Here is a 57,671-nt window from a genome sequence, read left to right as displayed (position 1 = left end):
GTGAACTAGTTCCCAAGCGAGTTGCACTCTTTAGAGCTGAAGAAATTGCGATGAAAACAGCTGGAACCATCAATATTGTTGCAAATATCTTCCGTCCAATTATTTGGCTTTTGTCCAAATCAACCGACTTTGTTGTGCGGGCATTTGGTGTTGATCCGAAAGAACAACGCAGCCAGATGTCTGAAGAAGAGCTACTTGACCTTGTAGTTGGTCATGCCGCGTTAACGGCAGAAGAGCGCGACATCGTTGAAGAAGTCTTTAACGCTTCAGAGCGTCAGGTGCATGAGGTTATGGTGCCCCGCACTGAGGTTGATTTTATGGATGCATCGTTAACCGTTGGTAAAGCTATTGAATTAGCCGTTGATAAAGCACACTCTCGGTACCCGGTTGTACGTGGATCATCTGATGAAGTAGTTGGTTTTATCCATGTGCGCGATTTGCTGGACACATCACTTGCTAGCAAGACTACAAAAATCGTAGAGCTAGCAAGAAACATTATGTATTTGCCGGGCACGAAAGGTATTTTGCCTGCCCTGACAGAAATGCGTATGCAAGGTCAGCATCTGGCAATTGTTTTGGATGAGTACGGTGGCACTGACGGAATCGTCACCTTGGAAGACTTAGTTGAAGTACTCATCGGAGATATTCGCGATGAATATGACGTTCATCAGGATGAGATTTCACATGAAGAGCGCACAGGAGACTTCGAAGTAGATGGCCTTATTTCTATCGAGGACTTGATCGAGCAGACAAAGCTAGATATCCCTGAAGGTCCCTATGAGACTGCAAGTGGATTTGTAATGCACTTTCTAGGCCGAATCCCACGTGAGCACGATGCTGTTAACGTCAATGGCATCCGAATTACGGTGTTAACCATGGAAGGCAAACGCGCTGGGCAGTTATTGATCTCTCGATCTGCATAGGTGTGAAAGAATTACAGCTATGACACAGAAGCGAGTGCTATCAGGCATACAGCCAACAAGTGACTCCTTCCACTTAGGCAATTACTTAGGTGCATTGAAACAATGGGTTGAGCTTCAAGAAGGCAATGATGCTTTTTACTGCATCGTGGATTTGCATGCCCTAACTGGCGAGATCGAACCAGCACTATTTAAAAAGCGCACCTTGGCATCTGCGGCGCAGTTAATTGCACTCGGTATTTCACCTGAAAAATCAACCTTGTTTGTGCAGTCCCATGTTGCAGAGCACAATCAATTGGGCTGGATCATGGAGTGCCTTGCAGGCTTTGGCGAGGCAAGCCGTATGACTCAGTTCAAAGATAAATCTGCAAAGGGTGGAGCAGATACAGCTCGCGTTGGACTATTTACATATCCAATGTTGCAAGCGGCAGACATTCTTTTGTATCAAGCACATTACGTTCCAGTCGGTGAAGATCAACGTCAGCACATTGAATTAACCCGTGATTTAGCTACACGTTTTAATTCACGATTTGGTGAAACCTTTAGAGTGCCAGAGGGCCACATTCTCAAAGCTGGCGCAAAGATTTATGATCTGCAAGAGCCAACAGCAAAGATGAGTAAATCATCTGGTTCTGCCGCAGGAGTTCTAGAACTGATGGACTCACCAGAGGCCAATACAAAAAAGATTAAGAGTGCAGCAACTGATGCTGGTCGTGAAGTGAAATTTGATGAAAAAGAAAAGCCTGGTATTAGTAATTTGTTGACGATTCATTCATCACTTTCAGGCACATCTATTGCAGATCTTGAAAAACAGTTTGATGGTAAGGGTTATGGCGACTTTAAAGGCGAAGTTGCAGAGGTAGTAGTTGAGTACTTCCGCCCAATCCGCGCAAAGGCTGTGGAGCTTTTAGAGGATGAAAAGCACCTGATAGATCTTCTGCACGAAGGTGCGGACAAAGCCCGCGTGGTGGCCTCTTCAACCCTTCACAACACCTATAAAAACCTGGGTTTAGTGAAGTAATTGAGCCAGTATCTCAACCCCTAGTTGAGAGTTTTCCAAAACGTTACACCGCTGAGACCAAAACAGAGCCTGGCTTATTGAACTTAATCACGCTCAAGTAATAGGCTCCCAAGTACACAAAGCTTCAGTATGTGCCCTTAAAAGCAGGTATTGAACATCCCCTTGAATCCTTGGAGGAAAATTGAAGAAAGTATTTCGTCTTGTAGCAGTTCTTGCTGCATCTGTATTGGCAGCGACAGCATTTGTTGCTCCTGCAGCAACAGCAGCATCAAAGGTAAAAGTAGGCCTTGCTTATGACATCGGTGGACGTGGCGATAAGTCATTCAACGATTCAGCAGCAGCTGGTCTAGATGCAGCAAAGAAGAAGTTTGGCGTTACAGCTAAGGAAGTAACAGTTACACAGGGAACAGACTCAGAGCGCGAAGACAAGCTTCGTTTGCTAGCTAAGGCTGGTTACAACCCAATCATCGCTGTTGGTTTCCTCTATGCAGGACCAATCAAAAAGGTTGCCTCTGATTACCCAAGCACACAGTTTGCGATCATCGATGATGCTTCAGTAGATCTTCTAAACGTTGCAGGTCTTGTATTCGCTGAAGAGCAGGGTTCATACCTTGCTGGCGTTGCAGCAGCACTTGCATCAAAGTCAGGAAAGATCGGTTACATCGGTGGAGTTCGCATTCCACTACTACAGAAGTTTGAAGCTGGATTCGTTGCTGGTGTTAAGGCAACAAAGAAGTCAGCATCAGTTGATGTTAAGTACGTAACTGAGTTCCCTGATTTCTCTGGCTTCAATGACCCAGCTAAGGCAAAGGTTATTGCAAAGGGAATGATCGATAAGGGTACCGATGTTATTTACTCAGCAGCAGGTGGATCAGGTGCGGGTAACTTCGCAGCTGCAACAGATGCTGCAAAGGCTGGCAAGAAGGTTTGGACTATCGGAGTTGACTCTGATCAGATCCTTACAGCTTCAGCTGATGAGAAGAAGAACATGCTTACATCAATGATCAAGCGCGTTGACCGTGCTGTTTACGATGTTATTGCAACATCTGTTTCAGGTTCATCTGTGAACGATGTTCTCGATGAGTCAGGTATCTACGGTCGCGTATACAACCTTTCACTTGACGGTGTTGGAGTTTCATACACAGGTGGATATATCAACAAGTACAAGGCACAGATCGATAAGGCTGCTGCTGCAATTAAGTCAGGCAAGATCAAGGTTCCAACAAAGCCATAATCTCGCTTAAGTAAGTGGCGTTTGGCCCAGCAATGGAGTTTAATCTCCTTGTTGGGCCAAATGTTTTTCCCAGAATAAATTGAATCAAAGGAGAGTTTAAGTGTCAGTAGCAGTTGAACTGCGACACATTACTAAGCGCTTTCCAGGCGTAGTAGCCAATAAAGATGTTTCGATGAAGGTTGAAACAGGCACGGTCCACGCTCTTGTTGGGGAAAATGGAGCCGGAAAATCTACAGTAATGAAGATTCTGTACGGAATGCAGCATCCAGATAGTGGCGAGATCTTGGTTAATGGCAAAGCCGTTAATTTAAAGAACCCCAACGATGCAATTGCACTAGGTATCGGTATGGTCCATCAGCACTTCATGTTGGCTGACAACTTCACAGTGCTTGAAAATATTATTCTTGGCGCAGAGCCACAGCATGGTGTGACAATTGATTTTAAAGCCGCTCGCGCCAAGGTCGCTGAAATGTCTAAGGCATATGGCCTTGATGTGGATCCAGATATTTTGGTAGAAGAGCTAGGCGTTGGACAACGCCAGCGCGTAGAAATTTTGAAGGTGCTATATCGCGGTGCAAACATCTTAATTTTTGACGAGCCAACTGCTGTTCTTGTTCCACAAGAGGTTGATGATCTATTCGGAGCGCTCGAAGGCCTTCGTGCAAAGGGCATGGCGGTCATTTTCATCTCACACAAACTTGATGAAGTTTTGCGTGTTGCAGATGATGTAACCGTTGTGCGCGCTGGCGAAACTGTTGCCGAAGTGAAATCTAAAGATGTGACAGCGCGTCAATTGGCAGAGCTCATGGTGGGTAGCGAACTACCTCAGCCAACAACACATGGAGACACTCGCCGATCTGAAGTCACATTAGAGCTAAAGGATGTTTCGATCCCTACCGCCACTGGCAGTCGTGATTTGATCTCACACATCAGTTTTAATTTGCATGCAGGTGAGGTTGTTGGAATCGCCGGTGTTGAAGGAAATGGGCAGGCTGAACTTGTTGAAGCGATCATGGGGCTTCGCAATTACACCGGTTCTATTGATTTTCAAGGCTCATCTATTGATCACATGAGCGTTGCGCACCGTCACGACCTAGGTATTGGATTGATCCCAGAAGATCGTCAACGACAAGCACTAATGATGGATTCACCCTTGTGGGAGAACCGCATATTGGGTCACCAACGTGGCAAGCCAGTTATGCGCGGTTATATTTTAGATAAGAAAGCAACTATCGAGGACACAAAGCGCATCATGGAAGAGTTTGATGTGAGAGCCCCTGGTCCAATGACAGCTGCAGCTGCGTTATCTGGTGGAAATCAGCAGAAATTTATTGTCGGTCGAGAAATGAGTAAAGCTCCTGCACTCCTTGTTGCATCGCATCCAACACGTGGTGTTGATGTTGGGGCACAAGGTGCGATTTGGGAAGTTCTTCGAGAAGCACGCACAAAGGGCATGGCGATTGTGTTGATCTCTGCAGATCTTGAAGAGCTCATCGGAATGTCAGATAGATTATTAGTTATGTTGCGCGGTGTAATTACCGCTGAACTTGATCCACAAAAAACTACCCCTGAGCAACTTGGCTCAGCGATGACGGGTGCGGCATGAAAAAAATGTCTCCACAAAAGATTGCACTTGCAGTTGCTGCACCTCTTGCAGCCGCAGTTGTGTCAATAGTTGTTTCAAGCCTTGCGGTAGTCGCTTCAAATAAATCTCCAATGTTGGCGTATAAGACAATGTGGGAGTTTGGGACGCAGGGTGGTTCTCTGATGGAGATGCTTAACCAAGCCACCCCTTATTACATTGCAGCAATTGCAATTGCCGTTACCTTTCGAGCTGGTTTGTTTAACATCGGTGTTGAAGGTCAACTTCGCTTAGGCGCCCTATTTAGTGCTTACATCGGTGCGATGTTTACTTTGCCGCCGGTACTCCATGTTCTTGCTGTATTTATTGTTGCAATGACTATTGGTGGACTTTGGGCATCGATCGCTGCATACCTCAAGGTCAAGCGTGGTGTTAATGAGGTTATTTCAACAATTATGTTGAACAGCTTGGCTGTGGGTGTTACCTCGTTCTTGTTCTCAAAGTACTTCGCTGTGATCACCGAGGGCTCAAACAACCTATCGACCAAGGAGCTTCCAAACTCTGCATGGTTCCCTGATTTGGTGCCTCTGCTGACAAAGATGGGCGTACCTGAGCAACCAGGCGGAAGTGTCAATGGAATGCTCGTAATCGCCATCGCTCTTGGATTCATTTTTTGGTTTGTTGTCAATCGCACACGATTTGGCTTCGAACTTCGGGCATCGGGTGCTAACCCAATTGCAGCACGCGTTAGTGGTGTTAATTCAAAGAAGATGATTGTTGTGGCATTGGTAATCTCTGGTGCGATCGCTGGATTATCTGGCTTACCTGCAGTACTTGGTGAGACACATGCATACAACATGGGCTTCCGATCAGGTATTGGCTTCTCTGCTATTGCAGTTGCACTTCTTGGTCGCAATTCAGCTGGTGGCATGGCAATTAGCGCACTGCTATTTGGTTTCCTCGAAGTGAGCTCACGTTCACTGGAGTTAATTGATATCGCTCCAGAAACTTATGTGATCATGCAGGGTTCAATTTTGCTGAGCTCTGTTATTGCTTACGAAGTGGTGCGTAGGTTCAAATTGACCTTGCAAAGTAAAGAGCTGGCAAAGGTGGCGTCAGCGTGAAGATTAAAGCCACGAAGTTACTTTTGAATGCAACGTATTTATTATTGCTCATCTCAATTATTCGACTGATTACTGGTGCAACAGATTTAACAAGCATTGGTACAGCTTCAGCTGCATTGTTGCTCTCAGTGCCAATTATTTTGGCAGGACTTGGCGGTTTGTTCTCAGAACGTGCCGGAGTCGTCAATATTGGTCTTGAAGGAATGATGATTCTGGGTGCTTGGGCCGGCGGTTTTGTGGGCTCTAAGCATGGACCATGGTTTGGATTAATTGCAGCAGTAGTTTTTGGCGCAGTTGGTGCTCTATTGCACGCAATAGCAACAATTTCATTTGGTGTTGACCATGTTGTGTCAGGTGTTGCAATCAACATCATTGCAGCAGGACTAGTTCGCTACCTGTCAACAATTCTTTATCAAGGCGGTTCATGGCCTGGTCCTTCCCAATCTCCAGATGTAGAGCCAATCTCAAGTAACGGGTTACCCGTACTTTCTGGTGGGCACTTCTTCGGTTGGAAAAGCCCTGATGTATTGACTCCCATAGCTGAAAAACACTGGTTTTTGATCTCAGATCTCGTTGGAATTATTCGAGGAGTAACTGGTGATCTTTCCTATGTAACCCTGATTGCTGTTCTATTTATTCCATTGTCTTTCTTTATTTTATGGAAGACATCATTTGGATTACGTCTACGCAGTGCTGGCGAGGCACCAATTGCAGCTGAATCTCTTGGTGTCAATGTTTATGCCATGAAGTATGCAGGTGTATTGATTTCAGGTGGCCTTGCAGGTCTTGGTGGTGGCTTCCTAGCGATCGTTGCGGCTAATCACTACCAAGAAAACCAGGTAGCAGGCCGCGGGTATATTGGTCTTGCAGCTTTGTTGTTTGGTAACTACCGACCAGGTGGGATCTTGGCAGGTGCTGCATTATTTGGTTTTGCAGATGCGTTACAGCTGCGAGATTCTGCATCAATCCATGCACTTATCTTGTTGATTGCTGCAATTCTTGGTTATTTGGTTTATCGAGATGTTAAGCGTGGAAAGATGCTTAGCGCATCGATTAGTGCGGTTATGGCTGCAGGATCAGTCTGGTTCTACTTCGCAGTTCAAGAACTACCAGGACAGCTTGTAACAATGACTCCATATATTGCGACATTGCTCGTTATGTCTCTTGCTTCGCAGCGATTACGAATGCCGGCGGCAGATGGAATGCCATACCGCCGTGGTGGTTTGCGATGACTCAGATCAATTGGGAACTAATCCACAAGGAAGCTATCGGGGCAATGAAGAATGCTTATGCGCCTTATTCAAAGTTTCCAGTTGGTGTTGCAGCACTTGTCAGTGATGGTCGCATTGCAACTGGTTGTAACGTTGAGAATGCAAGTTATGGCGTGGGACTCTGTGCTGAGTGCGGATTAGTTTCTAATCTGATTTCAACCGGTGGTGGACGATTAATCGCTGTTGTCTGTGTTGATGGTCAAGGAAATTACTTGGCTCCATGTGGACGTTGTCGCCAATTGTTATTTGAGCATGGTGGCCCTGAAGCGTTACTCATGACAGATGATGGACCACAAAAAATGTCTGCGATGTTGCCCTGGGCTTTTGGCCCAGATGACTTAGACCGCAACGAGCGATAAGTGATGGAAGCCTTTTCAGCCGCTGAAATCATCGCGGCAAAGCGTGATCACCATTCTTTAACTGACCCACAGATCGATTGGGTAATCGATGCCTACACAAGAGGCGCAGTTGCCGATGAGCAAATGTCCGCCCTGCTTATGGCGATTCTGCTCAACGGAATGGAAAATCGTGAGATTTCGCGATGGACCGATGCAATGATCAATAGCGGCGAACGCATGGAGTGGTCAGCACTCTCTCGCCCAACGGTTGATAAGCATTCAACTGGTGGCGTTGGCGACAAAATCACATTGCCACTTGCTCCTTTAGTTGCAGCATGTGGCGCAGCGGTTCCACAATTATCTGGTCGTGGACTTGGCCACACAGGTGGCACTTTAGATAAGTTGGAATCTATTCCAGGATGGCGCGCTTCATTATCTAATGAAGAGATGCTTAAAGTTTTGCAAGAGTGCGGCGCGGTAATTTGTGCAGCAGGTGCTGGTTTAGCTCCAGCAGATAAGAAGTTGTATGCATTGCGCGATGTGACAGCAACTGTGGAAGCGATTCCCCTGATTGCATCCTCAATCATGAGTAAGAAAATTGCTGAAGGAACAAGTGCTCTGGTGTTAGATGTTAAAACGGGTGCTGGTGCATTTATGAGTGATCCAGAGAAAGCAAAAGAACTTGCCCACGTTATGGTGGGACTCGGAAAGCGCGCTGGTGTTAAAACTTTGGCTTTGGTAACTGCGATGGATGTTCCGTTGGGATTAACTGCTGGTAACGCACTTGAAGTTCGTGAATCCGTAGAAGTTCTGGCAGGTGGTGGGCCATCTGACATTGTCGAACTGACTGTTTTATTGGCAGAAGAAATGTTAGAAATTGCCGGCATAAAGGGTACCGACCCTGCAGCCGCATTGAAAAATGGAAAAGCAATGGATGTGTGGCGCCAGATGATTTCAGCACAAGGCGGAGATCCTGACGCAAAGCTTCCAGTTGCAAAGGAAAATACTGTTGTCACTGCACACAGCAGCGGAATAATTCTTTCCATGGATGCAATGAAGGTCGGAATGGCTGCCTGGCGTTTAGGGGCGGGGCGTTCTCGTCAGGGCGAAGCGGTCCAAGCAGGTGCTGGCATTGAGATCCACGCTAAGCCAGGAGATGTTGTGAGCGCTGGATCACCCCTATACACGCTCCACACAGACACCCCAGCCGCCTTTGCCAGGGCTTTGGAGTCGCTGGAGAACTCTGTGAGTATTGGCGCAGTACCTGCCGGAGGCATTGATCGTCTGCCGTTAGTTATTGAACGTATTGTTGATTAAGGGGCACAGGGGTAAAAAATGTCAATGAACAGTATTCCTACAAAGGATCAGATCAAACTAGTTCCAAAGGTGTTGCTCCATGATCACCTAGATGGTGGACTACGTCCACAAACCATTATTGATATTGCCCAAGAGATCGGATACACCGCACTTCCCACTCATGATGCAACAGAGCTAGCGACATGGTTCCGCGAAAGCTGTGATTCTGGATCATTAGTTCGCTACCTTGAAACCTTTGATCACACGATTGCAGTGATGCAGCGTCGTGAAGACATCATCAGGGTTGCCCGTGAGTGCGCACTAGATCTTGCGCGCGATGGTGTTGTCTATGCAGAAGTTCGCGGAGCACCTGAGTTGTTTACCGGACAAGGTCTGTCTATGGTAGATGTTGTCGAAGCAACACTAGAAGGATATGAAATTGGCATGAAAGAGGCAGCAGCCGAAGGTCATCCAATAGTTGTGCGCTCACTCTTATGTGGAATGCGTCAGAACAAAAACTCGCAAGAAGTTGCTGAGTTAGTTGTTAAGTACCGAGACAAGGGAGTTGTTGGATTTGATATCGCTGGCCCTGAAGATGGTTTTCCGCCATCTGATCAAAAAGATACTTTTGATTATCTTCGTAAAGAAGATGCCCATTTTACTATCCATGCTGGTGAAGCGTATGGAATCCCCTCCATCTGGGAAGCCATCCAACTCTGCGGAGCCGAAAGACTAGGTCACGGTGTTCGAATCATCGATGATATCGATTTTTCTGGCCCTGAACCAAAGCTAGGTCGACTTGCATCATATGTTCGGGACCGACGCATTCCATTGGAGCTATGTCCCACTTCAAATCTACAAACAGGAGCGGCTGCAAGTTATGCCGAACATCCCATTGGTGTCTTGGCCAAGCTTCGTTTTCGCGTAACGCTCAACACTGATAATCGTTTGATGAGCCAAACCTCTATGTCTTTTGAGATGGATGAGGCGGTTAAGGCCTATAAATGGGACTTTGCAGAGCTTCAAAGAGTCACTATTAACGCTATGAAAAGTGCCTTTATCCCTTATCCAGAGCGTTTAAAGATCATTGAACAGATCATTAAGCCTGGGTATGCGAAGGTTTCATCTGCTTCATGATCGACTTTACAGACCCAGCCTTTGTATCTAATCCATACCCAGCGCTGAAAGAACTTCGTGCTGCAGGCCAACCTGTGTGGCACGAGGGAATGCAGATGTTTCTAGCTGCTCGCCATGGTGATGCTAACGATGTTTTTCGCAATAAATCAATTGGCAGAATATTCACCGAAAAGAGCCCAGAGTTTGAGTGGGAAATCTTTAACTGGCTCCATGCCGATTCAATTTTAGATAGCGAACCACCTAAGCACACTCGTCTTCGCTCACTTGTTGCAAAAGCATTCAACCGTCAAAAGATCGAAGGCATGCGCCCAGCCGTTGAGCGCATCACCGAGCAACTACTTGATGCTATTGATGAAAAGGTTAAGTCAGGTCAAACATTTGATTTAATTGCTAATTACGCCGAACCATTACCGGTCAAGATCATCGCAGATCTCTTAGGGTTCCCAGAATCTGAAGAGCACTTACTTCGACCATGGTCACAAGCGATTGTGAAGATGTATGAAGTAAATCCAACTATGCAATATCAAAGTGAAGCAAAAGTAGCTGCGCAAGAGTTTGCAGATTATGTTCGTGATTTAGCTGAAAGTCGCAAGAAGACTCCAGGTAAGGATTTAATTTCAGATCTTGCAATCGTTGAAGAAAATGGCGAGAAGCTTAATATGCATGAGCTGGTAGCAACTTGCGTGCTGCTACTTAACGCCGGACACGAGGCAAGTGTGAATGCATTTGGTAATGGAATGGTTGCAGCCTTACAACGCCCAGATCAAACTGCTTTGCTACGTGAGAATCCTCGAGGCGTTACTAATACCGCCCTTGAAGAGTTCATGCGTTTTGATGCGCCACTTCATTTGTTTGAACGCACTGCGACAGCTGATACTGAAATTGGGGGAGTCGCGATCAAAGAAGGACAAAAGATCGCAGCCCTTATTGGCTCTGCAAACCGTGATGAAACAGTGTTTTCTACCCCAGAATCGATGGATTTAACACGCGATCCAAATCCTCATATTGGTTTTGGTGCGGGTATTCACTTTTGCATAGGTGCGCCATTGGCACGACTTGAAATGAGTGTTTCCTTGCCAGCGCTATGGGAAAAGTATCCACATATGCAATTAGCAGGAGATGCGATTCGCAGGCCAACCTTTGTTTTGCGTGGTTATGAAAGCGTTGCTATCTCTGCTTGATGTGGGTAGGAAGATTGCGCACCTTTTTTAGTAACACTTAAGGATGCAACATTAATTCCTAGAGTCATCGCTGTCACGGGATCTTTACCACTAGCAAGTGAGTAAGCAAAAGTCCCAACAAAAGCATCACCAGCACCTGTTGTGTCAACCGCGGTAACTTTCGGTGCACCTACTTTAGTCAATTGACCATCAGCTGAAATATAGACAGCACCTTGGCTACCAAGAGTCACAATTGAATTCTTGCCTGGCCTAAAGTTTTTTAGAATTTCATCACTTGTTGGTAATGCACCATGGAGTTCACGGAATTCAGTCTCGTTTGGAATGATCCAATCACACAGTGCCAGTAAATCGACTGAGATTTCTTGATAGGGAGCAGGATTCAAAATAGTCGTACATTCCCGAGTCTTAGCCGCTTTGAAGGCCGCAAGAGTCACCTCTTGCTTAATTTCACATTGAGCTACGACAACTGACAAATCTTTTATGGCATTTATTGCTTCTACCGCTTTTGCAATCTCAATCTCATGATTTGCACCAGGGATGATAATGATTCGGTTCTCGCCATTTCCATCTACCCAAATGTGGGCAACACCTGTGGGAGTTTCACTTTGATTCACATACTCTGAATGAATTCCTACTTTTACAAAGTTATCTGCAATTGCTGTTCCAAAAACATCATTACCAAGTTTGCCAATGAAGTGAACCTCGGCGCCGCAGTGCGCAGCCATAACCGCTTGGTTAGCACCCTTGCCACCAAAACCTGTTGTAAAGAGTTGGCCGGCTAAGGTTTGGCCCGGTTCAGGTAGAACATCGGCATAGGCAGTTAAATCCATCATGGCACTTCCCACGACTGCGATGACTGCTGACTGTTCTCCAATAGATTGCATACCGCTAGGCTAGCCGTTATGAGCAAAACTTCAATCATTATGGATGTAGATACCGGCGTAGATGACGCCTTTGCTGTTCTATTTGCTGCGATGCATCCAGATATCAACTTACTTGGCATCACCTGCGTTGATGGCAATACCAACGTTGATCAAGTTGTGGCCAATACATTTAAAGTTTTGGATGCAGCAGGTGCTGGGGACATTCCTGTGGCACGAGGCGCGGTCCGTCCGTTGTTAGGCAAGAGCCAGTACGCCGAGTATGTACACGGCAAAGATGGAATGTGTGATCTTGGGATTGCTCCATCACATCGCACCGTTGACCCACGCTCTGCTGTTGAGCTACTTCGGGATCTCATTGAGTCATCTGCAGATCCCGTAACTATTGTTCCAATTGCACCGTTAACAAATATCGCATTGTTCTTGCGAGCATTTCCAGAAACTGCCAAGAAGATCCACAGAATTGTTTTGATGGGTGGTTCAGCTTCAGCTGGAAATGCAACTGCTGCTGCTGAATTTAATGTGTGGCACGATCCAGAAGCTGCTGCGATAGTTTTTCAAAGCGGAGTCCCTATTTCCATGTACGGACTAGATGTCTTTATGCGCCCTACAATTGGCCGAGAAGATGCAACTGCAATGAGTAAGTCTGACAAGCCTTCCTCACAATTTGCAGCATCACTGGCCCTTGGATTTATGGAGCAGGTTCGAACTGATCCCATCTCATTAGGTGATTACGGGGCACTTGCCTTGGTCATCCATCCAGAACTTTTTACGACTGAAATGTTTGATGTTGTAGTTGACACATCAGCCGGTCCTGCTCGAGGTCAAACAATTGTGGATCGTCGTGATGCATGGCTCAAGCAATTAGAACCACTAGACCTAGAAGATTCAGCGAAGGTTCGCGTTGCACTTGATCTAGATGTTGATGCGGTCGTTAAATTGTGGCTAAAAACCGTTAATTCATAGCCCTATTGGATGCCACACAGTTTTAGCCTCCATAAAGGCAATGATGCGACCAGGATCTGCTGACTTAAAGGAATGAATTCGCTTTAAGTTTTCAGCTCCAGCAACCTTAATGTCAGCATGCTTCTTAGAGGGCAATCCAGATATATCTAATGCATTAATATCCATATGAGATGCCATCCATGGCGCAATTTCATCTTTCTTGCCTGTAAGGATGTTGATGACACCTGCAGGTAGATCACTTGTTGCCAGAACTTCAGCAAATGTCATTGCGGACAATGGGGCTTTAGTGCTTGCTAGAACAACAACAGTATTTCCTGAGGTAATAATTGGCGCGATGACATCGATTAACCCAAGCAGTGAAGGAGTTTCAGGTGCAATGGCTGCAACAACTCCCATACTTTCAGGAATCGTAAAGTTATAGAAAGGACCTGCTACAGGATTTGTTGATCCTGCAAGGGATGCGATCTTGTCTGTCCAACCTGCATACCAAACAAGGCGATCAATAGATTCAGTCACCTCTTTATCGGCTTTTGACTTTGTTGCACCCGTGATATTAACAATTTCTTCTACAAACTGTCCGCGACGACCTTCAAGCATTTCGGCGATGCGATACAAGATTTGCCCACGGTTATATGCCGTTGCTGTGTTCCATCCAGCATGTGCTGCGCGTGCTGCAACAACTGCGTCACGTAAATCTTTACGAGAGGCAAGGCATGGGTTTGCAACAAATACACCCTTTGCATTCTTAACCTCATATGTGCGCCCTGATTCACTCCGAGGGAAAGCACCATTTATAAATAGCTTGTATGTCTTCTTAACATCGATGCGATTACTCATGGTTAACTCCCTTCAAATATGCAGACAGGCCGTGGCGTCCACCTTCGCGGCCCCACCCCGATTCCTTATATCCACCAAATGGTGATGTTGGATCAAACTTATTAAATGTGTTAGCCCAGATAACTCCTGCGCGAAGCTGTTGTGATGCCCACAATGTGCGGGATCCTTTTTCACTCCAGATGCCTGCAGATAGTCCAAAGGGGGTGTTGTTAGCCTTTTCTATTGCCTCGGCGGGTGTTCTAAAGGTCAAAACTGATAGAACTGGTCCAAAGATTTCTTCGCGTGCAATGCGATGTGCCTGTGTTACGCCTGTAAAGATTGTTGGTGCAAACCAGAATCCCTTACTTGGCAGTGTGCATGCTGGGCTCCAACGCTCAGCACCTTCTGCATCACCAACAGCTACAAGTTCAATTATTTTTGCAAGTTGTTCTTTGCTATTAATCGCACCGACATCAGTGTTCTTGTCCATTGGATCGCCCACACGAATCTTTTCCATGCGGTTCTTTAGCTTATGCAAAACCTCTTCCGCAACATTTTCTTGCAAAAGCAATCTTGAGCCAGCACAACAGACATGTCCTTGGTTGAAGAAAATACCGTTAACAATGCCTTCAACGGTTTCATCAATAGGGGCATCATCAAAGACAATATTGGCAGCCTTGCCACCTAGTTCTAGGGTCACGCTCTTGTTAGTTGGCGCAACAGCGCGAGCAATAATCTTTCCAACTTCAGTTGATCCGGTAAATGCAATCTTGTCGATTCCTGGATGATTAACAATTAAGGCCCCAGTTGATCCATCACCAGTAACAATGTTTACAACACCTGCAGGAAGTTCAGCTTGCTGACAAACCTCTGCAAATAACAATGCTGTAAGTGGTGTTGATTCAGCTGGCTTTAGAACAACTGTGTTTCCAGCAGCTAGTGCTGGCGCAACCTTCCATGCCAACATTAATAATGGAAAGTTCCAGGGAATAATCTGTCCTGCAACACCTAGTGGCTTGGGGGATGTGCCAAGACCTGCGTATTCAAGCTTGTCTGCCCATCCTGCGTGATAGAAAAAGTGAGCTGCTGCCAATGGAATATCGGTATCTCGTGATTCACGAATCGGCTTACCGTTATCCAGAGTCTCTAGTACTGCAAATTCACGTGCGCGCTCTTGCATGATACGAGCGATTCGATACAAATACTTTCCACGCTCTTTGCCAGACATCTTTGACCATGTATTTGTATAAGCCTTGCGCGCTGCCTTAACCGCTGCATCAACATCTGCTTTACCGGCGAGTGCAATCTGGCTTAACACCTCTTCAGTAGCTGGATTAATTGTTGGAAAGTGCTTGCCACCTGGAACAAATTTCCCACCGATGAAGTGTCCATACTTCGGCTTGATCGTGACAATTGCGCGAGATTCTTGCGCTGGGGCGTATTCGAAGGTCATAGTCGTCTCCATTAATCCATCGTCACATACAGAGGGCTAGTGTAATAACCATCATCCATCTTCATGCGCTGCATCAATAGATCATTGAGCAATGCACTGGCTCCAATTCGAAAGAGTTTCGGATTGAGCCAATCTGGCCCAACAGTTTCATTGACCAAAACTAATTGCTTGATTGCATCTTTGGTATTTCGGATTCCACCAGCTGGTTTGACCCCAATTCGAACTTGAGTCATTTCATAAAAGTCGCGTACTGCTTCGAGCATCACCAATACGACTGGGGGAGTTGCAGCTGGTGCAACTTTGCCAGTTGAAGTCTTAATAAAGTCAGCACCTGCTGCCATAGCTAAAAATGATGCTTTGCGAACATTGTCATAGGTGACTAATTCGCCAGTTTCAAAGATAACTTTTAGGTGTGCCCTGTCCCCACATACTTCGCGAATCTGAACAATTTCATTGAAAACATCTATGTATCGACCAGCAAGAAAAGCACCTCTATCGATCACCATATCGATCTCTGCTGCACCTGCATCAATTGCATCTTGTGTATCTTGAATTTTGACCGGCATTGATGCACGTCCCGATGGAAAAGCGGTAGAAACCGCTGCTACCGGCACATGCTGGCCACCAATTAAATCTAGGTGTTTACGAGCTACTGAAACCATGTCGTTATACACACACACAGCACCAACGCTAGGAACTGATGAATCAGTTGGATCTGGCCTAACCGCCTTTGTGCACAATGCTTTTACTTTGCCAGGTGTATCTGCACCTTCAAGGGTGGTTAAGTCCACCATCGTTATTGCAGTATCAATTGCCCACCGCTTTGAAGTTGTTTTGATGCTTCTGGTAGCAAGCATTGCTGCGCGAGCTTCAGCGCCCACCTGGTCGACACCGGAAAGATTGCCAAGGTAGCTCTTTAGTGAGGCATCAGTGCCATCAACTAAACCATAAAAACTCACGATAACAATTCCTTTAGCGGTGGTCGTAGTTGATCCAATACTACTTGAGCGGTTTTGGAATCCTTTTCAATTACCTCAATGTAACACTTCATCTTTGCTTCAGTGCCGCTGGGGCGAATAATAATTCGAACTCCACCATCTAGCCAGATTCTTAAACCATCTGTTGGCGGTAATCCATCGGTAGGGGCAGCCAGATCATCAATTGATGTAACCACTCGACCTGCAATATTTTGTGGTGGATTACTACGAAGTCTGCCAAGAATTACGCCCACTTTTGATAAGTCACTCAGGCGGATTGAAATTTGTTCTGTTGCGTGGAATCCGTGACGGGCCCAAATCTCATCCAATAAATCAAGAAGAGTTTTTCCATCAGCTGCAAGATCGGTTGCTATTTGCGCCAAAGTGATTGCTGCTGAAATTCCATCTTTATCATTGACTGTCTTTGCATCAACTGCGTAGCCAAGTGCTTCTTCATAGCCAAAGGTCAGATCCTTAATTTTTGCTAACCACTTAAAGCCTGTCAGGGTTTCTTTGAATTCGAGGTTGTAGTGCTCAGCTATTTTTTTCAGAATTGATGAGGAAACGATGGAATTAGCAAAAATCCCACTACTAGTCTTTCGAGCAATAGATTCGCCCAATATCGCGCCTAATTCATCGCCTCTCAGCATGCGCCAGCCTGTTACAGGGTCATTAACTGCAGCGGCGCATCGATCTGCATCTGGATCATTTGCAATGACTAGGTCTGCATTAAATGTCCTGGCTGTTTCAAGTGCTAAATCAATAGCACCGGGTTCTTCAGGGTTAGGGAAAGCAACTGTTGGAAAATCAGGATCTGGTGCAGCTTGTGCGTCAACCAAGATTGGGGAGGCAAATCCAGCTGCGTGGAATACACGTTTAAGAGTTTCAGTTCCAACCCCATGCATCGCCGTGTAAACAATACGCAAAGAACCGGGCTTTGTGGCAAGAGATGCTGTGCGATTGATGTATTTCTCAATTATCTCTTCACCTAAAACTGTCCACTCTTTTCCACGTGGTTGTTGTTTCAGGGATGGGATCGCAGCAATTTTGTGTGCAATTGAAACATCGGTGGGTGAAACGATTTGAGATCCGCGGTATTCGATGCCATCGACTGTTCCACCGAGATAAACCTTGTATCCATTATCTTGAGGTGGGTTATGACTTGCAGTAACCATGATGCCCACATCGCAACCCAATTCATTAGTAGCAAAAGCTAAAACTGGAGTCGGAAGAGGCCGTGGCAATACAAAAACCTTCATACCCGCACCACTCATAATCTCAGCGGTTTCAAATGTGTAATCTTCAGATCCATAGCGTGCATCGCGTCCGATAACTACTGAAGTTAAGTTGCGCTCTTTCATATAGGCAACTATTCCGGCAGCTGTGCGCCCAACGACTGCGCGATTCATTCCAGATGGTCCAGGTCGAATGGGACCACGCAGCCCGGCTGTTCCAAATTGTAAAAAGCCATTAAAGGATGCGCGAAGTTCGGCTTCATTATTTGTATCTAGCCACTGCTGTAATTGAGAAACTGTCATTGGATCTGGATCATCTGCTATCCAGGCTTGAACTTCGCCCACTAATGATTGATCCATGTGCCTAGAGTAACTTCGAGACAACCCTTTGAGAAGTCAGGTTATTTATCGATAATGTCACAGAGATTAGTTCCACTTGAAACAGTGGCCCCAATGACAGCTGTGAGATTAGAGATTATGCCCGCCTTGTGAGCAATTAAGGGTTGCTCCATTTTCATCGCTTCAAGAACAAAGATTAGATCACCAACTTCGACAGATGCGCCTTCTTCTACTGCAATCTTAACAACAGTTCCTTGCATTGGACTTGTGAGTCCAGAACTGCTTGATCCACCAGTCATAGTTTGTTTTGCGCGGTGACGCTTTATAACTGGCTTTGCCGCATGAACAAGAATCTCAAATCGTTTCCCATTAACTTCGGTAACGAGATATTCAGGTGCCATATGAGTTTCAAGAGGGGGCTCAGTGAAAGAAAATGCTGGAATTTGATTATTGAATTCATTTTCAATGTAACTTGTGTAAACCTTGAAATTCTTTGTGTATGCGGGATCGTCAAGAATTGCACGATGGAAAGGAATTGCAGTTGCTAATCCGCCCACTATGAATTCAGAGAGTGCGCGTCGAGCACGTTCAATAGCCTGTTCGCGAGTTGCGCCGGTAACAATTAACTTTGCAAGCAGGGAATCAAAGTTGCCACCAATTGTGTCGCCACCCTGGAAGCCTGCATCTACGCGCACACCAGGACCAGTTGGGATTTCCCATTCAGTAATGCGTCCTGGTGCGGGTAGGAAAGATCGGCCTGGATCTTCCCCATTGATTCGAAATTCAATTGAATGTCCACGAATTATTGGATCATCAAAACCAAGTGCTTCGCCATCTGCAATTCGGAACTGTTCGCGCACAAGATCAAGTCCGGTTACTTCCTCACTGACAGGGTGCTCAACTTGTAAACGTGTATTTACCTCAAGAAATGAAATAGTTCCATCGACTCCAACTAAGAACTCACATGTTCCAGCGCCTACGTAGCCTGCTTCCTTCATGATTGCTTTACTTGAACGGTAGAGCTCATCATTTTGTGCTTGGGTTAGAAATGGAGCAGGAGCTTCTTCAACGAGTTTCTGGTGACGACGTTGCAGAGAACAGTCACGGGTACTAACAACAACAGCATGACCGTGCTTATCAACTAGTACCTGTGTTTCAACATGTCGGGGCTTATCTAAATAGCGCTCTACGAAGCACTCACCGCGACCAAAACCTGAAATCGCCTCACGCACAGCAGATGCAAATAGTTCTGGAATCTCTTCCATAGTGCGCGCAACCTTTAATCCACGTCCTCCACCACCGTGGGCGGCCTTAATGGCAACAGGTAGACCATGTTCTTTGGCAAAAGCTGTAACTTCTTCATGGCCTGCAACGGGATCTTTAGTGCCAGCAACTAGTGGAGCACCTGCCTTTGCAGCGATCTTTCGTGCAGAAACCTTGTCGCCTAATGCACGAATGGCATCCGGTGGTGGACCAATCCATGTAAGACCTGCATCAACAACGGCTTGAGCAAAGTTTGCATTCTCTGAAAGGAAACCATATCCAGGGTGGACGGCGTCTGCGCCAGATTCTTTTGCAACTGCGATTAGCTTTTCAATATCTAAGTAAGTTTGCGTCGCAGTGGTGCCGTGAAGTGAATAGGCAGTATCTGCCATTTGGGCATGCAGTGAGGTGCGATCTTCATCTGAATACACCGCAACACTTTCGATGCCATGATCCTTACAAGCACGAATAACACGCACAGCAATTTCACCACGGTTGGCGATTAGTACGCGCTTCATTTCATCACCTTTGCTTGTGGCCAGGTGTAACCAAGTTGTGCAAATGCCTTGCGCACAAATGGCATTGATATACCAACAACATTTGTGTAATCACCTTCAATAGAAGGAATAAATGGAGAGCTAAAACCATCAAGAGTAAAGCCACCAGCAACATGTAGTGGTTCTTCTGTCGCAACGTAATCTGCGATTTCTTCATCACTCATATGATCAAAAGTGACTCGGGTTGTGACACGATCTGAAATTTCAACATCTTTGACGGTATCGATAATGCAGTGACCAGTGTGAAGAAGCCCAGAGTTGCCTCGGACTCGCCTTGCCCGCTCTATTGCAATATCTGGAGTCCCTGGCTTACCTAGTGAGACTCCATCAAATTCGAAGGTTGAATCACATCCGATTATTATGGCTGGATAATCAATCTTTTCGCGGACTGTGTGGGCTTTTGTAATTGCTAACGCGATAACCATATCCGCTGGGTGCATTGCATTGAAAAACTCCGTGTCCTCATCAACATTACTAACCATAATCTTTGGAGACAAACCAGCAGACTCAAGTAAACGACGTCGACTAGTAGATTGTGATGCTAAAACAATTGTTGGCATTGTTATCTAAACCTTCTCGCGCCAAATGTAATTTGATGGGGCAGCGGCTTACGCAGCTGTGGTGAGCCATAAAGACTGCGGCGAATCACAGGTGTGAGTTCTTCACGTTTGTGTTGAGCCATAACAACCTCAATTGCGGCCAACTCTTCAGGAGTTGGATTCCCAGAAGTAATCTCAAATTGCATTACAGAGGAATGTTTCCGTGCTTGCGTGCAGGCAAGACATCGCGCTTTGTCTTCAAGGTTCTAAATGCTTTTGTGATGTATGCGCGAGATTGGCTAGGTTCGATAACTGTGTCAATTGTTCCGCGCTCTGCTGCCAAATATGGATTTGCAAGTGATTCGTTGTATTCCTTTACTAACTCAGCACGCCTTATTTCAGCATCTTTAGCATCTGCTAACTCTTTGCGATACAAAATGTTTACTGCACCTTGTGCGCCCATTACGGCGATTTCAGCACTTGGCCATGCGAAGTTAATGTCACTGCCAAGATATTTAGATCCCATAACAATGAATGCTCCACCGTATGCCTTGCGAGTAATAAGTGTTACAAGTGGCACAGAAGCTTCAGCGTATGCGTAGAGTAACTTCGCTCCACGACGAATGATTCCGTCCCATTCTTGCTCTGTACCAGGCAAGAAACCTGGAACATCTACAAGGGTAAGAATCGGAATATTAAAGGCATCGCAGAAACGCAAGAAACGTGCTGCTTTTTCACTTGAATTGATATCAAGAGTTCCTGCTAGTTGATTGGGCTGGTTGGCGATGATTCCAATTGATTCGCCTTCGATGCGTGCAAAACCAACGACAATATTTGGCGCATAGAGTGCGTGAACTTCGAGGAACTCGCCCTCATCTACTAAGGCCTGAATCAAAATCTTCATGTCATATGGCTGGTTAGGACTATCCGGAATCAAAGTATCTAATGCGATATCTGTTGCTTTCTTTTCCAAAGTTTCAGTTGGGGGTAGATGGGGCGCTGCATCCATATTGTTTGATGGTAAGTATGAGAGAAGCGCCTTAACATAATCAATCGCATCATCTTCGTTTTCTGCTAAATAATGTGAGTTGCCGGTGCGCGTGTTATGCGTGCGTGCACCACCAAGCTCTTCCATTCCAACTTCTTCACCCGTAACAGTCTTGATGACATCAGGGCCGGTAATAAACATGTGCGAGGTTTCATTCACCATGATTGTGAAATCTGTAAGTGCTGGTGAGTAAGCGGAGCCACCTGCACATGGACCAAGAATCAGTGAGATCTGGGGGATAACACCTGAAGATCTGGTGTTGAGGCGGAAGATTTTCCCGTATCCATTAAGGGATGCGACACCTTCTTGAATACGAGCTCCACCGGAATCATTTATTCCAATAAGTGGTATTCCAGATTTAAGTGCAAACGCGGCGATCTTTACAATCTTTTCTGCGTGAACTTCACCAAGTGATCCACCCATAACGGTGAAATCCTGTGAATACAACGCGATTGGGCGGCCGTCAACAGTTGCTGTTCCGATTACTACACCATCACCATATGGGCGATTTTTTTCCATTCCAAATTGCGTTGAACGGTGACGCGCGAACTCATCAATCTCAGTAAATGAATCGGCATCAACCAGCAATTCAATTCTTTCGCGCGCAGACTTCTTACCTTTTGAGTGCTGCTTCTCAACGGCGCGCTCGGAGCCACCATGGACAGCTTCCTCAACACGGTCGCGAAGATCTTCTATTTTTCCGGCAGTTGTATGCAGATCACGGCTCATGGGCGTACGGTACTAGTCGTGGGCAAAGAATTGTTAAGTGCAGCGCTTGATCCGGCGGAGATCAATAGATTAATTACGCCTTACTGGCGAGTAAGCGTGGTTGAACTCACGAGTACTACGCAAGGCGATTTAGTGCAACGAGTGCGTGATGGAAATGCGCAAGTGGGCGATGTAATAGCTGCAGAATTTCAGAGTGCCGGACGAGGACGCTTGGACCGCACATTCGAAGCACCAAAAGGAACTGCTTTGCTATTTTCTTTTTACATCGAACCACAACGCAATCGTGATGACTGGGGATGGCTGCCTTTAATTGCTGGCTACAGTGTGGCAAAGACTCTGCATGCTTTTCATGCAACCGTTAAATGGCCCAATGATATTTTGATTAATCACAAAAAAGTTTCAGGTCTTATCGCAGAGGTAGTTGGTGATGGCGTAGTAATTGGAATTGGCATCAATGTTGGAATGAGTGAAGATCAACTACCTGTAGAAACAGCAACATCTTTGCTTGTTGAAGGCGGAGTTGATTTAACGCGAGATGAAATCTTATGCGAAGTATTGGAAGAGTTCGAAGAGCATTTTGTGCAGTGGGATCAAGGTATTGACGAGGTGCAGGCGTTGTACGTACATCTCTGTGCCACATTGGGCAAAGAGGTTCGGGTTGAATACCCTGGTGGGGTTACGCACTTAGCGGTAGCTGAATCGATTTCAGATATTGGCGCGCTCATCTTGGATGATGGGACTCATGTTCAATCCGCCGATGTAATTCATCTACGATAGACCGGTGAGCAAAGCCTTCCCAACAGTCGGAGTCATCGGCGCTGGACAACTTGCTCGAATGAGCATCGCACCAGCAACTGCGCTAGGCGTTAATTTATTGTTGCTTGCAGCCGATTCCAATGACTCTGCTGCTCAAATTGCCCAGCATGTAGTTGGCGATTACACCGATCTCGCGACAGTCAAAGAATTTGCAGCACGATGTGATGTCATTACTTTTGAACATGAGTTGATTCCATTGAGCATCATCAAAGCGTTAGAAGCTGATGGGGTAGTGGTTCGCCCATCAGCTGCAGCATTTGAATTTTCACAAGATAAAGCCGCAATGCGCCAGAAGCTGCAATCTTTTCCTTCACCGAAATTTCAAATAGTTACTGCCATAGATCAAGTAGATAAGTTTCCGATTATTGCTAAAGCAATCTCTGGCGGGTATGACGGACGCGGTGTTTGGAAAGTAAATTCAGCAAAAGAGTTGGGTGACCTTTTGCAAAAGATGCCCAAGCTGCTAGTTGAAGAGCTCATTGAATTTGATTATGAGATTGCCGTAATGGTTGCGCGTTCTCCACACGGACAAGCAACTACTTGGGCTCCAACACAAACAGTACAAAAAGATGGAATTTGCGTGATGACAATTTCACCTGCCCCACAATTGACAGCGGCATTAAGTGAAAAAGCACAAAAACTTGCTCTAGATATCGCTGCTGAAGTTGGAGTTGTTGGTGTGATGGCTGTTGAAATGTTCGTCAAAAGTGACAACTTATTTGTAAATGAGTTGGCAATGCGTCCTCACAACTCTGGACACTGGACTATTGAAGGTTCACATACAAGTCAGTTCGAACAACATTTGCGCGCAGTCTTAGATCTTCCCCTTGGTGATCCATCAATGACAGCACCTGTGGCTGTCATGGGAAATGTTTTAGGTGGCGATAAGACAGATATGTATCGTCCATATCTGCACCTGATGGCACGCACACCTGCGCTGCATTTCCATCAATACAAGAAGGATGTACGCCCAGGTCGAAAGATTGGGCATGTAACTTTGCTCGGCAAAGACCTCGTAGAATTAACCCAGGAAGTCCAACATGCGGTGGATTACATGAGCGGAGAAATCGATGAGTGATGTAGCAATCATCATGGGGTCAGACTCAGACTGGCCAACGATGGAAGAAGCGGCAAAAGTTTTGGATGATCTTGGAATTTCATATTCAGCAGATGTTGTTTCAGCTCATCGCATGCCACTTGAGATGGTTGAGTTTGCACAGACTGCGCAATCAAAAGGTTACAAAGTAATTATTGCTGGCGCAGGTGGCGCTGCACACTTGCCTGGAATGGTCGCTTCATTAACAACGCTTCCAGTTATCGGTGTACCAGTTGCGTTAAAGAATCTTGATGGAATGGATTCATTGCTATCGATTGTTCAAATGCCAGCAGGCGTGCCGGTAGCAACTGTTGGAGTTGGCAATGCAAAGAATGCAGCGTTACTTGCCGCAAGAATCCTTGGTGTATCTGATGCAGCAATTTCTGCAAAGGTTGCAGATGGCTTAAAGGAAATCAACAAGATTGCAAAGGAAAAGGGCGAGAACCTCAACTCTCGCCGTAATCAAAAAACAGGTTTTTAAGCTCGAGCGCGATATTCAATCGCAGGGCAACGATCCATGATCGTCAGTAAGCCTGCCGCTTGTGCACGCGCAATAGCATCGTTATCAATAACATCTAATTGCAACCACACAGCCTTAGCACCAATAGCAATAGCTTCATCTACAACTTTTCCCACTAATGTTGAATTAACAAAGCAATCAACAACATCGACAGATTCTGGAATTTCAGAGAGAGTTTTGTATCCAGTTTCTCCGTGTACAACTTCTGCGCGAGGGTATACCGGAATAATTCGGTGCCCTTTATCTTGAAGAAGTTTTGCTACACCAAATGCAGCGCGCTCAGGATTATTGCCAAGACCAACCACTGCCCATGTTTTTAGGGCAAGGACAGCATCAATGGTTTCTTTAGTATTAATCGGTACGCCCTAATGCGTGGAACTTCCACCCAGCGTTGCGCCACAAGGTGCGATCGAGCATGTTGCGCCCATCAATAATGATTTTGCTCTTAACAATGGAAGAAATAGCGACAGGATCGATCTGGCGATACTCCTTCCATTCAGTCAAATGAAGGATTAAATCTGCATCTTTGATTGCATCATTGATTACTTCGGCGTAATCAAGGTTTGGAAAACGCTTACGTGCAGGCTCAATACCTTGTGGATCATGGATAACGACCTCTGCACCTGCTGCATGTAACTGAACAGCGATATCTAGTGCAGGGGAGTCACGCACATCATCGCTGTCGGGCTTAAATGTTGCACCTAAAACAGCAATCTTGTACTGAGTTAGATCCTGTGAAAGCTTTCCACGCACAACATCGATAACGCGTTGTCGTGCACGTAAGTTAATTGCATCAATTTCTCGTAAGAACTCAAGCGCCTGCTTGGCACCTAACTCTTCAGCACGTGCCATGAATGCACGAATATCTTTAGGAAGGCAGCCCCCACCAAAGCCAATGCCAGCTTGTAAAAAGCGACTGCCGATACGTGGGTCGTAACCAATTGCCTTTGCAAGAACTGTTACATCACCACCTGCAGCCTCACATACTTCAGCCATCGCATTGATAAATGAAATCTTTGTTGCAAGAAATGAGTTAGCAGCTACCTTTACAAGTTCAGATGTTGGTAGGTCTGCACGAACCCAAGGTGTTCCTAAAGCAATCACTGGCTCATATACCTCTTTAAGAATCTCTTCAGCACGATCATTTGCAACACCGACTACTAGGCGATTTGGTGTCAATGTGTCTTCAACTGCAAAACCTTCACGCAGAAACTCTGGGTTCCAGGCTAGATCGGCATGAGGCGCAATCTTTGAAAGTTCAGCACGCAATGCTTGCGCCGTTCCAACTGGAACAGTGGATTTACCGACAACAAGTGATCCATCTTTTAGATGTGGAGCAATAGCGGCAACAGCAGACTTAACGTATGTGAGATCTGCGGCTAACCCATCTTTACTCTGTGGAGTTCCCACACATACAAAGTGAACATCAGCATCTTTGACTGCTGAGAAATCAGTTGTAAAGGAGAGTCGACCAGTCTTCATTTCCTGCTCAAGCAGTGTGTCTAGACCTGGTTCATAAAATGGGAGTTTTCCACTTTGTAGTAAGGCTACTTTTTCTGGATCTGTATCGACGCCGATTACTGTAAAACCTAGTGAGGACATACAAGCAGCATGGGTGGCTCCTAGATAACCGCAGCCAACAACCGAGAGAGTTAAAGTCATGTGGGGGAGTTTACTTCAGAGCCCCACAAGGGTTTTCATCAGCGGTACGAGTCTTAAATTTATCGATCACAGTAGGAGTTGCCTTTTCACTAGAAGAGGCTGATGGAGATGGGGTTACTTCATCAATGAGCGGCAAATCTTCACGCAAACGGTTGAAAAGTTCAGGAGCTAACACTTCATCCCAGATAACTACTGAGCCAAGACCAGGCACGCGAGCATTGGTATTTCCAAGTGGAATAGTCAAAGTGCGCATTTTGCTGGGAGTCAGATTTTTCATTTGCTTTGCAAGAGTCAGTAAATCACTCTGGTTGAGTTGGGAATCAGTCTTAACTGTCGCGATTGCTGCATTAAAGAAATTTACGAGCTTGATTGGGTTGAGCAGTACGCCAGTGCTTGTTACTTTTCTTAGAACTGCGCCCATAAATTGTTGCTGACGTTGCATACGTCCAAGATCGCCCATTCCATCAAAGTCACGTGTGCGAACATACTTAAGGGACTCAACACCATCAAGTGTGTGAACACCTGCTGCCAAAACTAAGTGGCTACCTGGATCATCGATGTCTCTCTTAGTACACACTTCAATTCCACCAAGTGCATCAACCATTCCTGCAAATCCAGCAAAACCGATTTCAATGTAATGATCAATCCGAACACCGGTTTCATTTTCGATTGTTTGAATCAGAAGCGGTGCTCCACCCCATGCAAATGCTGCATTAATTTTTCCCTTTGCTGCAGGAACAATTTTTGTTTTATCAAGAGATGACACATGTTCAGGAATTGTCACTAATAAATCTCGTGGTATTGAAATTAGCGTTGCCTTATCCCGCGACTTAGAGATGTGAACAAGCAGCATGGTGTCAGAACGAGATCCTGCAGCTGTTGCAGTTGATCCAACTCGAAGTAATTTTCTTTGCTCTTTTGTTAAACCTTCGCGAGTATCTGAGCCAACGAGTAGATAGTTCAGGGCTTTATTTGGTTTATCGGGGCGATCTTTCAATGTACCGAATACATCGATTCGATCGATGGCTCCGCTCACCTGACCTAGGCCCAACCAAGAAAATGCGGAGATAAGGACGACTCCCACAGATAGTGAGGTAATAATCCGAATTGCCCGCGTTGATTTCACTGTCCGAGAGTACTTGAGCGATAGCGTGTGCGGGTTATGTCGACATCAGCTAACGCGTTATATGGCTCACCGAAACGAGAGATTTCGGTAATTCTGCCTGTCCTCAATGAGGAGAAGTATTTAGAGGATGCCGTGAAAGCGATCCTTGCTCAACAATACGATGGAAAGATTGAAGTAATTCTGGCTATTGGGCCATCACATGACAAGACCCTTGAGATCGCACAGCGATTACACATAAACGATGCACGAGTTGTCATCGTTGAAAATCCAACAGGTCGAACTGCAGCGGGACTCAATCTTGCAATAGCCGCATCTCAGTACGGGATCGTTGTTCGAGTTGATGGCCATTCAAATATTCCTCGTAACTATTGTCAATTGGTTTCAGAGATTTTGGAAAGCACGGGCGCAGTAAATGTTGGTGGCGTAATGGCTGCTGAGGGACAATCTTTGTTTGAAAGTTCCGTTGCTCGTGCAATGCGTAGTCCACTGGGTGTTGGTGCATCAAGATTCCATACCGGCGGAGGCGCTGCAGAAGTAGATACGGTTTATCTCGGTGCGTTTAGAAAAGAAGCGCTACTTGCAGTAGGTGGCTTTGATGAGCGATTTACTCGCGCTCAAGATTGGGAACTCAACTTCAGATTGCGACAGACAGGTGGAGTTGTTTACTTTGACCCGCGACTAGTTGTTACATATCGACCTCGATCAACAGTTAAAGCATTAGCAAAGCAATACTTTGAATATGGACGGTGGCGACGTGTTGTCTCACGGCGTCATCAAGGCACAATTAATTACCGTTACTTAGCACCACCTTTTACAGTCGCTGCGACGTCGCTTTCATTGCTCTTCGGTTGGCTGGTTTCACCAGTTCTATTAATTCCAGCCCTTGTTTATGCTGTGTTTATCCTGATTGCATCAGTAGTAATTGGAAAAAGTCTGGGTGAGATTCTGTGTTTACCCACAATCTTGCTAACAATGCATATTTCATGGGGGCTTGGATTTCTTACTTCGCCTAAGTCGCTAGCACCTGATGTAACCTTGAACCCGTGAGCACTCCACTGCAGGTATATGAGCCATTTAAAGCTGGCCTGCCAAAACTTGGTCGTTACTGGAAATCCTTATGGTCTAGGCGCACCTTCATCAAGGAGTACTCCAAATCTGAACTTCGGGAGCAACATTTTGACTCTGTGTTTGGTCAATTGTGGCTAGTTCTAAACCCACTATTGCTTTCAGGGGTTTATTTTATTTTGATCATGATTATTGGTGGCGCCACAGATAGTGCGCGGTATGCACACTTAACTGCAAGCTTATTTCTATTTTATTTAGTCGCAAACAGTCTTACTGGAGGAGTTAAATCCGTAACTGCTGGCCAACGCTTGATTCTTAACACCGCATTTCCACGAATCATGCTTCCAATTTCTGCTGTCGTAATCGCAATTTTTAGGTTTCTCCCAACATTGATTGTTTTTGTAGTTATCAAAGCAGTGGTTGGCTCACCTTTTACAATTGAGATGCTTTGGGCAATTCCAGTGCTATTGATAACTGTTTTTCTATCCCTTGCAGTGGCAATAACGATTTCCTGCATCAATGTCTATTTCAGAGATATTGCAAGTTTCTTGCCATACCTAACCCGAACACTTCTATACCTGTCACCAATTCTCTATGAAGCATCTGCATTAAAGCCAAGTCTTCGAGCAATTGAGATCCTTAATCCGCTATTCCCAATTTTAGATTCATGGTCTCGCGCAGTTGTACAAGGGAAAGCACCTGAGGTCTCAAGCATGCTTCAAGGCTTAGGTTGGGCGACAGGTATTTTCTTTATTGGAACTTATTTCTTCTTATCGAGGGAGCGTGAGTTCGCTGTCCGTCTCTAATCCGCACCTTACTAATGAACTCGCGGTTTCAATCCGTGGAGTTGGTCTTACATACACAACATCTATTGATAAAAAGCCAACCCTTAAAGCGCGTGTTAAATCACTAGGTCGTGGCAAGAAACAAACACGAATTGTCCGCGCACTAGATGACATCAATTTAGATGTTCAGTATGGGCAAGTACTGGGCGTGATAGGAACTAATGGAGCTGGAAAGTCTTCCTTAATGCGTTGCGTTGCTGGCATCTTGCCGCCATCACAGGGTCGCATCGAGGTATATGGATCTGTAAGCACGCTGCTTGCTCTAGGTGTTGGGTTTAATCCTTCGATGTCAGGCCGAGACAATGTATTTTTGGGTGGATTAGCTGCTGGCATGTCTCGCCAAGAGATAGATGGCAACTTTGATGAGATTGCTGAATTTTCTGAGTTGGGCGATGCGATCGATGCTCCAATGCGTACCTACTCCTCGGGAATGTATGCACGCTTGGCGTTCTCAGTTGCCGCTGTTGTTCGACCAGACATTTTGATTATTGATGAAGCACTGAGTACCGGAGATGCCAAGTTTAAGGAAAAGAGCCTTAACCGGGTTAAGGAACTTAGAAGCGATGATCGCGCTCTTATTTTGGTGAGCCATGCGATGCAAACTGTGCGCGAAACATGTAACGATGTTGCTTGGCTGCATAAAGGAAAACTTGTTCAACGCGGTGAACCCAACGCAGTCATTGATGCATATCAAGAGTTCTTACACCTTGGAAAGAGCGCAGTAATTGATGAGGATTTTTAAGCCACTAGTCCTGGCTATTTCAGTTGCGCTGATATTGCCGTCGCACTCTTCTGCAGTAGATATTCCTACTACTTTCAAAGTACAAGGCGCTGGGTATGGCCATGGTGTTGGAATGAGTCAGATCGGTGCAAAAGCAAAGGCAATAGCAGGCGAAACAGCCACTGCAATTATTTCCTATTACTACAAAGATGTTGCAATTGAACCTTTGGATGACTCAAAGATATTGCGTGTGAATATCGGGCATTTGTTGACCTCTGCGAAATTGGCCACTGCAACGCAAGATGCAACGATGCAAATCTTTAGTGGTGATATCGGTGATGCGCAAGACGTTGTCCCGCTGGCTGTTGTGCCTGTTAAGAGTTCATTGAATTTTACAATTCTTGGCTCCACAGTGTTACCTAGCGTTGTTACTGGAAAGAAAACTGTCAGTATTCCTCGCAATCGAATATTCACAGTTCGCTGGAGTGGCACTCGTTACTTACCTGGTGTTGATGGAGTTATTTCTTTATCCCACACAACCACCACTAAGAAGTATCGTTACGGACAGATGCAGTTCAGAGCCGTTAAAGCAGCAACGCTTGGGTATCGCATTGAGGTTACAAACGCAGTGCGTTTATCCGATGAATACTTGTGGGGCATAAGTGAAGTCCCATCATCCTGGCCAGAAGCTGCGCTTCAAGCACAGGCAATTGCCTCTAGAACTTATGCAATGAGCAAAGCTGGAATCTATCGAACTGCATGTGATTGCGATCTTTATGGTGAAATTTCTGATCAATCCTTTGTGGGATATGCAAAGGAAACGGAAAAAGGGTGGGGACAGTTCTGGAAAGCAGCAGTTACTAACACTGCAGGCTTAACCATTACTCAAGCAGGCAAACCAATAACCGCCTACTTCGGTAGCTCAACAGGTGGGTTAACAGAGATCGCGGTGAATGCCTGGGGGACTGAAAAGAGTTTCACTCAGTCAGTTGTGGATGTTTCCAGCCTGGATCCTGTTCTCAATCCGCGCTTTTATCGATGGGATCGCGAAATTACTCAGGCCTCTGTTGCTGCCGCTTTTGTACTACCTGATGTGGTGACTCTAGAAATTGTTATGAAGAATGCCACAGGAACTGTTGCGACGATCAGGGCAACCTCTAGTACGGGAATTCAAAAGAGTTTACGTGGTGAAACATTTAGAAGCCGAACTAAAATTCCATCTGCCTACTTTGATTTAGTTGGCATGCAAGATGCTGTTGAGCCCACCCCAAGTCCCAGTCCGTAATACAACCTCTAGGCAACCATCTAGAGAATTACGTCGGAATAAAAGATTACTTGCACCTGAAAGTGTTCCGGCTTTAACTATTTCGCCATCAGGAAGTCTTACCTTCGCAGCTGAAGTTATATAGGTACCAGCTTCGATCACGCAGTTATTGCCAAGAGAGATACCAAGACCTGAGTTGGCACCCAGTAAGCACTTTTCACCAATGGAAATAACTTCTTTACCGCCACCGCTAAGTGTTCCCATTATGGATGCACCACCACCGACATCAGTGCCATCGCCAACTACAACACCAGCTGAGATTCGTCCTTCAACCATAGAAGTTCCTAAAGTTCCTGCATTGAAGTTTACAAAACCTTCGTGCATGACAGTAGTGCCGGAGGCAAGGTGGGCACCTAAACGAACACGATCTGCATCTGCAATTCGAACTCCGCTAGGAACTACGTAATCAACCATTCGAGGGAACTTATCGACACCATAAACGCTGACATGACCATATGCTGCCTTTAAGCGAGCACGAGTAATTTCAAAACCATCAACAGCGCATGGGCCAACTGATGTCCACACAACGTTACTCAGTAATCCAAAGATCCCATCAAGTGCGACTCCATGTGGCTTTACAAGTCGGTGAGATAACAAATGCAAACGAAGGTATGCATCTGCTGCATTTGCAGGTGCTTTTGTAATATCAATCTCAATACTAATTACTTCGACGGTAACCGCGCGTGCTGCATCTACGCCAGCTAGTGCAGTTAGTTCTGCAGGGGCGGCGCCAGATAGCGCGGTCAGAGATGGAGTTGGGAACCAAACATCCAAAGTAGTTCCCTTGGAAATTGTTGCGATTCCGTGGCCAGATGCAATGGTCGTCATGTCCTAAGCCTAGCCTCTATTGTTAGCAGTATGCGTATTGCCGTCTTCTGCTCATCATCCCCAACGATTGACAATAAGTACGTAGAGCTTGCCTATGAACTAGGCCAGGGGATCGCTGCAACTTCCAACGAGTTAGTTACAGGCGGCGGCCATATTTCAATGATGGGCGCTGTTTCACGTGGTGCTCGTGACAAGGGCGGCAAGACTATTGGTGTAATCCCACAGGCACTAGTCGATATTGAATTTGCAGATCATGACAACGATGAACTTCATGTTGTGGAAACAATGGGTCAGCGCAAACACATGATTACTGATATTTCAGATGCATTTATAACTTTGCCAGGTGGCGCTGGAACTCTAGAGGAGTTTTTTGAAATTTGGGTTGGCCACTATCTAAAGTTTCATACCAAGCCAGTTGTCATCTTGGACCCATTTGGAATTTATGCACCGTTGCACCAATTGATTGTTCATCTTGAGGAAGAAAAATTTATAAAGCCCGGAATGCGCGAGATTGTGCAGTGGACGACAAATGTAGACGATGCACTAAAAGCATGTGGCGCATGAGAAGTAATCACATTGCAATGAGTCTTGTAATTAAGGCACCAATTGAAAAAGTGTGGGCTGCACTTGCCGATTGGGAGTCTCAAGGGGATTGGATGTTACAAACCACAGTTGAAGTAACATCACAAGTTCGCGAAGGCGTTGGAACAACAATTGCTGCATTTACAGGGATTGGTAAATTGGGAGTAATGGACCATATGGTTGTTACTTCATGGCAACCACCACACCTTTGCGATGTTTTACATACTGGCAAAATCATCAAGGGAACTGGTCGATTTGAGTTAGTTGCAATCGATGCAGACACAACTCGATTTAATTGGTCGGAAGAGATTTTGGCTCCAAGAGCGATATTCCTTCTTATTGCACCTGGTTTATACGCTGGAGTGCGCATCTCACTGGCCAAGCTTGGCCGCCATTTGCGCCATTGAAAGCAATCCAAACGAAGTAAACTAAGCCAATGGGCAAGCAATCGCAGACTCTCGCAGATGCGCTTGCCTCTCTTCCAGATGAAGAACGCATCATCTTGACGATGCACTATCTCAAATCAATGTCAGCGGCCGATATAGCCACGATGTTAGGGGTTCCAGAGCGCTCTGCAGATGCGATCATCAAGCAAGGCAAGGCCAGATTGAGCGCAATTCTGGGCATTTAAAGGGATATCTTCGATTTCGCACAACGGTGCATTGTGCGAGATACTTACCCCCTTGCTTCAAAAGAGTAATTCAACCGATTAGAGGAGTCCCCACATGGCAGCCATGAAACCCCGTACTGGTGATGGTCCAATGGAGGTTACAAAGGAAGCTCGCTCATTGGTTATGCGAATCCCTCTCGAAGGTGGCGGCCGCTTGGTCGTTGAAATGAACGCTGAAGAAGCTAACAACCTCAGTGCCGCGTTACACGCCGCAGTCGCACTAGTTAAGAAGTAATTCCTTTTCCAAGGCACTAGCCTTACCAATCATGTCAGCACTACCAATCGCCGCCTCGCTAGATATCGAAGCGGCATCATCGGCCAACTCAATTGCAATCGGATATGTAAAAAACACCGATGATTCATTTGAATTCGTTGGGCCACTGGTAGCAGATATTGAAAAATTCTTCGGATTAAATCTTGTTGATGAGTTAACTTTCTTTGGACCAACAGCAAAAGCGGGCGAAATATTTGAGATTCCTGTTAGCGCAACCGATTGCCCAACAGATCGAATCTTTTTAGTTGCAATCGGAGATCAAAGTGGTTCTGCTCTTCGAGCTGCTGGTGCATCTGTTGGACGCAAAGTGCGTGATAAGAATTCAACTGTTTACTCTGCATGTGCAGTTAAGGAAGTTAAAGCACATGCGATCTCAATGGCACTTGGTGCCTGGGTGTGGAATTTAAAGACTGATAAGAAAAAAGAAGAGCCAACGTTATTGGTTGGAAGCAAAGACAAAAAAGTTGTAGAAGATGCTGCTGCCATTGCCCAAGCCATGTGCCGCGCTCGCGATTTAATTCATACCCCTGCAAATATCAAGACACCGGCATGGATGGGTAAGCAGGCCGAGCTCCTTGCAAAAGGAACAGGATTAAAGGTAAAGATTTTTGTCGGGACTGAACTCAAAGAGTTTGGTGGATTGCGAGCAGTAGGTGGATCATCACCCAAGCCTGGTCCACGCATGATTGAAGTCTCATATCAGCCAAAATCTAAGAAGAAATCAGTTGATGCATTGCCCCACATTGTTTTAGTTGGCAAGGGCATCACCTTTGATACCGGCGGAATTTCATTAAAACGTCCATATGACACCATGATTGCGATGAAGAGTGACATGGCAGGATCTGCTGCAATTCTTGCAACACTTACAGCTCTAGAAGAGTTACAACCCAATGTTCGCGTTACAGCATTAATGATGATGGCTGAAAACGCTATTTCTGGCACAGCACAGCGCCCCAGTGATGTCATTAAGCATTACGGTGGCACGACGGTAGAAGTAATTAATACAGATGCTGAAGGTCGTTTGGTATTAGCAGATGGACTTGCCTATGCAGATTTAAATCTTGATCCTGATTACTTAGTAGATATTGCAACTTTGACAGGTGCTATTTCATTGGGATTAGGGCGCCAATATGCGGCGATGTATACACGCGATAACGCACTTGCCGCTCGGCTATCAAAGGCAGGCGAAGCATCTGGTGATCGTGTTTGGCATATGCCACTTGTTGATGATTACAAAGATGCACTTCGTAGTGATATCGCAGATTTCAATCACAATGCCAACAAGGGAAAGTATTCTGCAGGATCTGTTACAGCAGCATTGTTCCTCGAAAATTTTGTCGGCTCGCGTCGCTGGGTTCACTTAGATATTGCAGGGACTGGACGCAGCGAAGTTGATGCGGGGGAGAATTCAGAGGGTGGTACAGGTTTTGGCGTGCGCTTATTAACAGAGTGGATTACCTCGCTGTGATGAAAATAGATCCACATGAATTTGCTGAAGGATTTATCACAGAAGATTTCTTTAAGTCCCAGGCACGTGCTCGAGGTGTAGAACTAGGAACGGTTGATACAACTCCTGGCTCTGGAGGTTTTTTGCGTTATTTAGCATTTACATTAAAAGCACAATCTGTTGTTGAAGTTGGAACAGGTTCAGGCGTTGGTGCATTGTGGTTACTTGATGGAATGTTAGAAAGTGGAACTCTTACATCGATAGATGATGAGATGGAACATACACAAATTGCTAAATTAGCATTTGCTGACGCTGACATCGCACAAGGGCGTTATCGCTTAATAACCAATACAGTTGTTGATGTTATTTCCAAGCTCACTGATCGCGCATATGACTTAGTTGTGTTGCGTCATAACCCTGAAGATCTCAGTTTTGTCATTAGCGAGGCTCATCGCATTTTGCGTAGCGGTGGGGCGCTTGTTATAGATAACTACTATGGCGGAGGCAAAGTCAGCGATGCTACGCAGCGAGATCCAAAGACTGTGGCGCTGCGAGACGCTGGGAAGATTATCAAGAACGACTCAGAGCATTGGGTGAGTTCCTTGATTCCAATCGGAGATGGCTTGCTCATAGCCACCAAGGTGTGAAGATAGAGACATGATTTTTCCTAGAAACAAAAAGAGTCAAGCCGCACCTGCTGCATGGTGGCATTCGCCAGCACCAGCAAAGAGTGGAAAAGGCACTGTTGCTTTAATTGCAGTTCTTGCGGGATCTGTCGGTGGATTTCTAGGAGTTAATGCTGCTGGTGGAGATTTCTTTAATCGAGTTCAACTCGTTTCATCGACGAGCACAATTCAACGAGCACCAGATTCAGTTGCAGGAATTGCGCAGAGAGTATTGCCGTCGGTAGTTTCAATCAGCACACGAACTCTTACTGGTGGAGGCACTGGTTCAGGATTTATTATTGATAGCAACGGTTACATTTTGACTAATAATCATGTAATCAGCAGTGCTGCACAAACTGGTGGAAGCATTCAAGTTTCTTTAAGTGATGGAACTTTTTACCCAGCCAAGGTAATTGGCCGTGATGCATCATATGATTTAGCAGTTTTGAAAATCACCGCCTCTGGACTCAAGGCTTTGCAATTTGGAGATAGTGATGCAATTGCTGTTGGGGATTTAGTAATTGCAATTGGTTCACCGCTTGGGTTAAGCGGAACCGTTACAACCGGAATCATTAGTGCAAAGAACCGTGCGGTCACCGCTGGTGAATCAAATAGTGAGAGCTCATTTATCAATGCACTTCAAACAGATGCAGCAATTAATCCCGGAAACTCTGGAGGGCCTCTTGTTGATGCAACTGGTGCAGTTATTGGAGTTAATTCTGCAATTGCATCCCTTGGCACAACCTCTCAACTTGGTTCCATTGGATTAGGTTTTGCAATCCCGATTAATCAGGCACGTAAGACCGCTGATCAATTGATAAAAAATGGTGTTGCAACGTATCCAGTAATTGGCGTTTCACTGAATATGAATTACACAGAAAATGGCGCACAAGTCTCGACATCCGGGCGTGGAATCTTGCCCGGAAGCCCAGCTGAAAAGGCGGGCTTGCGAGGTGGGGATGTGATCATTGTGATCGATGGAAAAGAGATCTACTCACCTGAAGAGCTCATTGTTTCTGTTAGAGCAAAAAATGTGGGGGATCGAGTAACCCTTGGATTCCTGCGAGATGGAGTGAAGAAAACGGTCACACTTACTCTGATCGCCGCAAAGAAATAATTACCGTAGGCTAACCTCATGTTCTTTGACATCGGTGCGGGTGAAGTATTAGGCCTTGCAATTTTGGGCATAATCTTGGTTGGCCCTGAACGGTTGCCGAAATTAGCTGTTGAAGCTGCGCAATGGGTAAAAAAACTTCGTGGCTTGGCCTCAACCGCCACCGCTGAGCTTCGCGAAAACCTTGGACCTGGCTTTGAAGATTTGCAGCCTAAAGATTTAAACCCAAAGACCTTTATGAAAAAGCAGGTTGCAGATTTGTTAGATGAAGGAACACCAAAGCCAAAGGTAAATCGTCCAAAAGCAATGATTGATCCAGATCTGTTATGACATTAGTCGAGCAGATTTTTGATGCGCTAGCAAAGGTTCAAGACCCCGAACTTCGTAAGCCAATTACCGATTTAGGAATGGTTGAAGATTTACAGGAAAAAAATGGTGCCGTATCACTCACGATCTTACTTACGATTTCTGCTTGCCCGATGCAAGATCGATTGCGCAATGATGTTACAACTGCGATTACTAACGTAGAGGGTGTTGCATCTGTTGATTTAACATTTGGAGTAATGACCGAAGAACAAAGAAATAATGTTAAAAAGATTGTTCGTGGAGGCCGTGAAAAGTTTATTCCATTTGCACAGCCTGATTCACTTACTCGAGTAATCGGCATCGCATCTGGAAAAGGCGGGGTTGGAAAATCCTCTGTTACTGCAAACCTTGCGGTCGCAGCAGCCAAAAAGGGTTTGAATGTAGGAATTTTAGATGCCGATGTTTATGGTCACTCAATCCCTCGTCTGATGGGATTAATGGGACAACGACCAACTGCAATTGATCAAATGTTTATCCCGCTGGAGTCATACGGTGTTAAGACTGTTTCCATGGAAATGTTTAAGCCTGAGCGTTCAGATCCTGTTGCCTATCGTGGGCCCCTGCTGCACCGTGTGCTTGAGCAGCTACTTTCCGATGCTTACTGGGGCGATCTCGATCTTTTGTTAATCGATCTTCCGCCCGGCACTGGTGATTTAGCTATTTCACTGGGGCAGTTAATTCCAAACTCTGAAATTGTTGTTGTTACAACCCCACAGATCGCCGCAGCTGAGGTTGCAGAGCGTGCAGGGCGCATCGCCCACCAAATCCATCAGCATGTAATAGGCGTTATTGAAAATATGTCGCAGTTTCCTTGCCCAGCATGCGGTGAACCGATGTCATTGTTTGGTGAAGGTGGAGGAGAAGAAACCTCTCGTCGCCTATCTCAATTAGTGGGTAGCGATGTGCCACTACTTGGAAAGATTCCTTTCAGCCCGGCATTGCGAACTGGCGGAGATGAAGGTGCACCAATTGTTGAAGCAGACCCAACTTCGGTGGCAGCTATTGCAATATTAGAGATCGCAGAAAAAATTGTGAGACGAAATAAATCTCTAGTCGGAGTCCGATTGGGAATCTCTACGTAACTCTTTAGCAAGTTCATCAACTAAATCAGAAAGTTCGCTGCGGACAAAATCACGAGTTGCAACTTCGCCCAAAGAGTTACGCAAAGCTGCAAGTTCGCGGGTTAGATACTCGGTATCTGCTATTGAACGTTCGTTTTGTCCACGATCCTCATTGAGCTGAATACGATCTCGGTCTGCTTGGCGATTTTGCGCAAGAAGAATGAGTGGAGCGGCATAAGAGGCTTGCAAGGAGAGAATCAGAGTTAAGAAGATAAATGGATAATTATCAAAACGAAGATCAACTGGTGCCATAAAGTTCCACAAAACCCAAAACAGAACAAAGAAAGTCATGTATACGAGAAAGCGTGCAGTACCTAGGAATCGCGCGAATTGCTCTGATAAACGACCAAAAGTTTCTGGATCAAAGTTAGGACGAAGCGAGCGACGGGTCTCGCGTGGAGTATCTAATCCATTATTGCGTGCCATATTTTGACCTCCCTACAATGTTTCTGTCTTGAAAGTTACTGGTGATTTTTCTCGGTGATCATGTCGCCAATTCTCTGGCAACAAGTGATCGAGCACGTCATCAACTGTTACCGCTCCTAGTAAACGCTCATTAGCATCAACTACAGGCAATGAAAGCATGTTGTAACTAGCGAGATACGAGGAAACCTCGTGCAAAGAAGCATCAGGGTTAACACCCTTTGAGTCATTATCAACAATTGAACCTAACAATGTTGCAGGTGGTTCGCGCAGCAAACGCTGATAGTGAACAACCCCAATGAAGCGGCCGGTAGGCGTTTCAACTGGCTGTCGACAGATGTAAATCTGTGAGGCAAGTGCAGGTGAAATTTCTTTTTGGCGAACTGCAGCTAATGCATCGGCAACGGTTGAATCGACGGTGAGCACAATTGGCTCGGTCGTCATCATTCCGCCAGCTGAATAATCTTCGTAGTTCATCAGACGCAAAACATCTTCAGCATCTTCTGGCTCCATTAAATCAATAAGAGCATTTGCGCGCTCTTCACCAATTTCGCGAAGCAAGTCGGCAGCATCATCTGGATCCATCTCACCCAAAACATCTGCAGCTCTTTCACCTTCAAGTTCGGCTAACAGCGCAACGCGATCTGTCTCATCCATTTCTTCAAGAACATCTGCAAGGCGTTCATCATCAAGTGCGATTGCAACTTCGATACGACGCTTAGGTGCTAGATCTTGTAATACTGCTGCAAGATCGGCTGCGCGAAGGTTTGCAAGAGTTGACATCAAGTTTGAAACACCTTGATTTTGTTCGGTGATTGCAAAACCTGTTACCTCTTCCCATGCAACAGTTGAAGTTGCACCCTTACGACGAAGTCCGCGACCTCGACGCATAATGTGGACACGATTGATAAACCAATCACCAGTTCGTGTTTCTTCCATTCCCATGTCTTCGACAACTACAGCCTCACCTGATTCAATCAAGGAAATTGAACGATCTAGCATTTCGCCAAGAACTAGAACCTCCCCGGGACGAGTATCGAAGCGGCGCATGTTGAGTAAGCCAGTAATAACAACTGCTCCACTTTCAATAGATGTCACACGAGTGATCGGAACAAAAACACGACGACGTAATGGAACTTCAACAACTAATCCAAGAATTCTTGGGGGTTGATTTGTAGAACGAAGGGTCGCGACAGCATCTCGCACCTTTCCTACTGGATCACCATTTGGGTCAAAGACCGCGGTGCCTGCAAGACGGGCGAGAAATACTCGGTTTAGGAGATTGCTGCTCATGGGATAAGGGTACCTTTCTCTTATGAACGCAGGCGAACGCATTAACCAACATACGGCGATGCCTGCACGTCCAGATCTGATTCGCTTAGGTCTAGGAATTATTGGAATCGGAACTTCTGGGCCATTAATCGCGATGAGCACAATGCCTGTTCTGACCTTGATTTTCTGGAGAAATCTTGGCGGATCACTAGTGACTTTGCCATTTGCACTTCGCCATCAGCGTGACAGGGCTGGCGTGAAGTGGGCGGTAACTGCTGGAGTTGTATTAGCACTTCACTTTGTCGGATTCTTCCTTGCAATGAGAATGACAACAGTTGCAGCGGGAACTGCCTTAGTTGCTTTGCAACCAATATTTGCTGCCATGTTTGTGAAGTTTTCAGGTGGGCACATTCCATCTAAGGCATGGCTCGGAATGATTGTGAGTTTTGCCGGCGTATTACTTGTTGTCGGTGTAGATCTTCAAATTTCATTCACGTCATTTTTAGGAGATCTAGCCGCTCTTATTTCCGCAGCACTTGCAGCTGCCTACATGATTGCTGGCTCGAAGGCACAAAGAACTCTAGAAACAACAACCTACACAACCATTTGTTATTTCATATGTTCGATGACAGCGCTGCCCATGGCATTAATTGCTGGCAATGAGATATTTTCATTTAGCGTAAAAGAGTGGTGGATTCTTTTAGGATTAATTCTCGGAGCACAATTACTCGGGCATTCAATGTTCAACTCTGCGCTCAAGAGAGTTTCACCTGCGGTAGTTTCTTTAATTGTGTTTTTTGAGGTTCCAGTAAGTGCGATTCTGGCATTCTGGTGGTTGGATCAAAAACCTCCAGTTGGAATAATTCCAGGCATTGCATTGATTTTGCTGGGTTGTGTTTTAGTTGTCACCAGAACACGAGGCGCGAGTAATGATTGATCTGCACACACATACAACTTGCAGTGACGGCACCGATCGTCCACGAGATTTAGTGAACAAAGCCATTGTTCAAGGTTTAGAGGTATTAGGAATCTCAGATCACGACACAACATCAGGGTGGAAAGAAGCAACGCAAGCATTGCGCGGAAGCCTCAAGTTAGCGTTAGGGGCTGAAATTTCATGCCTAACAACAGATGGCATGAGTGTGCACATGTTGGGGATGCTTTTTGATCCAAACCATAAAGAGATGCAAAGAGTGTTAGAAGAAACTCGGGATGGCCGTTTACCACGAATGCGCACAATGATTGAAAAAATGCGAGCCGAAGGTATGGATATCTCAATAGAAGATGTTCAAAAAGCCATGCCTGTAGGAGCCACAATGGGGCGTCCGCATTTAGCTGATGCATTAATTGCAAAAAAGATTGTCAAATCTCGAGATGAAGCTTTCATTGATTTATTGCACAATGATTCACGTTTTTATGTTTCACATGCCGCCCCAACGCCAGTTGAGGCAATTGCATTAATTCGCAGGGCAGGGGGAGTTGCTGTTATTGCCCATCCTTTTGCTTCTCACCGGGGAGAAATCTTAAAACCTGATGATTTTGCAGACTTGGTAGCTGCAGGCCTTAATGGAATAGAAGTAGATCACAGAGACCAAAACCCTGATGAGCGTGCAATGTTGCGCGTGATTGCTCAAGAACTAGATCTTGTAGTCACCGGAAGTAGTGATTATCACGGCACTGGAAAAATGAATTTATTAGCAGAAAACCACACAAGTAGGGAACAATGGCAGAAGCTAGAGTCACAAGCAGATGCACGAAGGGTGGTTAACGCATGAGAAACATAAGCGCAGTAACTTTTGCGGTCCAATCTTTTGTTACCCTATTTGTGATCATGGATCCACCTGGTGCAACACCTATTTTCTTAGGTTTGGTTGCAGATAAATCACCTCGAGTTCGTCGCATGCTGGCTATTCAAGCAGCAGGTGTTTCTCTCCTTGTGATCTCAATATTTGCTCTCTTTGGCCGGGCGATTTTGAATTATCTAAATATCTCTATGGAAGCACTGCAGGCCGCAGGTGCTCTCTTGCTATTGCTAGTTGCGCTAGAGCTTTTGACTGGAAATTCTAAAAAGCATGGTGATGATGGAGATTCCAATATTGCATTGGTTCCACTCGGCACACCTATCCTGGCTGGCCCTGGTGCAATCGTTGCAACGATGATCTTCGTTCAGCAAGTAGACACAACCAGCATGGCACTTGGCTTAGTAGCAGCGGTCATTGCAGTTCACGTCGCAATTGCAGCGGTCTTGATGGCGTCAACAACAATATTAAATGTCATCAAGGAATCAGGTGTCACTCTGGTTGCCCGAATTGCAGGTTTATTACTTGCAGCTATTGCCGTGCAGATGCTTGTTGATGCAATCCGCGTGTTTGTGGCTGCTTAACTCTCTTTAAACTTCTTAGTACGGGTGCGTGCGCGTTCTGTGCGAACTGGCGCAGCCTCTTGCTTGGCACGAGGTGCTCGAGATTCCTTAGATGCAACTCTTGCTACAGGCTTTGCTTTAACGAGTCGACCTGTTGAACCAGCTGGGATATTTAGCGTTTCATACAAATGTTCTGAGGATGAGTAGGTCTCTTCAGGTTCTGCAAGACCAAGCTCTAGAACCTGATTAATCATCTTCCAACGCGCAAGTTCATCCCAGTCAACAAATGTCACAGCAATGCCGTGAGCACCTGCGCGAGCCGTACGGCCAATGCGGTGCACATATGTCTTCTCATCCTCAGGACATTGATAGTTGATGACGTGTGTGATGCCATCGATATCAATACCGCGGGCTGCAACATCGGTTGCAACTAGCACATCTGATTTTCCTGCCTTGAAGTCACCTAGCGCTTTTTCACGTGCACTTTGGCCTAGATCACCGTGGATTGGAGCGGCTCTAAAGCCGCGCTCCATCAAATCTTCAGCGGTCTTTTGTGCGGTGCGCTTAGTGCGACAGAAAACCATTGTTGGTCCACGGCCATCAGCTTGCAAGATACGAGCCAGCATTTCAATTTTATCCATTGCGTGAGCACGTAATACATGTTGCTTAATGCGTGTAACAACAGCACCTTCATCTTCACTGTCCTGTGTGCGAATATGAATTGGTTGATTCATGAAGCGGCGAGCAAGAGCAATAATATCTCCAGGCATCGTTGCCGAGAACAACATGGTTTGGGCACGATTTGGAGTGCTAGAAAGAATCTTTTCAACATCTGGCAAGAAACCAAGATCTAACATTTCATCTGCTTCATCAAGAACTAAGCGAGAAACCTCTTTGAGTTTTAGCTGTCCTTGACGAGATAAATCTAGAAGCCGCCCAGGTGTACCCACAACAATTTCAACACCAGCGTGCAGTGCTTCAATTTGTGGTTCAAATGCACGTCCACCATAAACGGCAAGTGTGCGGATTCCGCGGTTGGAGGCAAGCTCTTCAATATCGCGTGTTACCTGAGTACATAGTTCGCGGGTAGGAACAACAATTAAAACCTGCGGCATTCCTTTGTTTGCAAAATCAGCCCACTCAGGATCGTGAGGTGCAATAACTCGTTCGATGACAGGGATACCAAATGCAAGGGTCTTACCGGTACCTGTCTTTGCTTGTCCGATGACATCGCCATCAGCAAGTGCGATTGGCAAGACCATTTCTTGGATGGCAAAGGGAGCTAAGAAGCCATGGGCGTGAAGTGCTTCAATTGTTTGGCTGCGCAGGGGCAGTTCGGCAAATGTTGGTGACATATAAATTTGTTCCTATCGGGATTAATTGCGCGGGAAACCTGAAATGCCTCGCCACATGAGGTTGTGAACTAGTTCCACAGCCTCATGTCGACTCAACTTGCTATCTCGTTCGAGCCAGTGACGAGCAGTTACTTGCGCATAACCAATCATTCCAACACCCAAAAGCATCGATGCCTCTTTTGGTAGGCCAGTATCAATTGCAATTACAGCACTAGCTGCAGCTGCACAGTCGTACGTCATACGGTTAAGTCGTTGGCGAACTTGTGGTTCAACACTCATATCACTTTCAAACAGTAGGCGAAATGCTTCACCTTCCTTTTCAATGAATGCAAAGTAAGCATCGACAGTTGCATGGACTCGATCTTTGTTATCTGGAGTCGAAGCAATTGCCTTTTGAATTTCAAATACTAAAGAATCGATGTGCAAATCTAGAACTGCCAGGTATAAATCGAGTTTTGATGGGAAGTGCTGGTACAAAACTGGCTTTGAAACATTTGCACGATCTGCAATCTCATCCATTGCAGCAGAGTGGTAGCCAGCAGCGGTGAATACTTCAAGGGCTGCTGAAAGCAACAATGCTCGGCGCTCATCGCGAGGCAAACGCGCCTTATTGGTTGTGTCTAGGTTACTCATTGGAGTAATCGTACGGCAGAATTACCAATCATGAACCGCCCATATGAAGGTATTCGCATCCTGCTCGTACATGCACATCCTGATGATGAAACCATCAACAATGGAGCAACAATGGCTCTCTATGCCGATCGTGGGGCTCAAGTGACCCTTGTGACCTGCACACGTGGCGAAGAGGGCGAAGTATTAGTTCCTGGGCTCTCACATCTAGCTAGTACCGAGCAAGATTTGCTGGGATCACATCGCGAAACAGAACTTGCACTTGCTATGAAAGCACTTGGAATTTCTGATTATCGATTCCTTGGAGCACCATCTACAAAATTTAGAGATAGCGGGATGATGGGTACAGAACCAAATAACCGCCCCGATGTATTTTGGCAGGCAGATCTAGACACTGCAGCAAAAATTCTTGTAGACGTTATCGAAGAAGTTAAACCACATATCTTGATTACTTATGATGAAATTGGTGGATACGGGCATCCTGATCACATTCAGGCACATCGAGTTGCAATGAGGGCCTCTGAATTATCATCATGGCAGATTCAAAAGATTTACTGGAACACAATCCCTAAATCTATAATCGCTCAAAGTATGGAAAAAATGAAGGAAATTGGTTCAGATTTCTTCGGTGCTGAAAGTATCGATGATGTTCCATTCGCCAAAGATGATGAGTTTGTTACAACTTTGATTGATGGCGCAGAATACGTAGATTCAAAGATGGCAGCCATGAAAGCACATGAAACTCAAATTGCATTAGATGGTCCATTCTTTGCACTGTCCGATAATCTCGGAATGCAGATTTGGGGCGATGAGTACTACACCCTTGTAAAAGGTGTAAAGAGTGCACCATTTGACTCCAAGGGGCGCGAAATAGATTTAACATCAGGCGTACTTCTGTGATGCGTTACTTATATTCACTTCTTTTGGGTTTAGCGCTAGGCGCCAGCTCAGTCTTTATTTACAGCTTCCTTCCACCAGTTGGGTTAATACTCTCAATTGCAGCAACCTGCATTGGTATTTGGGCAGCTGGGCGCATGTGGGGAAAACGGATCTATAGATTGATCGCCGCTGCTGCGTGGGGCTTTGTAATATTACGTGCAGGATTTCCTGGCGTTAATGAAGAGTATTTGATTGAAGGTAGTGCCATCGGAATTTCCATGATTAACTTTGGATTCATCGCAGTTGTAATTGCGATCTTGACCCCTCTTTAAGACCAGTTCTGCCCTTCGGCAGTATCTTGAATTTGCAGCCCAAGATTTTCTAATTGAATCCGCAAAGCATCACTATCTGCCCAACGACTCTCACTTCGGGCTTTTGTGCGCTCATCAAGAAGTGTTTGCATCTGAGCAGTTAATTCGCGAGTGAGGATAGGGCGATCAAGATCTAATCCAAGTACCTGATCGGCATACATAAATAACTCTCGCTTATTTTCAAAATTGCTCTTTTCGATTTCTCGCAAACGAAGAATGACCTTTGGTGTGTCTAAGTCATTATTAAATGCTGATTCCATTTCAGGATCGATAGCAGTTGAGTGGGAGTGGTTCCAGGCAGACATTTTATTACGCCATCGCTTTAGTGTTTCATTTGCGGCAGTTATCGAATTCCATGTCAGATCCATTTGAGACCTATAGCGATTTTCTAGGAAACACAGGCGTAACGCCAAAGGATCGATCCCACGCGAGATGATGTCGCTGACTAAAACAACATTGTCGCTACTTTTTGACATCTTTTTGCCTTCAAAAAGCAGGTGTTCGCCATGTACCCACACATCAACTGCTTCTTGACCGATAACGGCATTGGATTGCGCACGCTCGTTTTCATGATGCGGGAAACGTAGATCAATTCCACCAACATGCACATCAACGTGTTTATTAAGCATGTCCATGGACATTGCCGAACATTCGATATGCCAGCCGGGAAATCCTGGACCCCATGGTGAATCCCAAATCATTTCACTGCGGTCACCGGCTGTTTTCCATAAAGCCCAGTCCGCATGGAATCTTTTCGCTCCATCATTATGATTTTCGAATTTGTGACCAGGTATGAGTGAATCTAATTTGTTGCCACTGATTGAACCGTAACTGTCAAACTTTTGAGCATCAAAGTAAACGGTTTTATCACCGCCAATGTAGGCAAACTCTTTTTCGATGAGCTCACTAATCATTGATTGCATTAATTCGATGCTCTCACTGGCTCGTGGATAGGCATGCGCCTTACCAATGTTTAACTGAGCTAAATCATCATGAAATATTTCTTCATACTTTCTCGCAACTTCAAAAGGGCTTTTTTTCTCAATTGTGGCTTGAGCCAATATCTTGTCATCTCCGGTGAAATCTTCAGACATGTGTCCGACATCAGTAATATTCTGAATGAGCTTTGGCTTCACCCCACCTAATACCGCCACACGTGAAATTAAGTCTGCCAACATAAATGTTCGAAGATTGCCAACATGTGCATCTCGATAGACAGTTGGGCCACAGCAATACATGGTTAGTAATCCATCAGTTGCCGTCACCTCTTGTAGTTGACGCGATTTAGTGTCATATAACTTCATGTGCGCTCTATTACTTCGCGCCAGACAAATATCTGGTCATGAGCAAATTCGATCAAATTGTCATGTCGATTTCTTAGGGTGAAGGGAGTCTCGAGATGGCCAAGAATGTCTCGATACCCACCTTCTGGATCGTGCAGCCGAATACTGACCCTTTTGCCTCTAAGTGAGGCAAAGGTGGCTTCTAGCTCGGTTGGCATAACTGAACGATAAACCGAGTCGGCAAATATCGCGCATCAGCCACTGTAGGAGTTAGAATTCCCCGGTAACCAACTCGCTAGATTTTTTGGAGGCAGCTCGTGACATATGTGATCGCTGAACCGTGCATCGATGTAAAAGATAAATCCTGCATCGAAGAATGCCCTGTGGATTGCATCTATGAAGGCGGACGCATGCTCTATATCCAGCCTGATGAGTGCGTTGACTGTGGTGCTTGCGAGCCAGTGTGTCCGGTTGAAGCAATTTATTACGAAGATGATGTTCCTGGACAGTGGAAAGATTTCAGCAAGGCAAATACTGAGTTCTTCATTGAAATTGGATCACCAGGCGGTGCAAGTAAGGTCGGCCCAACGGGCACAGATCACCCTTCAGTAACTGCCCTTCCACCAAAGAGCGAGTAAGCATTGCGCGGCCAGCTCCCAGATTTTCCCTGGGATGCACTCGCACCATACGGAGATATAGCTAGATCACATCCGCAAGGAATAATCGATCTTTCACAAGGCACCCCGGTTGATCCGACTCCAGAGTTTATTCAGCAGGTATTGCGTGATGCATCAAACTCTCCAAGCTACCCAGTAACAGCTGGAACACCAGAGCTTCGGGCTGCAATTAAGAAGTGGGCAGTAGAGCGTTTAGGTGCAACGGGAGATTTTGATGTTCTGCCGATAATTGGATCCAAAGAGCTAGTTGCATGGCTTCCAACAATTTTAGAATCTAAAAGAGTATTAATTCCTGAAATTGCCTATCCGACTTATCACGTTGGAGCGGTGTTAGCAGGTGCCGAATCAATTCCGGTTGCAATAGATGCACAGAGCTGGCCCACTGCAGATTTAGCGTGGTTGAACTCTCCATCAAATCCAACTGGTCGAGTACATAGCGATGGCGAAATCAAAGCCTGTATTGATTGGTCGCGTACTAATAAAGCTTTATTGGTTTCTGATGAGTGTTACTTAGAGTTTGCTCAATCGGCCCAACCTGTTTCAGTTCTTTCTCATACTGGCGGAGACAACACAAATATTTTGGCTGTTCATTCCCTTTCAAAGCGCTCATCAATGGCTGGTTATCGAGCAGCATTTATGATCGGTGATTCAGAATTAATCGCAAGGATTCGCGAAATTAGAAAGCATGGCGGAATGATGGTGCCGCTACCGGTGCAAAAAGCGATGACCGTTGCACTCACTGATGACAAACATGTCGTTGAACAACGCGCTCGCTACAACGCACGCAAAGAATTATTACGCCCCGTACTTGAAGCGGCAGGATTTACCATTGAATTTAGTAACGCAGGTTTATATCTGTGGTGCACCCGCAATGAAGATGCCTGGGAAAGCGTTGCTTGGTTTGCAGCTCGTGGAATCTTGGCTACACCAGGCTCTTTCTATGGCAGCCAAGGTGCCCGCCATATACGTATTGCAATGACAGCTACAGATGCTCAAATTGCTGATGCCGTGCAACGTATTAAGGCCTAACACATGGCTGTAGCGATTTTATTAGTGGGTGGTTTCGGCACACGCCTGATGCCTCTTACAAAAAATACGCCAAAACCAATGCTTACCGTGGCTGGTGTGCCCGTAACAGAACATCAATTGGCAATGGCAAAGTCGGCAGGTATTACAGAAATAGTTCTAGCAACCTCATATCTTTCTGAAGTATTTATCCCTTACTTTGGTGATGGATCTAAATGGGGTATGAAAATTAAGTATGCCGTTGAAAAAGAACCACTAGGAACGGGTGGCGCAATACGCAATGCGGCGAAATTACTTGATACCAATGAGTCAGTTGTGATTCTAAATGGTGATGTTTTGAGTTCTCATAATCTGGCAGAGCAAATTCGCCACCATGAATCACATGATGCTGATGTGACCTTGCATTTGACTCAAGTAGAAGATGCTCGAGCATTTGGGTGCGTTCCAACCGATGGTGATGGACGGGTGACGGCATTTCTAGAGAAGATGGAAAACCCGGTAACCGATCAAATTAATGCTGGTTGTTATGTATTTAATCCTCGGGTTATTGCAACAATTCCATTAGATACCGTTGTTTCAGTTGAACGTGAAACATTCCCACAGTTAGTTGCAAGTGGAGCCAAAGTTTTTGGATATCTAGAAAATGCTTATTGGCTAGATATCGGGACGCCACGTGCCTTATTGAAGGCTTCTATCGATATCGTTCAGCGAAGCGGTGATTTCTTAGCCATGCCGGGATCAACAATTGATCCATCGGCTGTGATTACTGGTGGCAGTTGCATTGGCCTTAATTCATCTGTTGGGGCGGGGGCGGTTATTGATGGCTCCATTATTGAAGCTGGTTGTGTGATTGGCCCGAATGCGAGAATCACTGATTCATTTGTTGCAACTGGTGCGATAGTTGAAAATGGTGCGAAAATTGCCTCATCATGTGTGACAAATAGCGAAATTCTTTCAATTCCCTAGAAATTAAGCGTAAATATTCATCCAGAGGAGTGACTCTGGGCTTGACATGAGCGAGTTACAAGCGTGTAATTCATTCTTAAGAACGTCTTTTCCATGAGGGATGAGACAACGAAAGCTAATGGAGCATCGACGATATGCCGATTCAACCCGCAGCCCAGAACTCCCCAATCCCCACGTCAGGCCCAACAGTCACACTCGCATCAGGTGAGAACATGGAACTCTCTTGGCAGGAGCGCGCACTGTGCGCTCAAACTGACCCAGAGGCGTTCTTTCCAGAAAAAGGCGGATCCACTCGCGAAGCAAAGCGCGTATGTCTTTCGTGTGATGTTCGCGCAGAATGTTTGGAGTACGCACTTGCACACGATGAACGCTTTGGAATTTGGGGCGGATTATCAGAGCGCGAACGCCGTCGCTTAAAGCGTCGCACCGCTTAAGGTTCTTGCATCTCTTAGGAGATAGCGAGTTGTTCTTATGGCTTCCCTAGCCGATGTAGATAAGCATCGCGTAACTGCTGTTCTTGTTTCTCACAATGGAGCACTGTGGTTACCCGAAGTTGTTGCAGCACTGACTTCTCAAACCCGACCTATTGATTTAATAACGGCGGTCGATACAGGATCAGAAGATGCATCTACAAAATTATTAAAATCTGCACGGATTCCATTTTTTTCTACCGACCGTGAAACAGGTTTTGGACAAGCGGTTTCACTTGCTGTTGATAAATTACCCAAAGCTGTTGAGCATGAATGGATTTGGTTAATCCATGATGATTGCGCACCCGCGCCAACAGCGCTCGCAGAGTTATTAAATGCAGTTGATGACCGCCCACAAGTTGTCATGGTTGGTCCAAAATTACTTGGTTGGCATGACCGAACACATTTATTAGAAGCTGGCATCAGTATCGCCGGCAATGGTGCGCGGTGGACTGGACTTGAACCTTTGGAGTATGACCAAGGTCAACATGATGGAATTCATGATGTGCTGTCAGTTAGTACAGCAGGTGCGTTAATTCGCCGTGATGTCTTTGAAGAGCTTGGCGGACTTGATCAAAACCTTGCACTGTTTAGAGATGATGTTGATTTTGGATGGCGTGCTCGCACAGCAGGACACTCAGTGATTGCCGCCACCAGTGCTATTGCCTTTCACGCACAAGCTTCTGCAACAGAGCGCAGAAGAATTGATGTTGAAGGTGCGCTCTTGCACCGCCCATTACTTTTAGATCGTCGCAATGCCGCATATGTTCTTCTTGCAAACTCTTCGTGGTGGATGATTCCGTGGATTGCATTACAACTGTTTAGTTCTGCGATTGCTCGCGCACTCGGATATCTTTTAGCAAAATTGCCAGGTTATGCATCTGATGAAATCCTGGCGTTCACCACACTCATTCTTCGGCCAGGAAAGATTCTTGAAGCTCGTAAGGTGCGCAAAAAGCAAAGATTTGTCAGTGCCCGTGTTGTGGCAACTTATATTCCACCTCGATGGTCACAGCTTCGCTTAGGTACAGAGCGTTTAGTTGAGTCAATGCGAGCAAGAGTTTTCCCGGACAACACTTCTGCAGCAGTTTCTATTCTTGACTCAGTCGAAGACGAAGATTTATTAACACCAGTAAAGACAATTAAGTGGTTCTCAGTCTTTAAACGGCCAGAAGTTATTGGATTCCTAGCAATAGCAATTATTTCTCTTGTAAATTCTAGAAATCGCTTTGGTGCAATTGTTGGTGGCGCTCTTCCCATTTCGCCATCAGGTGCAACGGATTTGTGGCGAACATACTTTGAATCCTGGCATCAAGTCGGAATGGGTTCTTCCCTTGCAACACCACCCTGGGTGGCTGTTACAGCAATTGCTTCTCTTGCGGTATTAGGAAAAGTCCAATTCTTGATCACAACGTTTTTCTTAGTTGCACCAATTTTGATTATGTGGACTGGTTTTCTTTTGCTTAAGAAGTTAACTAGCAACAGCTGGATATCTATCCCAGCGGCCTTCCTATATGCAATTTCACCCGTAACTATTGCAGCTGTTAGCTCGGGATACATCGGCACTCTCATTTTGCTTATTTTTGTGCCACTTGTTGCGATCATTCTTCATGACTGGCTGGCTATTGAAAAATACAGTTGGCGTAAGATATTTGCGGTTTCGCTTCTATTTACTGTGTTGTATGCCTTTACCTTGATGAGCTTTGTGATTGCATTAGTGGCTTCGGTTCTTGTTTCTATAGATAACTTTAAAGATTATTCATCGACTCAAGACAAGAGTGTGTGGTTTGATCGTTTAAAAAAGAGATCAGCCCTGGTATTTGTTCCATTCCTAGTTAATGCGCCGTATTCCTTTGAAGCAGTAATTAACCCCAGCAGATTCTTAACAGAACCAGGGTTACGGATCCCTGGTGGAGGATCACTTGCTGTTCTTTCTGGAAATCCTGGCGGACTTGGCTCAGTGCCATTGTGGTTGATTAGCCCTATCGTGTTGGTACTAGTCATTTCTTTATTCTCTTCAACACATGCACGAGGTATCGCAGAGTATGGAATCACAGCATTATCACTGGCTGTTTTTGTTGGGTCGCTATCAATTTCCACCCGTGGCAATGAAGGAGCAGCAAAAGCGTGGGCAGGCCCTGTACTTTCAGTTGTTACTTTGGCTGCAGCAGCGGCAGGAACAGTGTTGCTCAATAGTTTGCGCCAAACTTTAATTTTAAGTCACATTCACTATCGACATGTTTTGGCGGCTACTTTACTTTTCATTACCGCCGCTTATGCCACATTAGCTGTTGGATATTCCCTTTCGACAGGTGCAGATTCTGCAGTGCAAGCAAATCGTGCCACTGTCATGCCAGCATTCTTAAGTGTCGAAACTGATACCAAGATATTAGTCTTGCGTGAAGTCGAAAATACCGAAGATAAGAAAATTCAGTACTACATTTCTAGAGGGCGGGATATTTCGCTAGGTGAACCTGATGTAGCTCCACAACAAAATGCAAGTATTGCTCAAGCAGCGCGATCATTAATCGATGGGACAGGCATTGCAAGCAGTAAGACATTGGCAGATTACGGGATTAAGTATGTTTATGTGAAGAACCCCTTTAAAAAGGAGGTTATTAGATCAATCGATGGGCTTGGTGGATTTACTCGAACATCTGCAACCTCACTGGGTGTTGTTTGGAAAGTCAGTCAGCCAACAGGTCGACTTCTATTTGTTGCCGAAAGTGGTGAGCGAATAGTTCTTGAAGCGGGTGAATTCGGCGCACGCACATTTGTTCCGGGACCTGGGACATTAATTCTGACTGAAACTGCCAACAGGTCATGGCAAGTGCTGCAAAACGGATACCGCTTGGATCGAATAAATAATGAACTTGGATTGCCAACATTTAAGGTCACGGAGTCTGGTGAAATTTCTTTACTACACGATGGAACGGTTCGTCGCGGCTGGCTTTCATTGCAAATCATTTTCCTATCTGTCGTGCTAGTGATGGCACTTCCTGCCGGTCGCCGTAAAAGTGAAATCTCCGAAGAGGAGCTCGCATGAAATTTGGTAGATCACTTGGATTTTTAGCTGCGCTAGTAAGCGCTTTGTGTATTGGGGCATTACTCTCGGTTGCAGTAACCACAAAGAGTTATTCAGAGAGCTATCCATCAGTTGTCTGTCCACCAACTATTGCCGGACTTACTTCGCAAATTTCTCTCACTTCAAAAAAGACCCCTTTCCAGAGACTTCAAAACCGCACCACTAAAACAGCACCAGTCAAGGTTTTGCGCTTACCTGTTAATAAGGATTCATTGCTGTTTAACTCTGAAGGCGTGGCCCCTGTTGTGTGGCAAAGCAAAGCATCTAGTTGGGCAGGCGGTGCGGTCTGTACCGGTCCTGCAACTTCTCAATGGTTTGTTGGTGGCACGGCTGACATCACTACTCGTGGGCGTTTAATCATAATTAATAGTGGGCTTAGTGACGCAGTTGTTGATATTCAAAGTTTTACTGAAAATGGAAAACAACCACTTCGTACAATTACTGTTGTGTCAAAAAACTATCAAGTAATCCCAACAGACTCTCTAGCTCCTGGAGATAAATACTTGACCGTACATGTTGCACCACGCTCTGGGCGAGTCAATGCTTTTATGATTGACGAGCAAGGTAAAGGTTTGAGTACTCTCGGTGGGGATCTTGTTAACTTCGCACCAACTGCTAGTAAGTCCTTGATGATTCCTGCAATCCCGCATCAAATCAAAGATCGTTCAGCAGCCCTACCTCACACATTAAGAGTTTTGACCCCAGGTGATGTGGATGCAATTGTCACTGCAGAAGTTTTATCAGCAGATGGAGTCTTTGTGCCTGTCGGATTAACGTCACGATCAATAACCGCCGGCATTGTCACTGAGTTCCAGCTCACGCCAAAGATCACCTCGGCTGTTTTAGCGGTTCGAATTACTTCAACTGAACCAGTGGTAGCCGCAATTAAATCGACCGTGACTGTTTCTGGAAGAAAAGATTTTGTGTGGAGCACCTCTGCCCCTGCACTTGTCCCACTAACAATTGCAATTTCTGGTTTAACCCCACTCATTTCATTTGCAGGTGACCGAATCAATGTTTCATTAGATGTCACATTAAATAATGGAAAAGTCGTAAGAAAGACCATCAAGGGTACTGAGATCGCAACCTGGCGTGCACCAGATGCAGCACGTTCATTTACGATTACAAAAGTTGGCCCAGACACCTTCGCTGGCGCTCTTGTATCTTCAGTGAATGGATATGGATACTTTCCCATAGCCCCTGGAAGCCTTCTAACAAAGATTGAATTACCAGATTCAAATATTCGCGTCCTAAATCCCTGACAATCCCAAGATTTATACCTCTTTCCCACTAATGTTTAATGTATGAGAACACAAGGTAGCCGTGGCTGCTCCCGTGCTGGGTGCAGATCTCAGGCAACGATGACACTTACCTATGTGTACTCCGAATCAACTGCCGTTGTTGGTCCACTTGCAACATATTCCGAACCGCATGCATACGATCTTTGTGCAGTCCATGGCGCACGGTTAAAGGTTCCTCACGGCTGGAATGTGATCAAACAAGAACTTGATGGTCAAACACAAGGGCCATCAGATGATGATTTGATGGCGATTGCAGATGCTGTTCGTGAAGTTGCACTAAAAGAAATTCCAGAAGAAACACCGACTGAAAGTTCATCGGCGCAACAGCAAATTGGTCGTCGTGGACACTTACGCGCTGTTCCTTCTTAGGAAAATTTAGTGGACGAGTTCGCGCACATATTTAAGGCTTATGATATCCGCGGTTTAGTTGATGTTGAAATTGATGTTGATTTTGCATTTGCAACAGGTGTTGCCTTTGCTCGATTTCTGCAGATAGAAAGAGAACCCGGAACAATTGTTATCGGGGAAGACATGCGTCCATCCTCACCATTATTAGCTGATGCATTCTCGGCAGGTGCAACTTCATTAGGAATGGATGTCATTCGCATCGGGTTGGCTTCAACAGACATGCTGTACTTCGCATCTGGAAAACTGGGGTTTCCTGGTGCGATGTTTACAGCCAGCCATAATGCTGCCGAGTACAACGGAATAAAGCTGTGCTTTAGTAGTGCTAGACCTATAGGTAAGGAATCTGGTCTTGTAACGATTGAGAAATTCGTGCGCGAGGGATCACCTCTAGCACTTGGTGGTATCGGTGTAGAAAAACAGCGCAACATGCTTGAGGAGTATGTGGATCATTTATTAACACTTGTGGATATTAAAAATATCCGTCCACTCAAAATTGTTGTCGATGCAGGTAATGGAATGGCCGGCCATACCGCCCCTGCAATCTTTGCTCGACTCAATTGTGAAGTTATCCCTATGTACTTTGAACTTGATGGGACATTTCCTAACCATGAGGCAAATCCGCTTGATGAAACAACTTTGACTGACTTGAAAAAAGCAATGATCGATCAGAAAGCAGATCTTGGCTTAGCATTTGATGGAGATGCAGATCGTTGCTTCTTAGTTGATGAGCGAGGAGTTGCGGTCAATCCATCGGCATTAACCTCGTTAATTGCCCATCGCGAATTAATCAAGCGACCAGGCTCTTCAATCATTTATAACTTAATTTCATCTCGCGCTGTTCAAGAAGTTATCGATGAGAATGGCGGAGTGGGATTACGCAGTCGCGTTGGCCATTCTTATATTAAGAAAATGATGGCCGAAAGTGGGGCGATTTTTGGTGGCGAACATTCAGGGCACTTCTACTTCAAAGAGTTCTGGCGCGCAGATTCGGGAGCTCTTGCCGCCTTGCATGCAATTGCAGCGTTAGGTGAAAGTGCCACAACCATGTCAGCCTTGCTTGCCCCATATAACAGATATGTCATAAGTGGTGAGATAAATTCAAAGGTTGCAGATGTCAAAGCGGCAATTGAAGGTGTTGAAAAGAATTACTCATCAGATCAAGTCACAATCGATCATCTGGATGGTCTCACCGTTAACGGGGATACCTGGTGGTTTAACCTTCGCCCATCAAATACCGAGCCATTGCTTCGACTCAATGTTGAGGCTTCAACGCAGGCTCAAATGGAGACCGTGCGTGATGCGGTTCTCTCGCTTATTCGTAGCTAATTCCCGTTTTCCATTAGAGAGTTTAAGCGTGTGGCGGTAATCTTTACCCATAGTCGCCTAGCACTGTAGAGCCCTACGCCTTAGGTACCCAAACAATTCTTTGAATACCACTTAAGGAGAAATACGTGAACGTTCCAGTAACAGCAACTCTTCCAGCACATGACATCGCAGATGCATCACTTGCTGCAGAAGGTCGAAAGAAAATTGAATGGGCAGAGCGCAACATGCCTGTCCTAGCCCAGATTCGTGAGCGCTTCGAAAAGTCACAACCATTTGCAGGAGTTCGCATTTCCGCATGTATGCACGTAACAACTGAGACAGCTAACTTGATGCGCGTACTAAAAGCAGGTGGCGCAGAAATCGCTCTTTGTGCATCGAATCCATTGTCAACACAAGATGACACCGCTGCAGCCCTAGTACATGAGTACGGAATTTCAGTATTTGCTCGTAATGCAGTTGATCGTGATGGTTACTACAAGCACATTAACGCTGCTCTAGATATCGCACCTCACCAAGTATTTGATGATGGTTGCGACCTAGTAAACACTCTTCACACAACACGTAAAGAATTGATTCCAGGTATCACTGGTGGTTGCGAAGAAACAACAACTGGTGTTATCCGTCTTAACCAAATGGCAAAAGATGGCGCACTTCAGTTCCCGATGATTGCTGTTAACGACACTGATACAAAGCATATGTTTGATAACCGTTACGGAACAGGTCAATCAACACTGGATGCTGTATTTCGCGCAACAAACTTTTTACTCGCTGGTCGCGTAGTAGTTGTTGCTGGTTTTGGATACTGCGGTAAGGGTGTTGCAGAACGCGCAAAGGGTATGGGCGCAGATGTAGTTATTACTGAAATTGATCCAACAAAGGCACTTGATGCAATGATGCAAGGCTTCCGTGTGATGCCGATGCTAGATGCAGCAAAGGTTGGCGATGTGTTTATTACCGTTACTGGTAACCGTGATGTATTGCGCGATGAGCACTTTGCAGTAATGAAGGATGGTGCAATCATGGCTAACTCAGGCCACTTCGACATCGAAATCGATGTTGCATGGCTAGAGCAGAATGCAAAGACAAAGAATTTGAAGATGCGCCACCAAACAGATGAATACGTATTGGCTGATGGACGCCGCTTGCTTCTTCTTGCCGAAGGCCGCCTTGTTAACCTAGGCGCGGCAGAAGGTCACCCAGCATCAGTTATGGATATGTCATTCTCTGATCAGGCACTTACAGCTGAGTACCTTGTTAAGGAAGCGAAGAACTTAAAGCCAGGTGTGCATGAAGTTCCTACATACATCGACAAGGAAGTTGCTTCACTTAAGTTAATCAGCATGGGCGGACGCATTGACGTTCTAACTCCAGCTCAAGATATGTACCTGAACTCTTGGGAGCACGGTAGCTAATGACCTTAGTCATGGTCGTCGATGACGACCAGGATCTTGCGGAGATGCTTGGCATCGTTTTAACAGGTGCCGGCATCGACGTAGATCTAGTAAGTCGTGGTGATGAGGTTATGGATGTTTTTCGTAATAATCCTCCAGATTTAGTTTTGTTGGATGTTATGTTGCCTGGCCTTGATGGAATCGAAGTGTGCAAGTTAATTCGTGCAGAATCTATGGTTCCGATCGTCATGCTTTCAGCTAAAGGTGACACGCAAGATGTTGTAAAAGGCTTAGAGG

At 45.6% G+C, this 57,671-nt stretch carries 60 protein-coding genes (1 of these 60 running past the window's edge); 42 read left to right on the top strand and 18 right to left on the bottom strand.

Going from position 1 to position 57,671, the window contains the following annotated elements:
- The 10 genes from AC9UEY_RS02365 to AC9UEY_RS02320 form a co-directional block, all read left to right on the top strand.
- Positions 1-923 carry the 3' portion of a hemolysin family protein gene (locus tag AC9UEY_RS02365; protein ID WP_509537239.1) on the top strand. 373 nt of this gene lie to the left of the window's left edge, so the window shows 923 of its 1,296 coding nt (coding positions 374-1,296); the start codon falls outside the window, past its left edge; its stop codon occupies positions 921-923.
- 19 nt (positions 924-942) lie between these two features.
- Positions 943-1,941 carry a tryptophan--tRNA ligase gene (trpS, locus tag AC9UEY_RS02360; RefSeq protein ID WP_509537236.1) on the top strand — a complete coding sequence of 333 codons (999 nt, stop codon included), beginning with the start codon at positions 943-945 and terminating at the stop codon, positions 1,939-1,941.
- 181 nt (positions 1,942-2,122) lie between these two features.
- Positions 2,123-3,175, top strand: coding sequence for a BMP family lipoprotein (locus tag AC9UEY_RS02355; protein WP_509537233.1), 1,053 nt, complete (start codon positions 2,123-2,125; stop codon positions 3,173-3,175).
- Between the two features lie 100 nt (positions 3,176-3,275).
- Positions 3,276-4,781 (top strand): ABC transporter ATP-binding protein, encoded by a 1,506-nt coding sequence (locus tag AC9UEY_RS02350; RefSeq protein ID WP_509537230.1) that lies wholly within the window; start codon positions 3,276-3,278, stop codon positions 4,779-4,781.
- Complete coding sequence (locus tag AC9UEY_RS02345) at positions 4,778-5,881, top strand: ABC transporter permease (RefSeq protein ID WP_509537227.1); 1,104 nt, start codon at positions 4,778-4,780, stop codon at positions 5,879-5,881. Before AC9UEY_RS02350 ends, AC9UEY_RS02345 begins: the two co-directional genes overlap by 4 nt.
- The gene (locus AC9UEY_RS02340; protein WP_509537224.1) at positions 5,878-7,113 is read left to right on the top strand and encodes an ABC transporter permease; all 1,236 of its coding nucleotides are present in this window, start codon (positions 5,878-5,880) and stop codon (positions 7,111-7,113) included. The genes AC9UEY_RS02345 and AC9UEY_RS02340 overlap by 4 nt, the downstream gene beginning before the upstream one ends.
- Positions 7,110-7,511, top strand: coding sequence for a cytidine deaminase (locus AC9UEY_RS02335; protein WP_509537221.1), 402 nt, complete (start codon positions 7,110-7,112; stop codon positions 7,509-7,511). The genes AC9UEY_RS02340 and AC9UEY_RS02335 overlap by 4 nt, the downstream gene beginning before the upstream one ends.
- A gap of 3 nt (positions 7,512-7,514) precedes the next feature.
- Positions 7,515-8,807 (top strand): thymidine phosphorylase, encoded by a 1,293-nt coding sequence (locus tag AC9UEY_RS02330; RefSeq protein ID WP_509537268.1) that lies wholly within the window; start codon positions 7,515-7,517, stop codon positions 8,805-8,807.
- 18 nt (positions 8,808-8,825) lie between these two features.
- Positions 8,826-9,923 carry an adenosine deaminase gene (locus AC9UEY_RS02325; protein WP_509537218.1) on the top strand — a complete coding sequence of 366 codons (1,098 nt, stop codon included), beginning with the start codon at positions 8,826-8,828 and terminating at the stop codon, positions 9,921-9,923.
- The gene (locus AC9UEY_RS02320; RefSeq protein WP_509537215.1) at positions 9,920-11,104 is read left to right on the top strand and encodes a cytochrome P450; all 1,185 of its coding nucleotides are present in this window, start codon (positions 9,920-9,922) and stop codon (positions 11,102-11,104) included. The genes AC9UEY_RS02325 and AC9UEY_RS02320 overlap by 4 nt, the downstream gene beginning before the upstream one ends.
- Here AC9UEY_RS02320 and AC9UEY_RS02315 read toward each other — a convergent pair.
- Entirely contained in the window at positions 11,077-11,988 is a 912-nt protein-coding gene (locus tag AC9UEY_RS02315) for a ribokinase (protein ID WP_509537212.1), read from the bottom strand. The genes AC9UEY_RS02320 and AC9UEY_RS02315 overlap by 28 nt on opposite strands.
- 18 nt (positions 11,989-12,006) lie before the next feature.
- Here AC9UEY_RS02315 and AC9UEY_RS02310 point away from each other — a divergent pair, with 18 nt between their 5' ends.
- Positions 12,007-12,951 (top strand): nucleoside hydrolase, encoded by a 945-nt coding sequence (locus AC9UEY_RS02310; protein ID WP_509537210.1) that lies wholly within the window; start codon positions 12,007-12,009, stop codon positions 12,949-12,951.
- Here AC9UEY_RS02310 and AC9UEY_RS02305 read toward each other — a convergent pair.
- Genes AC9UEY_RS02305 through AC9UEY_RS02270 form a run of 8 tightly spaced genes read right to left on the bottom strand, consistent with a single transcriptional unit; the run spans position 12,946 to position 21,907 of the window.
- A complete protein-coding gene (locus AC9UEY_RS02305; RefSeq protein WP_509537207.1) occupies positions 12,946-13,788 on the bottom strand; it encodes an aldehyde dehydrogenase family protein in 843 nt (280 codons plus the stop codon). The genes AC9UEY_RS02310 and AC9UEY_RS02305 overlap by 6 nt on opposite strands.
- Complete coding sequence (locus tag AC9UEY_RS02300; RefSeq protein WP_509537204.1) at positions 13,781-15,220, bottom strand: aldehyde dehydrogenase family protein; 1,440 nt, start codon at positions 15,218-15,220, stop codon at positions 13,781-13,783. Before AC9UEY_RS02300 ends, AC9UEY_RS02305 begins: the two co-directional genes overlap by 8 nt.
- Before the next feature lie 11 nt (positions 15,221-15,231).
- On the bottom strand, positions 15,232-16,179 hold the full coding sequence (deoC, locus tag AC9UEY_RS02295) for a deoxyribose-phosphate aldolase (RefSeq protein WP_509537201.1): 948 nt from the start codon (positions 16,177-16,179) through the stop codon (positions 15,232-15,234).
- On the bottom strand, positions 16,176-17,792 hold the full coding sequence (locus tag AC9UEY_RS02290; RefSeq protein ID WP_509537199.1) for a phospho-sugar mutase: 1,617 nt from the start codon (positions 17,790-17,792) through the stop codon (positions 16,176-16,178). The genes deoC and AC9UEY_RS02290 overlap by 4 nt, the downstream gene beginning before the upstream one ends.
- Positions 17,793-17,833: 41 nt before the next feature.
- On the bottom strand, positions 17,834-19,552 hold the full coding sequence (locus tag AC9UEY_RS02285) for an acetyl/propionyl/methylcrotonyl-CoA carboxylase subunit alpha (RefSeq protein ID WP_509537196.1): 1,719 nt from the start codon (positions 19,550-19,552) through the stop codon (positions 17,834-17,836).
- Positions 19,549-20,151 (bottom strand): Maf family protein, encoded by a 603-nt coding sequence (locus tag AC9UEY_RS02280; RefSeq protein ID WP_509537193.1) that lies wholly within the window; start codon positions 20,149-20,151, stop codon positions 19,549-19,551. Before AC9UEY_RS02280 ends, AC9UEY_RS02285 begins: the two co-directional genes overlap by 4 nt.
- A gap of 2 nt (positions 20,152-20,153) precedes the next feature.
- On the bottom strand, positions 20,154-20,336 hold the full coding sequence (locus AC9UEY_RS02275; protein WP_509537190.1) for an acyl-CoA carboxylase subunit epsilon: 183 nt from the start codon (positions 20,334-20,336) through the stop codon (positions 20,154-20,156).
- Positions 20,336-21,907: an acyl-CoA carboxylase subunit beta gene (locus AC9UEY_RS02270; RefSeq protein WP_509537188.1), complete on the bottom strand. Its 1,572-nt coding sequence runs from the start codon at positions 21,905-21,907 to the stop codon at positions 20,336-20,338. Before AC9UEY_RS02270 ends, AC9UEY_RS02275 begins: the two co-directional genes overlap by 1 nt.
- Positions 21,908-21,925: 18 nt before the next feature.
- On the opposite strand from AC9UEY_RS02270, the gene AC9UEY_RS02265 reads away from it, so the two are divergent.
- The 3 genes from AC9UEY_RS02265 to purE are packed head-to-tail and all read left to right on the top strand — an operon-like array spanning position 21,926 to position 24,300.
- The gene (locus AC9UEY_RS02265; protein ID WP_509537185.1) at positions 21,926-22,684 is read left to right on the top strand and encodes a biotin--[acetyl-CoA-carboxylase] ligase; all 759 of its coding nucleotides are present in this window, start codon (positions 21,926-21,928) and stop codon (positions 22,682-22,684) included.
- A 4-nt stretch (positions 22,685-22,688) separates the two neighbouring features.
- The gene (locus tag AC9UEY_RS02260) at positions 22,689-23,801 is read left to right on the top strand and encodes a 5-(carboxyamino)imidazole ribonucleotide synthase (RefSeq protein ID WP_509537182.1); all 1,113 of its coding nucleotides are present in this window, start codon (positions 22,689-22,691) and stop codon (positions 23,799-23,801) included.
- Positions 23,794-24,300 (top strand): 5-(carboxyamino)imidazole ribonucleotide mutase, encoded by a 507-nt coding sequence (gene purE, locus AC9UEY_RS02255; RefSeq protein ID WP_509537179.1) that lies wholly within the window; start codon positions 23,794-23,796, stop codon positions 24,298-24,300. The genes AC9UEY_RS02260 and purE overlap by 8 nt, the downstream gene beginning before the upstream one ends.
- Here the strand turns inward: purE and AC9UEY_RS02250 are convergent.
- Genes AC9UEY_RS02250 through AC9UEY_RS02240 form a run of 3 tightly spaced genes read right to left on the bottom strand, consistent with a single transcriptional unit; the run spans position 24,297 to position 27,127 of the window.
- Positions 24,297-24,644: a CoA-binding protein gene (locus AC9UEY_RS02250; protein ID WP_509537176.1), complete on the bottom strand. Its 348-nt coding sequence runs from the start codon at positions 24,642-24,644 to the stop codon at positions 24,297-24,299. The genes purE and AC9UEY_RS02250 overlap by 4 nt on opposite strands.
- 46 nt (positions 24,645-24,690) lie before the next feature.
- On the bottom strand, positions 24,691-26,001 hold the full coding sequence (locus AC9UEY_RS02245; protein ID WP_509537173.1) for a UDP-glucose dehydrogenase family protein: 1,311 nt from the start codon (positions 25,999-26,001) through the stop codon (positions 24,691-24,693).
- Positions 26,002-26,011: 10 nt separating this feature from the next.
- Entirely contained in the window at positions 26,012-27,127 is a 1,116-nt protein-coding gene (locus AC9UEY_RS02240) for an LCP family protein (RefSeq protein ID WP_509537171.1), read from the bottom strand.
- A 36-nt stretch (positions 27,128-27,163) separates the two neighbouring features.
- On the opposite strand from AC9UEY_RS02240, the gene AC9UEY_RS02235 reads away from it, so the two are divergent.
- The 4 genes from AC9UEY_RS02235 to AC9UEY_RS02220 are packed head-to-tail and all read left to right on the top strand — an operon-like array spanning position 27,164 to position 31,043.
- Positions 27,164-28,174: a glycosyltransferase family 2 protein gene (locus AC9UEY_RS02235; RefSeq protein WP_509537169.1), complete on the top strand. Its 1,011-nt coding sequence runs from the start codon at positions 27,164-27,166 to the stop codon at positions 28,172-28,174.
- Positions 28,171-28,998, top strand: a complete 828-nt coding sequence (locus AC9UEY_RS02230) for an ABC transporter permease (protein WP_509537166.1) — start codon at positions 28,171-28,173, stop codon at positions 28,996-28,998. The genes AC9UEY_RS02235 and AC9UEY_RS02230 overlap by 4 nt, the downstream gene beginning before the upstream one ends.
- Positions 28,976-29,779, top strand: coding sequence for an ABC transporter ATP-binding protein (locus tag AC9UEY_RS02225; protein WP_509537163.1), 804 nt, complete (start codon positions 28,976-28,978; stop codon positions 29,777-29,779). Before AC9UEY_RS02230 ends, AC9UEY_RS02225 begins: the two co-directional genes overlap by 23 nt.
- Complete coding sequence (locus AC9UEY_RS02220; protein ID WP_509537161.1) at positions 29,766-31,043, top strand: SpoIID/LytB domain-containing protein; 1,278 nt, start codon at positions 29,766-29,768, stop codon at positions 31,041-31,043. Before AC9UEY_RS02225 ends, AC9UEY_RS02220 begins: the two co-directional genes overlap by 14 nt.
- Here AC9UEY_RS02220 and dapD read toward each other — a convergent pair.
- A complete protein-coding gene (gene dapD, locus AC9UEY_RS02215) occupies positions 30,993-31,910 on the bottom strand; it encodes a 2,3,4,5-tetrahydropyridine-2,6-dicarboxylate N-succinyltransferase (protein WP_509537158.1) in 918 nt (305 codons plus the stop codon). The two genes, AC9UEY_RS02220 and dapD, sit on opposite strands and share 51 nt — an antisense overlap.
- Positions 31,911-31,940: 30 nt before the next feature.
- Here dapD and AC9UEY_RS02210 point away from each other — a divergent pair, with 30 nt between their 5' ends.
- The 9 genes from AC9UEY_RS02210 (at position 31,941) to AC9UEY_RS02170 (ending at position 38,110) form a co-directional block, all read left to right on the top strand.
- Entirely contained in the window at positions 31,941-32,474 is a 534-nt protein-coding gene (locus AC9UEY_RS02210) for an LOG family protein (protein ID WP_509537156.1), read from the top strand.
- Between the two features lie 17 nt (positions 32,475-32,491).
- Entirely contained in the window at positions 32,492-32,899 is a 408-nt protein-coding gene (locus AC9UEY_RS02205; RefSeq protein ID WP_509537153.1) for an SRPBCC family protein, read from the top strand.
- 29 nt (positions 32,900-32,928) lie between these two features.
- Positions 32,929-33,123, top strand: coding sequence for an RNA polymerase sigma factor (locus tag AC9UEY_RS02200; protein WP_509537151.1), 195 nt, complete (start codon positions 32,929-32,931; stop codon positions 33,121-33,123).
- 94 nt (positions 33,124-33,217) lie between these two features.
- Entirely contained in the window at positions 33,218-33,397 is a 180-nt protein-coding gene (locus tag AC9UEY_RS02195; protein WP_445860428.1) for a DUF3117 domain-containing protein, read from the top strand.
- A gap of 31 nt (positions 33,398-33,428) precedes the next feature.
- Entirely contained in the window at positions 33,429-34,904 is a 1,476-nt protein-coding gene (locus AC9UEY_RS02190) for a leucyl aminopeptidase family protein (RefSeq protein WP_509537148.1), read from the top strand.
- Positions 34,904-35,530, top strand: coding sequence for an O-methyltransferase (locus tag AC9UEY_RS02185; protein ID WP_509537145.1), 627 nt, complete (start codon positions 34,904-34,906; stop codon positions 35,528-35,530). The genes AC9UEY_RS02190 and AC9UEY_RS02185 overlap by 1 nt, the downstream gene beginning before the upstream one ends.
- A gap of 10 nt (positions 35,531-35,540) precedes the next feature.
- Positions 35,541-36,665 carry a S1C family serine protease gene (locus tag AC9UEY_RS02180; protein ID WP_509537143.1) on the top strand — a complete coding sequence of 375 codons (1,125 nt, stop codon included), beginning with the start codon at positions 35,541-35,543 and terminating at the stop codon, positions 36,663-36,665.
- 18 nt (positions 36,666-36,683) lie between these two features.
- Positions 36,684-36,992 carry a Sec-independent protein translocase protein TatB gene (gene tatB / locus AC9UEY_RS02175; RefSeq protein WP_509537141.1) on the top strand — a complete coding sequence of 103 codons (309 nt, stop codon included), beginning with the start codon at positions 36,684-36,686 and terminating at the stop codon, positions 36,990-36,992.
- Positions 36,989-38,110, top strand: coding sequence for an Mrp/NBP35 family ATP-binding protein (locus AC9UEY_RS02170; RefSeq protein WP_509537138.1), 1,122 nt, complete (start codon positions 36,989-36,991; stop codon positions 38,108-38,110). The genes tatB and AC9UEY_RS02170 overlap by 4 nt, the downstream gene beginning before the upstream one ends.
- Here AC9UEY_RS02170 and AC9UEY_RS02165 read toward each other — a convergent pair.
- Both AC9UEY_RS02165 and AC9UEY_RS02160 read right to left on the bottom strand, forming a co-directional pair.
- Complete coding sequence (locus tag AC9UEY_RS02165; protein WP_509537136.1) at positions 38,078-38,575, bottom strand: DUF1003 domain-containing protein; 498 nt, start codon at positions 38,573-38,575, stop codon at positions 38,078-38,080. The two genes, AC9UEY_RS02170 and AC9UEY_RS02165, sit on opposite strands and share 33 nt — an antisense overlap.
- Before the next feature lie 12 nt (positions 38,576-38,587).
- Positions 38,588-39,865 (bottom strand): magnesium transporter MgtE N-terminal domain-containing protein, encoded by a 1,278-nt coding sequence (locus tag AC9UEY_RS02160; RefSeq protein WP_509537134.1) that lies wholly within the window; start codon positions 39,863-39,865, stop codon positions 38,588-38,590.
- 22 nt (positions 39,866-39,887) lie between these two features.
- On the opposite strand from AC9UEY_RS02160, the gene AC9UEY_RS02155 reads away from it, so the two are divergent.
- The 3 genes from AC9UEY_RS02155 to AC9UEY_RS02145 are packed head-to-tail and all read left to right on the top strand — an operon-like array spanning position 39,888 to position 42,227.
- Positions 39,888-40,781, top strand: a complete 894-nt coding sequence (locus tag AC9UEY_RS02155) for a DMT family transporter (RefSeq protein ID WP_509537132.1) — start codon at positions 39,888-39,890, stop codon at positions 40,779-40,781.
- Positions 40,774-41,619: a PHP domain-containing protein gene (locus AC9UEY_RS02150; protein WP_509537129.1), complete on the top strand. Its 846-nt coding sequence runs from the start codon at positions 40,774-40,776 to the stop codon at positions 41,617-41,619. Before AC9UEY_RS02155 ends, AC9UEY_RS02150 begins: the two co-directional genes overlap by 8 nt.
- Complete coding sequence (locus tag AC9UEY_RS02145; RefSeq protein WP_509537126.1) at positions 41,616-42,227, top strand: MarC family protein; 612 nt, start codon at positions 41,616-41,618, stop codon at positions 42,225-42,227. Before AC9UEY_RS02150 ends, AC9UEY_RS02145 begins: the two co-directional genes overlap by 4 nt.
- Here the strand turns inward: AC9UEY_RS02145 and AC9UEY_RS02140 are convergent.
- A complete protein-coding gene (locus AC9UEY_RS02140; protein ID WP_509537123.1) occupies positions 42,224-43,561 on the bottom strand; it encodes a DEAD/DEAH box helicase in 1,338 nt (445 codons plus the stop codon). The two genes, AC9UEY_RS02145 and AC9UEY_RS02140, sit on opposite strands and share 4 nt — an antisense overlap.
- 21 nt (positions 43,562-43,582) lie before the next feature.
- Positions 43,583-44,194 (bottom strand): TetR/AcrR family transcriptional regulator, encoded by a 612-nt coding sequence (locus tag AC9UEY_RS02135; protein WP_509537120.1) that lies wholly within the window; start codon positions 44,192-44,194, stop codon positions 43,583-43,585.
- 30 nt (positions 44,195-44,224) lie between these two features.
- Here AC9UEY_RS02135 and mshB point away from each other — a divergent pair, with 30 nt between their 5' ends.
- Complete coding sequence (gene mshB, locus AC9UEY_RS02130) at positions 44,225-45,091, top strand: N-acetyl-1-D-myo-inositol-2-amino-2-deoxy-alpha-D-glucopyranoside deacetylase (protein WP_509537117.1); 867 nt, start codon at positions 44,225-44,227, stop codon at positions 45,089-45,091.
- Positions 45,088-45,402, top strand: a complete 315-nt coding sequence (locus AC9UEY_RS02125; protein WP_509537114.1) for a hypothetical protein — start codon at positions 45,088-45,090, stop codon at positions 45,400-45,402. The genes mshB and AC9UEY_RS02125 overlap by 4 nt, the downstream gene beginning before the upstream one ends.
- Here AC9UEY_RS02125 and cysS read toward each other — a convergent pair.
- Positions 45,399-46,745 carry a cysteine--tRNA ligase gene (gene cysS / locus AC9UEY_RS02120; RefSeq protein ID WP_509537111.1) on the bottom strand — a complete coding sequence of 449 codons (1,347 nt, stop codon included), beginning with the start codon at positions 46,743-46,745 and terminating at the stop codon, positions 45,399-45,401. The genes AC9UEY_RS02125 and cysS overlap by 4 nt on opposite strands.
- 296 nt (positions 46,746-47,041) lie before the next feature.
- On the opposite strand from cysS, the gene fdxA reads away from it, so the two are divergent.
- The 10 genes from fdxA to AC9UEY_RS02070 all read left to right on the top strand — a co-directional run.
- A complete protein-coding gene (fdxA, locus tag AC9UEY_RS02115; protein WP_509537108.1) occupies positions 47,042-47,362 on the top strand; it encodes a ferredoxin in 321 nt (106 codons plus the stop codon).
- A 3-nt stretch (positions 47,363-47,365) separates the two neighbouring features.
- Positions 47,366-48,430: a succinyldiaminopimelate transaminase gene (gene dapC / locus AC9UEY_RS02110; protein ID WP_509537105.1), complete on the top strand. Its 1,065-nt coding sequence runs from the start codon at positions 47,366-47,368 to the stop codon at positions 48,428-48,430.
- Between the two features lie 3 nt (positions 48,431-48,433).
- Positions 48,434-49,393: a nucleotidyltransferase family protein gene (locus AC9UEY_RS02105; protein ID WP_509537102.1), complete on the top strand. Its 960-nt coding sequence runs from the start codon at positions 48,434-48,436 to the stop codon at positions 49,391-49,393.
- Between the two features lie 212 nt (positions 49,394-49,605).
- Positions 49,606-49,827, top strand: a complete 222-nt coding sequence (locus tag AC9UEY_RS02100) for a WhiB family transcriptional regulator (RefSeq protein ID WP_445821606.1) — start codon at positions 49,606-49,608, stop codon at positions 49,825-49,827.
- A 37-nt stretch (positions 49,828-49,864) separates the two neighbouring features.
- On the top strand, positions 49,865-52,909 hold the full coding sequence (locus AC9UEY_RS02095) for a glycosyltransferase family 2 protein (protein WP_509537100.1): 3,045 nt from the start codon (positions 49,865-49,867) through the stop codon (positions 52,907-52,909).
- Positions 52,906-54,210, top strand: a complete 1,305-nt coding sequence (locus AC9UEY_RS02090; RefSeq protein WP_509537098.1) for a DUF5719 family protein — start codon at positions 52,906-52,908, stop codon at positions 54,208-54,210. The genes AC9UEY_RS02095 and AC9UEY_RS02090 overlap by 4 nt, the downstream gene beginning before the upstream one ends.
- 42 nt (positions 54,211-54,252) lie before the next feature.
- Positions 54,253-54,618, top strand: coding sequence for a DUF3499 domain-containing protein (locus AC9UEY_RS02085; RefSeq protein WP_509537096.1), 366 nt, complete (start codon positions 54,253-54,255; stop codon positions 54,616-54,618).
- Positions 54,619-54,627: 9 nt separating this feature from the next.
- Positions 54,628-55,983 carry a phosphomannomutase/phosphoglucomutase gene (locus tag AC9UEY_RS02080; RefSeq protein WP_509537093.1) on the top strand — a complete coding sequence of 452 codons (1,356 nt, stop codon included), beginning with the start codon at positions 54,628-54,630 and terminating at the stop codon, positions 55,981-55,983.
- Positions 55,984-56,108: 125 nt separating this feature from the next.
- On the top strand, positions 56,109-57,395 hold the full coding sequence (gene ahcY / locus AC9UEY_RS02075) for an adenosylhomocysteinase (RefSeq protein WP_509537090.1): 1,287 nt from the start codon (positions 56,109-56,111) through the stop codon (positions 57,393-57,395).
- A partial coding sequence (locus AC9UEY_RS02070; RefSeq protein ID WP_509537088.1) for a response regulator occupies positions 57,395-57,671 on the top strand: 277 nt, incomplete at its 3' end. The genes ahcY and AC9UEY_RS02070, both read left to right, overlap by 1 nt.

This window comes from Candidatus Planktophila sp. (assembly GCF_040402275.1).
Lineage (GTDB): Bacteria > Actinomycetota > Actinomycetes > Nanopelagicales > Nanopelagicaceae > Planktophila.
The sequence above is the reverse complement of the archived record's forward strand: the minus strand, read 5'-3'. Positions and strand labels throughout refer to the sequence as shown.

Coding starts and splice junctions, on each gene's coding strand:
- trpS (WP_509537236.1), top strand. CDS start 943: ATGACACAGAAGCGAGTGCTATCAGGCATACAGCCAACAAGTGACTCC.
- AC9UEY_RS02345 (WP_509537227.1), top strand. CDS start 4,778: ATGAAAAAAATGTCTCCACAAAAGATTGCACTTGCAGTTGCTGCACCT.
- AC9UEY_RS02335 (WP_509537221.1), top strand. CDS start 7,110: ATGACTCAGATCAATTGGGAACTAATCCACAAGGAAGCTATCGGGGCA.
- AC9UEY_RS02330 (WP_509537268.1), top strand. CDS start 7,515: ATGGAAGCCTTTTCAGCCGCTGAAATCATCGCGGCAAAGCGTGATCAC.
- AC9UEY_RS02325 (WP_509537218.1), top strand. CDS start 8,826: ATGTCAATGAACAGTATTCCTACAAAGGATCAGATCAAACTAGTTCCA.
- AC9UEY_RS02320 (WP_509537215.1), top strand. CDS start 9,920: ATGATCGACTTTACAGACCCAGCCTTTGTATCTAATCCATACCCAGCG.
- AC9UEY_RS02315 (WP_509537212.1), bottom strand. CDS start 11,988: ATGCAATCTATTGGAGAACAGTCAGCAGTCATCGCAGTCGTGGGAAGT.
- AC9UEY_RS02310 (WP_509537210.1), top strand. CDS start 12,007: ATGAGCAAAACTTCAATCATTATGGATGTAGATACCGGCGTAGATGAC.
- AC9UEY_RS02305 (WP_509537207.1), bottom strand. CDS start 13,788: ATGAGTAATCGCATCGATGTTAAGAAGACATACAAGCTATTTATAAAT.
- AC9UEY_RS02300 (WP_509537204.1), bottom strand. CDS start 15,220: ATGACCTTCGAATACGCCCCAGCGCAAGAATCTCGCGCAATTGTCACG.
- AC9UEY_RS02290 (WP_509537199.1), bottom strand. CDS start 17,792: ATGGATCAATCATTAGTGGGCGAAGTTCAAGCCTGGATAGCAGATGAT.
- AC9UEY_RS02285 (WP_509537196.1), bottom strand. CDS start 19,552: ATGAAGCGCGTACTAATCGCCAACCGTGGTGAAATTGCTGTGCGTGTT.
- AC9UEY_RS02280 (WP_509537193.1), bottom strand. CDS start 20,151: ATGCCAACAATTGTTTTAGCATCACAATCTACTAGTCGACGTCGTTTA.
- AC9UEY_RS02275 (WP_509537190.1), bottom strand. CDS start 20,336: ATGCAATTTGAGATTACTTCTGGGAATCCAACTCCTGAAGAGTTGGCC.
- AC9UEY_RS02270 (WP_509537188.1), bottom strand. CDS start 21,907: ATGAGCCGTGATCTGCATACAACTGCCGGAAAAATAGAAGATCTTCGC.
- purE (WP_509537179.1), top strand. CDS start 23,794: ATGAGTGATGTAGCAATCATCATGGGGTCAGACTCAGACTGGCCAACG.
- AC9UEY_RS02245 (WP_509537173.1), bottom strand. CDS start 26,001: ATGACTTTAACTCTCTCGGTTGTTGGCTGCGGTTATCTAGGAGCCACC.
- AC9UEY_RS02235 (WP_509537169.1), top strand. CDS start 27,164: ATGTCGACATCAGCTAACGCGTTATATGGCTCACCGAAACGAGAGATT.
- AC9UEY_RS02220 (WP_509537161.1), top strand. CDS start 29,766: ATGAGGATTTTTAAGCCACTAGTCCTGGCTATTTCAGTTGCGCTGATA.
- dapD (WP_509537158.1), bottom strand. CDS start 31,910: ATGACGACCATTGCATCTGGCCACGGAATCGCAACAATTTCCAAGGGA.
- AC9UEY_RS02210 (WP_509537156.1), top strand. CDS start 31,941: ATGCGTATTGCCGTCTTCTGCTCATCATCCCCAACGATTGACAATAAG.
- AC9UEY_RS02205 (WP_509537153.1), top strand. CDS start 32,492: ATGAGTCTTGTAATTAAGGCACCAATTGAAAAAGTGTGGGCTGCACTT.
- AC9UEY_RS02200 (WP_509537151.1), top strand. CDS start 32,929: ATGGGCAAGCAATCGCAGACTCTCGCAGATGCGCTTGCCTCTCTTCCA.
- AC9UEY_RS02195 (WP_445860428.1), top strand. CDS start 33,218: ATGGCAGCCATGAAACCCCGTACTGGTGATGGTCCAATGGAGGTTACA.
- AC9UEY_RS02190 (WP_509537148.1), top strand. CDS start 33,429: ATGTCAGCACTACCAATCGCCGCCTCGCTAGATATCGAAGCGGCATCA.
- AC9UEY_RS02185 (WP_509537145.1), top strand. CDS start 34,904: ATGAAAATAGATCCACATGAATTTGCTGAAGGATTTATCACAGAAGAT.
- AC9UEY_RS02180 (WP_509537143.1), top strand. CDS start 35,541: ATGATTTTTCCTAGAAACAAAAAGAGTCAAGCCGCACCTGCTGCATGG.
- tatB (WP_509537141.1), top strand. CDS start 36,684: ATGTTCTTTGACATCGGTGCGGGTGAAGTATTAGGCCTTGCAATTTTG.
- AC9UEY_RS02170 (WP_509537138.1), top strand. CDS start 36,989: ATGACATTAGTCGAGCAGATTTTTGATGCGCTAGCAAAGGTTCAAGAC.
- AC9UEY_RS02165 (WP_509537136.1), bottom strand. CDS start 38,575: ATGGCACGCAATAATGGATTAGATACTCCACGCGAGACCCGTCGCTCG.
- AC9UEY_RS02160 (WP_509537134.1), bottom strand. CDS start 39,865: ATGAGCAGCAATCTCCTAAACCGAGTATTTCTCGCCCGTCTTGCAGGC.
- AC9UEY_RS02155 (WP_509537132.1), top strand. CDS start 39,888: ATGAACGCAGGCGAACGCATTAACCAACATACGGCGATGCCTGCACGT.
- AC9UEY_RS02150 (WP_509537129.1), top strand. CDS start 40,774: ATGATTGATCTGCACACACATACAACTTGCAGTGACGGCACCGATCGT.
- AC9UEY_RS02145 (WP_509537126.1), top strand. CDS start 41,616: ATGAGAAACATAAGCGCAGTAACTTTTGCGGTCCAATCTTTTGTTACC.
- AC9UEY_RS02140 (WP_509537123.1), bottom strand. CDS start 43,561: ATGTCACCAACATTTGCCGAACTGCCCCTGCGCAGCCAAACAATTGAA.
- AC9UEY_RS02135 (WP_509537120.1), bottom strand. CDS start 44,194: ATGAGTAACCTAGACACAACCAATAAGGCGCGTTTGCCTCGCGATGAG.
- mshB (WP_509537117.1), top strand. CDS start 44,225: ATGAACCGCCCATATGAAGGTATTCGCATCCTGCTCGTACATGCACAT.
- cysS (WP_509537111.1), bottom strand. CDS start 46,745: ATGAAGTTATATGACACTAAATCGCGTCAACTACAAGAGGTGACGGCA.
- AC9UEY_RS02105 (WP_509537102.1), top strand. CDS start 48,434: ATGGCTGTAGCGATTTTATTAGTGGGTGGTTTCGGCACACGCCTGATG.
- AC9UEY_RS02100 (WP_445821606.1), top strand. CDS start 49,606: ATGGAACTCTCTTGGCAGGAGCGCGCACTGTGCGCTCAAACTGACCCA.
- AC9UEY_RS02095 (WP_509537100.1), top strand. CDS start 49,865: ATGGCTTCCCTAGCCGATGTAGATAAGCATCGCGTAACTGCTGTTCTT.
- AC9UEY_RS02090 (WP_509537098.1), top strand. CDS start 52,906: ATGAAATTTGGTAGATCACTTGGATTTTTAGCTGCGCTAGTAAGCGCT.
- AC9UEY_RS02085 (WP_509537096.1), top strand. CDS start 54,253: ATGAGAACACAAGGTAGCCGTGGCTGCTCCCGTGCTGGGTGCAGATCT.